The 49206-nt window shown below is 63.6% G+C and carries 37 protein-coding genes, 4 tRNA genes and 1 riboswitch (1 of these 42 running past the window's edge); of the genes, 30 read left to right on the plus strand and 11 right to left on the minus strand.

The features are described 5' to 3' along the window. Both ARTSIC4J27_RS08600 and pepN read right to left on the minus strand, forming a co-directional pair. Positions 1–238, minus strand: partial view of an OsmC family protein gene (locus ARTSIC4J27_RS08600; RefSeq protein ID WP_050054788.1) — the 5' portion only. It extends 236 nt beyond the left edge of the window; 238 of the gene's 474 nt are visible here — the first part of the coding sequence; the start codon lies at positions 236–238; the stop codon falls past the left edge of the window. Then, entirely contained in the window at positions 235–2820 is a 2586-nt protein-coding gene (pepN, locus tag ARTSIC4J27_RS08605; RefSeq protein ID WP_167344665.1) for an aminopeptidase N, read from the minus strand. The genes ARTSIC4J27_RS08600 and pepN overlap by 4 nt, the downstream gene beginning before the upstream one ends. Positions 2821–2981: 161 nt before the next feature. On the opposite strand from pepN, the gene ARTSIC4J27_RS08610 reads away from it, so the two are divergent. The 3 genes from ARTSIC4J27_RS08610 to ARTSIC4J27_RS08620 all read left to right on the plus strand — a co-directional run bounded on the left by ARTSIC4J27_RS08610 (position 2982) and on the right by ARTSIC4J27_RS08620 (position 5545). Continuing rightward, entirely contained in the window at positions 2982–3995 is a 1014-nt protein-coding gene (locus ARTSIC4J27_RS08610) for a hypothetical protein (protein WP_050054790.1), read from the plus strand. A 78-nt stretch (positions 3996–4073) separates the two neighbouring features. Beyond that, a complete protein-coding gene (locus ARTSIC4J27_RS08615; RefSeq protein ID WP_050054791.1) occupies positions 4074–4568 on the plus strand; it encodes a ribose-5-phosphate isomerase in 495 nt (164 codons plus the stop codon). Further along, positions 4568–5545, plus strand: a complete 978-nt coding sequence (locus ARTSIC4J27_RS08620) for an Fpg/Nei family DNA glycosylase (protein WP_050054792.1) — start codon at positions 4568–4570, stop codon at positions 5543–5545. Before ARTSIC4J27_RS08615 ends, ARTSIC4J27_RS08620 begins: the two co-directional genes overlap by 1 nt. 143 nt (positions 5546–5688) lie before the next feature. Here the strand turns inward: ARTSIC4J27_RS08620 and ARTSIC4J27_RS08625 are convergent. Further along, a tRNA-Gly gene (locus ARTSIC4J27_RS08625) sits at positions 5689–5762 on the minus strand. A 156-nt stretch (positions 5763–5918) separates the two neighbouring features. Between ARTSIC4J27_RS08625 and ARTSIC4J27_RS08630 the strand changes: the two genes are divergently transcribed. The 6 genes from ARTSIC4J27_RS08630 to ARTSIC4J27_RS08655 all read left to right on the plus strand — a co-directional run bounded on the left by ARTSIC4J27_RS08630 (position 5919) and on the right by ARTSIC4J27_RS08655 (position 11173). Further along, a tRNA-Pro gene (locus ARTSIC4J27_RS08630) sits at positions 5919–5993 on the plus strand. A gap of 81 nt (positions 5994–6074) precedes the next feature. Further along, the gene (gene tig / locus ARTSIC4J27_RS08635) at positions 6075–7457 is read left to right on the plus strand and encodes a trigger factor (RefSeq protein WP_050054793.1); all 1383 of its coding nucleotides are present in this window, start codon (positions 6075–6077) and stop codon (positions 7455–7457) included. A gap of 247 nt (positions 7458–7704) precedes the next feature. After that, positions 7705–8334 (plus strand): ATP-dependent Clp protease proteolytic subunit, encoded by a 630-nt coding sequence (locus ARTSIC4J27_RS08640; RefSeq protein ID WP_050054828.1) that lies wholly within the window; start codon positions 7705–7707, stop codon positions 8332–8334. A gap of 36 nt (positions 8335–8370) precedes the next feature. Then, the gene (locus ARTSIC4J27_RS08645; protein WP_013601337.1) at positions 8371–9030 is read left to right on the plus strand and encodes an ATP-dependent Clp protease proteolytic subunit; all 660 of its coding nucleotides are present in this window, start codon (positions 8371–8373) and stop codon (positions 9028–9030) included. 175 nt (positions 9031–9205) lie between these two features. Beyond that, positions 9206–10486, plus strand: coding sequence for an ATP-dependent Clp protease ATP-binding subunit ClpX (gene clpX / locus ARTSIC4J27_RS08650; protein ID WP_050054794.1), 1281 nt, complete (start codon positions 9206–9208; stop codon positions 10484–10486). A 72-nt stretch (positions 10487–10558) separates the two neighbouring features. Then, a complete protein-coding gene (locus ARTSIC4J27_RS08655; protein ID WP_050054795.1) occupies positions 10559–11173 on the plus strand; it encodes a mycothiol-dependent nitroreductase Rv2466c family protein in 615 nt (204 codons plus the stop codon). Between the two features lie 361 nt (positions 11174–11534). Here ARTSIC4J27_RS08655 and valS read toward each other — a convergent pair whose 3' ends face one another. Beyond that, a complete protein-coding gene (gene valS, locus ARTSIC4J27_RS08660) occupies positions 11535–14156 on the minus strand; it encodes a valine--tRNA ligase (protein WP_050054796.1) in 2622 nt (873 codons plus the stop codon). Between the two features lie 118 nt (positions 14157–14274). Here valS and ARTSIC4J27_RS08665 point away from each other — a divergent pair, with 118 nt between their 5' ends. After that, positions 14275–15033 (plus strand): SDR family oxidoreductase, encoded by a 759-nt coding sequence (locus ARTSIC4J27_RS08665; protein ID WP_050054797.1) that lies wholly within the window; start codon positions 14275–14277, stop codon positions 15031–15033. Between the two features lie 21 nt (positions 15034–15054). Here the strand turns inward: ARTSIC4J27_RS08665 and ARTSIC4J27_RS08670 are convergent, their stop codons facing one another. Then, complete coding sequence (locus tag ARTSIC4J27_RS08670) at positions 15055–16122, minus strand: endonuclease/exonuclease/phosphatase family protein (protein WP_050054798.1); 1068 nt, start codon at positions 16120–16122, stop codon at positions 15055–15057. Positions 16123–16447: 325 nt separating this feature from the next. On the opposite strand from ARTSIC4J27_RS08670, the gene ileS reads away from it, so the two are divergent. The 4 genes from ileS to ndk are packed head-to-tail and all read left to right on the plus strand — an operon-like array spanning position 16448 to position 22076. Then, on the plus strand, positions 16448–19771 hold the full coding sequence (gene ileS / locus ARTSIC4J27_RS08675) for an isoleucine--tRNA ligase (protein WP_050054799.1): 3324 nt from the start codon (positions 16448–16450) through the stop codon (positions 19769–19771). A gap of 3 nt (positions 19772–19774) precedes the next feature. Further along, positions 19775–21130: a bifunctional folylpolyglutamate synthase/dihydrofolate synthase gene (locus tag ARTSIC4J27_RS08680; RefSeq protein WP_050054800.1), complete on the plus strand. Its 1356-nt coding sequence runs from the start codon at positions 19775–19777 to the stop codon at positions 21128–21130. Positions 21131–21133: 3 nt separating this feature from the next. Further along, complete coding sequence (locus ARTSIC4J27_RS08685) at positions 21134–21601, plus strand: DUF4233 domain-containing protein (RefSeq protein ID WP_050054801.1); 468 nt, start codon at positions 21134–21136, stop codon at positions 21599–21601. A 55-nt stretch (positions 21602–21656) separates the two neighbouring features. After that, positions 21657–22076: a nucleoside-diphosphate kinase gene (gene ndk / locus ARTSIC4J27_RS08690; protein WP_050054802.1), complete on the plus strand. Its 420-nt coding sequence runs from the start codon at positions 21657–21659 to the stop codon at positions 22074–22076. Between the two features lie 80 nt (positions 22077–22156). On the opposite strand, the gene ARTSIC4J27_RS08695 is transcribed toward ndk, so the two are convergent. After that, on the minus strand, positions 22157–22840 hold the full coding sequence (locus ARTSIC4J27_RS08695) for a vitamin K epoxide reductase family protein (RefSeq protein WP_050054803.1): 684 nt from the start codon (positions 22838–22840) through the stop codon (positions 22157–22159). Between the two features lie 452 nt (positions 22841–23292). Here ARTSIC4J27_RS08695 and ARTSIC4J27_RS08700 point away from each other — a divergent pair, with 452 nt between their 5' ends. From ARTSIC4J27_RS08700 to ARTSIC4J27_RS08755, 12 genes are all read left to right on the plus strand, one after another. Next, positions 23293–26709, plus strand: a complete 3417-nt coding sequence (locus ARTSIC4J27_RS08700) for an Rne/Rng family ribonuclease (protein ID WP_050054804.1) — start codon at positions 23293–23295, stop codon at positions 26707–26709. 174 nt (positions 26710–26883) lie between these two features. Further along, a riboswitch (TPP riboswitch) is annotated at positions 26884–26981 on the plus strand. 8 nt (positions 26982–26989) lie between these two features. Beyond that, positions 26990–28522, plus strand: a complete 1533-nt coding sequence (locus tag ARTSIC4J27_RS08705; RefSeq protein ID WP_050054805.1) for a bifunctional hydroxymethylpyrimidine kinase/phosphomethylpyrimidine kinase — start codon at positions 26990–26992, stop codon at positions 28520–28522. Positions 28523–28785: 263 nt separating this feature from the next. Further along, on the plus strand, positions 28786–29094 hold the full coding sequence (rplU, locus tag ARTSIC4J27_RS08710) for a 50S ribosomal protein L21 (protein WP_050054806.1): 309 nt from the start codon (positions 28786–28788) through the stop codon (positions 29092–29094). A 60-nt stretch (positions 29095–29154) separates the two neighbouring features. Then, on the plus strand, positions 29155–29418 hold the full coding sequence (gene rpmA, locus ARTSIC4J27_RS08715; RefSeq protein WP_009372867.1) for a 50S ribosomal protein L27: 264 nt from the start codon (positions 29155–29157) through the stop codon (positions 29416–29418). Positions 29419–29534: 116 nt separating this feature from the next. Next, entirely contained in the window at positions 29535–31124 is a 1590-nt protein-coding gene (gene obgE, locus ARTSIC4J27_RS08720) for a GTPase ObgE (RefSeq protein WP_050054807.1), read from the plus strand. Beyond that, the gene (proB, locus tag ARTSIC4J27_RS08725; protein ID WP_050054808.1) at positions 31114–32265 is read left to right on the plus strand and encodes a glutamate 5-kinase; all 1152 of its coding nucleotides are present in this window, start codon (positions 31114–31116) and stop codon (positions 32263–32265) included. Before obgE ends, proB begins: the two co-directional genes overlap by 11 nt. A gap of 26 nt (positions 32266–32291) precedes the next feature. Further along, a complete protein-coding gene (locus tag ARTSIC4J27_RS08730; protein ID WP_050054809.1) occupies positions 32292–33674 on the plus strand; it encodes a glutamate-5-semialdehyde dehydrogenase in 1383 nt (460 codons plus the stop codon). A gap of 78 nt (positions 33675–33752) precedes the next feature. Next, the gene (locus tag ARTSIC4J27_RS08735; protein WP_050054810.1) at positions 33753–33986 is read left to right on the plus strand and encodes a hypothetical protein; all 234 of its coding nucleotides are present in this window, start codon (positions 33753–33755) and stop codon (positions 33984–33986) included. Between the two features lie 55 nt (positions 33987–34041). After that, positions 34042–34653, plus strand: coding sequence for a nicotinate-nucleotide adenylyltransferase (nadD, locus tag ARTSIC4J27_RS08740; RefSeq protein WP_050054811.1), 612 nt, complete (start codon positions 34042–34044; stop codon positions 34651–34653). Between the two features lie 7 nt (positions 34654–34660). Then, on the plus strand, positions 34661–36145 hold the full coding sequence (locus ARTSIC4J27_RS08745; RefSeq protein WP_050054812.1) for a hypothetical protein: 1485 nt from the start codon (positions 34661–34663) through the stop codon (positions 36143–36145). Positions 36146–36192: 47 nt separating this feature from the next. Then, positions 36193–36594 (plus strand): ribosome silencing factor, encoded by a 402-nt coding sequence (gene rsfS / locus ARTSIC4J27_RS08750; RefSeq protein ID WP_050054813.1) that lies wholly within the window; start codon positions 36193–36195, stop codon positions 36592–36594. Positions 36595–36710: 116 nt separating this feature from the next. Further along, positions 36711–36786 (plus strand) — tRNA-Ala (locus ARTSIC4J27_RS08755). 152 nt (positions 36787–36938) lie between these two features. Here the strand turns inward: ARTSIC4J27_RS08755 and ARTSIC4J27_RS08760 are convergent. Continuing rightward, positions 36939–38366: an ATP-binding protein gene (locus ARTSIC4J27_RS08760; RefSeq protein WP_152683816.1), complete on the minus strand. Its 1428-nt coding sequence runs from the start codon at positions 38364–38366 to the stop codon at positions 36939–36941. A gap of 111 nt (positions 38367–38477) precedes the next feature. Beyond that, the gene (locus ARTSIC4J27_RS08765) at positions 38478–39176 is read right to left on the minus strand and encodes a hypothetical protein (RefSeq protein ID WP_050054815.1); all 699 of its coding nucleotides are present in this window, start codon (positions 39174–39176) and stop codon (positions 38478–38480) included. A gap of 124 nt (positions 39177–39300) precedes the next feature. Here ARTSIC4J27_RS08765 and ARTSIC4J27_RS08770 point away from each other — a divergent pair, with 124 nt between their 5' ends. The 3 genes from ARTSIC4J27_RS08770 to ARTSIC4J27_RS08780 all read left to right on the plus strand — a co-directional run bounded on the left by ARTSIC4J27_RS08770 (position 39301) and on the right by ARTSIC4J27_RS08780 (position 44915). Beyond that, the gene (locus ARTSIC4J27_RS08770) at positions 39301–40584 is read left to right on the plus strand and encodes a hypothetical protein (protein ID WP_050054816.1); all 1284 of its coding nucleotides are present in this window, start codon (positions 39301–39303) and stop codon (positions 40582–40584) included. A gap of 240 nt (positions 40585–40824) precedes the next feature. Continuing rightward, entirely contained in the window at positions 40825–41844 is a 1020-nt protein-coding gene (locus ARTSIC4J27_RS08775) for a hypothetical protein (protein WP_152683817.1), read from the plus strand. A 524-nt stretch (positions 41845–42368) separates the two neighbouring features. Further along, complete coding sequence (locus ARTSIC4J27_RS08780; RefSeq protein WP_050054818.1) at positions 42369–44915, plus strand: AAA family ATPase; 2547 nt, start codon at positions 42369–42371, stop codon at positions 44913–44915. 322 nt (positions 44916–45237) lie between these two features. Here the strand turns inward: ARTSIC4J27_RS08780 and ARTSIC4J27_RS23475 are convergent, their stop codons facing one another. The 3 genes from ARTSIC4J27_RS23475 to ARTSIC4J27_RS22465 are packed head-to-tail and all read right to left on the minus strand — an operon-like array spanning position 45238 to position 48797. Next, on the minus strand, positions 45238–47406 hold the full coding sequence (locus ARTSIC4J27_RS23475) for a family 16 glycosylhydrolase (RefSeq protein ID WP_083435380.1): 2169 nt from the start codon (positions 47404–47406) through the stop codon (positions 45238–45240). A 36-nt stretch (positions 47407–47442) separates the two neighbouring features. After that, the gene (locus tag ARTSIC4J27_RS08790) at positions 47443–48285 is read right to left on the minus strand and encodes a glycosyltransferase family 32 protein (RefSeq protein WP_050054820.1); all 843 of its coding nucleotides are present in this window, start codon (positions 48283–48285) and stop codon (positions 47443–47445) included. Between the two features lie 32 nt (positions 48286–48317). Then, the gene (locus ARTSIC4J27_RS22465; RefSeq protein ID WP_152683818.1) at positions 48318–48797 is read right to left on the minus strand and encodes a helix-turn-helix domain-containing protein; all 480 of its coding nucleotides are present in this window, start codon (positions 48795–48797) and stop codon (positions 48318–48320) included. 255 nt (positions 48798–49052) lie between these two features. Between ARTSIC4J27_RS22465 and ARTSIC4J27_RS08795 the strand changes: the two genes are divergently transcribed. Next, positions 49053–49125, plus strand: a tRNA-Ala gene (locus ARTSIC4J27_RS08795). Positions 49126–49206 lie beyond the last annotated feature (81 nt).

The raw sequence follows: 49206 nt of genomic DNA on the forward strand, positions 1-49206 counted from the left end.
CGGCCTGGTGCAGGTAGGAGAGCATGTGGCACTGGGCCAGGGCGGCCAGGAGCAGCTGTTCAGGGTTGTAGCGCTCGCGGTCCCCGTGGAAGGTGGGATCAGCCGAACCCTTGATGACCGGCAGGCCGGGGATGAGCACGTCGTGGTCGCGGGAGTAGCCGCGGTAGGACGACGTGCCCTCGCCCAGATTGCCGGTCCACTGGACCGTCAGGGCGTAGCGGTGCTCACTGAGGCTCATGCCGCAGGAACTGCTTCGCCGGGAAGGACATCAGCCGCACGGGCGCGCAGGGCCCGCGCAACGCCGTCGCGGTTTTCCAGCATGAGCCGCCGCAGTGCGGCGCTTTCGGGCGGAAGCGATGCCAGGAAGCCGTCCGTCCGGTCCACGATGGACTGGGTGGTCAACAGGGAGGGGTAGAGCCCGACGACGATCTGCTGGGCAAGTGCGTGCGTGCGGGTCTCCATGATCCCCGGCACCGCCTGGAAATACTTCTCGGCGTACGGTTCCAGCAGTGACCGGTCCAGGACCCGCATGAACCCGGTGACCGCCGAGCCCTGCAGGGCGTTGGACAGCTCGCCCTTCACCACAATCGATTCCCAGGCAGCAGCCTTGGCCTCCGGCGTGGGGATGGCGGCCTTCGCCTGGGCCGCAGCATTCTGCCCGCTCGAGGTGTTGTCCCGTGCCAGCTCGGCGTCGATGCCGTCCTGGCCCAGCCGGCCGCCGGCCACGAGTGATGTGACGAGCTCCCACCGCAGGTCCTGGTCAACAGCAAGTCCGTCCAGGACAAACGAGCCGTCGAGGAGGCCCGCAACCTGGTCCAGCTGGGTACCGCTGGAGGCCAGCAGCGCAAAGGATTTCACGAACTGCAGCTGGGCGTCCGAGCCGCCCGGCACCTCGGCGGCCAGTTCCCACAACTTGTCCGCGGCAGCCACTGTGGTGGCCTGCCGGTGCTCCTCGGCCACATAGAAATTCAGCGTGGTGGCGAGCTGGCGCAGTTGGACCAGGATCACCGAGGAATCCGACTCGGCAGCCACGTTGGCAAGGATCAGCTCCACGTACCGCCGGGCCGGGGTCTCGCCGTCGCGGGCGGCGTCCCACGCGGAGTTCCACACGAGGGTGCGCGGCAGGCTGTGGCTGAAGTCCTTCAGGTGCGCGGTGGCGGTGGCCAGCGACTTTTCATCCAGCCGCACTTTGGCGTAGGCGAGGTCGTCATCATTGACGAGGATGAGGTCCGGCTGGGCCAGGCCAGCCAGCGCGGGCACTTCGGTTCGTTCGCCGTCGACATCCAGCTCCTCGCGGTGCACCCGCTCCAGCTTGCCGCCAGTGAGGTTATAGAACCCCACGGCCAGCCGGTGCGGACGGATGGTGGGCCACTCGTCAACCGCGGACTGCACAATGGCGAAGGACGTGAGCCTGCCGTCGCCGTCCACCTCCAGCTCGGGTTTGAGCGTGTTGACGCCGGCTGTCTCAAGCCATTGCCGTCCCCACACATCGAGGTCGCGGCCGCTGGCCTTCTCCAGCTCCACCAGGAGGTCGCTCAGTTCGGTGTTCTGCCAGGAGTGCTTGGCAAAGTACTCCCGCACGCCAGCCATAAACTGCTCCGGTCCCACCCATGCCACCAGCTGGCGGAGCACGGAAGCGCCCTTCGCGTACGTGATGCCGTCGAAGTTAACCTCGACGTCCTGGAGATCGTTGATCTCGGCGAAGATCGGATGTGTGGTGGGCAGCTGGTCCTGGCGGTAGGCCCACGACTTTTCGACGGAGGCGAAGGTGGTCCAGGCGCTGGTGAACGAGGTGGCCTCGACGGCTGCAAGGTGGGACATGTACTCGGCGAAGGACTCGTTGAGCCACAGGTCGTTCCACCAACGCATGGTCACGAGGTCGCCGAACCACATGTGCGCGAGCTCGTGCAGCACGGTGATGGCGCGGCGCTCGACCTGCGCGCCGGTGACCTTGCTGCGGAAAACGTAGCCTTCGAGGATGGTGACCGCGCCGGCGTTTTCCATCGCGCCGGCATTGAACTCGGGAACGAACAGCTGGTCGTACTTCTCGAAAGGGTACGGGCAGCCGAACTGCGCTTCGAAGAATTCGAAGCCCTGCCGGGTCAGCTCGAAAATGTTCTCCGCGTCCAGGTACTGCATCAGCGATTTCCGCGCAAAAACCCCCAGCGGGATCACCCGCCCGTCGGAGCTGGTGACCTCGCTGCGCACCGACTGGTACGGGCCTGCGATCAGGGCCGTGACGTAGGAGGACAACCGCGGGGTGGGAGAAAACGACCAGACGGACCGGGCACCGCCGTCCTCCCCGGGTATGGTCTCCACCGGTGTGGGGGTGGGGGAGTTGGAGATGACGTCCCAGTGCGCAGGGGCCGTCACGGTGAAGGCGAAGGTGGCCTTCAGGTCCGGCTGCTCGAACACGGCAAACATCCGCCGCGAATCGGGAACTTCGAACTGCGTGTACAGGTAGACCTCGTTGTCCACCGGGTCCACAAAGCGGTGCAGGCCCTCGCCGGTGTTCATGTACGGAACATCGGCAACCACCGTGAGTTCGTTGTGCTCCGCCAGCTCCGGCAGCTGGATCCGCACGCCGTCGGAGACAGTGGCGGGGTCAAGGCTGCGGCCGTTGAGCGTGACGCTGTGGACGGACGCGGTGACCGCGTCAATGAAGGTGGAGGACCCGGACCTGGCATTGAACTTCACCGTGGTGGTGCTGCCGAAGACCTTCCCGCCCCGGGTCAGGTCCAGGCTGACATCGTAGGACTCGACGGTGATCAGTTCGGCACGCCCGCTGGCTTCAGCGCGCGTCAGGTTCAAACCAGGCAAAATGGGGCCTTTCGTAAGATTGGCGAATGTCCTGCTGGCGGTGCCCAGCGGGACATTCGTTCATTCTTGCATTCCTCCCGCGGCTACGAGTAGCGCGACCCACAGTGGGTACTTCAGGGAAGTGGGAAGCCAGCGGCGGGCGTCGGGAGTAGCGTTAAATCATGGGCAAGTTCATGGAGTCGGTGGACACCAGGGCCCTGCGTTTCGTCGCGGGGTTCCCGGTGATGGTTGCGGTCGCCTTTGTGGTGACCGCCTTCCTGATCCGGCCGGACCTTCCTGAGCCGCTTGCCATCCGGTGGACGGCCGACGGCGGCGCCTCCTTCGCGCCCTTCGCCGCTTACGTTACGGGCGGGGCGCTGATGATCGTGGCTGCGGGGTGGCTGGTGCTGTCCCAGGCCCTTCCGGTCAGGCGGCCGGTGATGATGCGCCGGATCATGATGGGGGCCGGACTGTTTTTGACGCTCTTTGTCACCAGTGCCCTCGCCGCAGGGCTGATCGGCCAGGCCGGACTGGCGGACGCCCGGGAATCCAGGGTGGACATGACCGTGCTGGCACTGGGCAGCGGGGCCGCCGTGTCGCTGGGCGTGACCATCGCCATGGTCTACAAAGCGGACCAGCAATGGTCGCCCGATGACGACCGGGCCCTGCAGCTGGCCGTTGCCAGGGACCTGGATCCGGACCTGTCGCGGGACAGCATCCGGCTCTGGGTCCATGCCCGCAGCTCAGTCTTTGTGATGATCGGCATCGCTTCGCTGTTTCCTGCCGCGCTGATCGCCATTGCCGTGCCCTGGCTTGGAGCCCTGCTTGTTGTCCTGGCAGTTATTGGAGCAGCCTTCCTGTTTGCCCGCATCAAAGCGGACCGGGGCGGCCTCCGGGTGCTGCTGGCCGGCGTGGTGCCCGTGATGGACGTGCCCGCCGGGGCGATTTCCGCAGCCAGTGCGGCAGACATCCGCGCTGCCGACTTTGGCGGGTGGGGCTACCGGCACCACAGCGGAACCGCGGCCATGCTCGTCAGCAGCGGCCCCGCCGTCGTCGTCAAAAAAACCGACGGGCAGCGGCTCGCGGTCAGCGGCGGGAGCCAGGACTCGGCTGCACGGCTGGCCGAGGTCCTGACCAGGGTCGCGGCGAGGGCGCGGGGCGGCGGAGAAGCCGCGGCAGGCCGGCCTGAGTCCTAGTATCCTTGTCCGTGTTGTCCTGACCCCGGCCTGCACCGTCCGTGCCGGCCGCCAGCGCCCACCGAACGGATTCTGCTCGTGACTTCTTCCCCTCCCTTCCCGCGGGTCCACATCGCCACCGACCATGCAGGCATGGAACTCAGCGCCCACCTCGTCACCCACCTGGCTGCCAAGGGGTACGAGGTGGTGGACCACGGTCCCAAGGTCTACGACGCCCAGGATGACTACCCGTCGTTCTGCATCAACGCCGCGCTGGCCGTGGTCGCGGACCAGCAGGCCGGCATCCACGCCCTGGGCATAGTGCTGGGCGGGTCCGGCAACGGTGAACAGATTGCCGCCAACAAAGTGAAGGGTGTGCGCGCTGCCCTGGCCTGGAACCACTCGACCGCCACCCTGGCCCGCGAGCACAATGACGCCAACGTTGTGGCCGTGGGCGGCCGGCAGCACACCGTGGAGGAAGCGACGGAGCTGATCGAGGCATTCCTGGCCGAGCCCTTCAGCAACGATGAGCGGCACGTGCGCCGCATCGGCAAGATCGCCGCCTACGAAACAACCGGTGAGGTCATCGAGTAGTGCCGGAAGGCCACACACTCCGGCGCCTGGCGCGGCAGTTCTCGGACGTCTTCGGCGGCCAGCGGCTGGCAGTCTCCAGTCCGCAGGGCCGGTTCACCGGGGGAGCAGCGCTCCTGGACGGGCATGTCCTTGTTGCCGCGGATTCCCACGGGAAGCACCTGTTCCTGCACTTTGACCACTCCTTGGTGCTGCACGTCCACCTGGGCCTCTACGGAGCATGGAGCTTCGGCGGGGACAGTACCTTTGCCGGGTCATCCAGCATCGGAGCGCCGCGCCGGGTGGGGGAGCAGGAGAGCTTCGACGACGGCGACGCCGGCCGACCCTATGCGGGTCCCCCTGAGCCCGTGGGAGCAGTGCGCGTCCGGCTGGTGGGCACCAACGGCTGGGCCGACCTGCGCGGGGCCACCACCTGCGAAACCATCACCGCCGCCGAGGCAGAAGCCGTGCTCCGCCGCCTGGGCCCGGACCCGCTGCGGAACCGGCGGGGAGACGCAGGCCGGTTTACGGCCAACCTGCAAAGCCGCACAACACCGCTGGCCGCACTGCTGATGGACCAGAAAGTCATTGCCGGCGTGGGAAATGTGTACCGCGCCGAAGTCCTGTTCCGGCGGCGGCTGGACCCCTGGCTGCCGGGCACCGACGTTCCGGACACCGAAGCACGCAAGCTGTGGCGCGACGTCGTCTCCGTAATGAACGACGGCGTGGCGGACGGCCGGATCATCACCACTACGCCGCGGTACTGGGCGGGCAATGGAACAGGTGCCAACGGGAAAGCCGCCGCGCGCACTCCGGTGGCGAAGCCGGCTGCGGCAAGTTCCGCCGTCGTCAGGACCGAGACGTATCCGGCCCGCGAGGACGCCCATTTCGTCTACAAACGGCACGGGCTGCCCTGCCGTGTCTGCCGGACCACGGTACTGATGGCAGAACTGGTGGGCCGCAAGCTCTACTGGTGCCCATACTGCCAGCAGTCGGCCTAGGCGCGGCGACTCCGGTCCCAGGGGAACCCCGGAACGCCCCATCACGGCTCACGCCGTTCGGCGCATCGCTCCCTGAAGCAGGAGGTGGTGGCGCGTGCTGTGGATTAACGCGAAAGGCCCCTCCGGAGAGGGGCCTTTCGTCCTGGAGGGGACGACGGGAATCGAACCCGCGTAATCAGTTTGGAAGACTGAGGCTTTACCATTAAGCTACGTCCCCGAAGGAAGATCCATCTGTAAGCCTACTACTGCGGGCATTCACTGATGGGAACTTCGGGCTGGCTGTTCAAGCCGGATATAACTAAACCTAATCCATGGGCTACGTGTCAAATGTGCAAAGAAGGCGCGTATCACCGTAGACTTGCCTGTGCACTTACGGGGTGTAGCTCAGCTTGGCTAGAGCGCCTGCTTTGGGAGCAGGAAGTCGCAGGTTCAAATCCTGTCACCCCGACTCTGCGGCCCGGACCTCTCGGCCTGGACAAAACATTGCGTTTGCAGAAACCCATCCCACAATCCCAGGAGTACTTAGACCGTGAAGAGCGCTGTCGAGAACCTCACCCCCACGCGGGTCAAGCTCAATGTTGAGGTCCCCTTTGAGGAATTGAAGCCCAGCATCGACTCGGCCTACAAGACCGTTGCTTCGCAGATCCAGGTCCCTGGCTTCCGTAAGGGCAAGGTCCCCGCAAAGCTCATCGACCAGCGCGTCGGCCGCGGCTACGTCCTGGAGACGGCCATCAACGAAGGCCTCAACGGCTGGTACCAGGCTGCCGTTCAGGAATCCGGCATCCGCCCCCTGAGCCGTCCCGAGGTGGAGATCACCGAGGTTCCGGACCCCTCCGCCACTGACGGCGGCCTGAAGTTCGCCGCAGAGGTTGACGTCCGCCCCGAGATCGAACTCCCGGACTACGCCGGCATCCAGGTCGAGGTTGCTGCAGCCCAGTCCTCGGACGAGGACGTGGACAAGGCCCTGGACGAACTGCGCGGCCGCTTCGGCACGCTGAAGCCCGTTGACCGCCCCGCTGCTGATGGTGACTTCCTCACCATTGACATCACCGCCAGCATCGACGGCGAAGAGGTTGACTCCGCTGCCGGCCTGTCCTACCAGGTTGGTGCCGGCACCATGCTCGAAGGCCTCGACGAAGCCGTCACCGGCCTGAGCGCCGACGAAGACGCCATCTTCAACACCACCCTGGTGGGCGGCGACCACGCCGGTGAAGCAGCCCAGGTCAAGGTGGTTGTGAAGGCCGTCAAGGAGCGCGAACTCCCCGAGGCGGACGACGACTTCGCCCAGCTCGCTTCCGAATTCGACACCCTGGCCGAGCTCCGCGAGGACCTCGCCAAGCAGGCCGCCGATTCCAAGGTTGTTGAGCAGGGCGTCGAGGCCCGCGACAAGGTCCTGGACAAGCTCGTTGAGCTGGTGGAGGTTCCGGTTCCGGACTCCGTCGTCGAAGAGCAGCTCGAAGCCCACTTCAAGGAGGGCAACGGCCACGGTGAAGGCGAGCACGACACCGAGGAGCACCGTGAAGAGGTCCGCGCCAACACGGCCCGCGCCTTCCAGAACGAAATCATCCTCGACGCCATCGCTGAGAAGGAAGAAGTCAACGTCAGCCAGAACGAGCTGATCGACTACATCGTCAGCACGGCCAGCCAGTACGGCATGGACCCCAACCAGTTCGCCCAGATCATCGATCAGAGCGGCCAGGTCCCCATGATGGTCTCCGAGGTACGCCGCCGCAAGGCCCTGGCTGTGGTCCTGGGCCAGGCCACGGTGACCGACACTGAAGGCAACACCGTTGACCTCAGCGACTTCGTCCGCCCCGGCGGCGAAGAGGAAGCTCCCGCCGCAGAGGCAGAGGAAGCTGTGACTGAAGCACCCGAAGCTGCCGAGGAAGACAAGGCAGAGGCCAAGGCCTAGCCCATGCTGTAAGGCAGACCAGACGGCCCCCGGATCCCAGGATCCGGGGGCCGTTTGCTTTGCGCCGGCATTGCCCGCCGGCATCTCCCTCCGGGGGCCTGCCGATCGTGCGCCGTCAGCGAACAGCCCACGGCGCGCGAACAAATCGTCGGTGAAACCGGTTAGTGTCCAAGTAGAGATTTTCAGTGATGTCACCGTCACCAGTGAGAGGTAAGTACATATGTCACAGCACGCAGAGGCCCCCCGGATGGCGACTGTCGATCCTGCAGCCCAGGACAACTACATTTACAACCGCCTCCTCAAGGAGCGGATCATCTGGCTGGGCTCAGAGGTGCGTGACGAGAACGCCAACGCCATCTGCTCGCAGCTGTTGCTCCTGTCCGCCGAGAACCCGGAAAAGGACATCTACCTTTACATCAACTCTCCGGGCGGGTCAGTCACCGCAGGCATGGCCATCTACGACACCATGCAGTTCATCCCGAACGACGTCGTCACCGTCGCCACCGGCCTCGCCGCCTCGATGGGGCAGTTCCTGCTCTCCTCGGGCACCAAGGGCAAGCGCTACGCCACCCCCAACGCACGCGTCCTGATGCACCAGCCCTCCGGCGGCATCGGCGGCACCGCCTCGGACATCAAGATCCAGGCGGAGCTCATCCTGCACATGAAGAAGGTTATGGCGGAGCTGACGGCCGAACAGACCGGCCAGACCGTGGACACCATCCTCAAGGACAACGACCGTGACAAGTGGTTCACGGCCACCGAAGCCCTTGAGTACGGCTTCTTCGACAAGATCGCCGCCCACGCCGGCTCGGTTGCCGGCGGCGGCGGAACCTCGAACAGCAACGGCGCCACGGGCGAGACCCCCTCCGCGAACTAGACCGGCACAAGAACACTCAGATCAGGAGCAATAAAAATGAACTACAACTTCGGGTGGTCCGCCGGTAATCTTCCGTCCAGCCGCTACGTCCTGCCCCAGTTCGAGGAGCGCACGCCCTACGGCTTCAAGCGCCAGGACCCGTACACCAAGCTCTTCGAGGACCGCATCATCTTCCTTGGTGTCCAGGTGGACGACGCCTCCGCTGACGACATCATGGCGCAGCTGCTGGTGCTGGAATCGACGGACCCGGACCGCGACATCACCCTGTACATCAACTCACCGGGCGGTTCGTTCACTGCCATGACGGCGATCTACGACACCATGCAGTACATCCGCCCGGAGATCCAGACGGTCTGCCTCGGCCAGGCGGCCAGTGCCGCGGCTGTCCTGCTGGCTGCCGGTACGCCCGGCAAACGCCTGGCGCTGCCGAACGCACGTGTCCTGATCCATCAGCCGGCGCTCTCCGGCGGCCAGGGCGGCCAGGCCTCCGACCTGGAGATACAGGCCGCCGAGGTCATGCGCATGCGGTCCTGGCTTGAGGACACCCTGGCGCACCACTCGGGACGGACGTCCGAGCAGGTCAATAACGACATCGAGCGCGACAAGATCCTGACCGCGGAAGAAGCCCAGGTGTACGGCCTGATCGACCAGGTCCTGGATTCCCGCAAGATCAAACCGCAGGCAATTACCAGGTAGCGGTAAAGTAAAGCGCCGGTGGTGCCAATCATTTGGCTCCACCGGCCTTTTCCTTCCACCCTCGGAAGCGAATGTGACCTAGAGTGGATGTTGTCACAACCGGCCCACGCAGGCTGGTGAAGATTCCAGCAACGGTGCAAGGCTGCCTGGCAGCAAGATACTAAGGGGTTCACATATGGCTCGGATTGGCGAGAGCACGGATCTGCTGAAGTGCTCTTTCTGCGGAAAGAGCCAGAAGCAGGTGCGCAAGCTCATTGCCGGGCCCGGTGTCTACATCTGTGATGAGTGCATTGAGCTTTGCAACGAAATCATCGAAGAGGAACTTGCCGAAGTCGCCGATCTGGGCAGCTTCGAACTGCCCAAGCCGCGGGAGATCTTCGACTTCCTGCAGGAATACGTCATCGGCCAGGAGCCAGCCAAGCGCTCCCTCGCCGTGGCCGTCTACAACCATTACAAGCGGATCCAGGCAGGCCACGCACCCAAGTCCGGAAGCCTCGCCGAGGGCGGCCACCATGACGACGTCGAAATCGCCAAATCCAACATCCTCCTCATCGGTCCCACCGGCTGCGGAAAGACCTACCTGGCCCAGACGCTGGCCCGCCGCCTGAACGTTCCCTTCGCCGTGGCCGACGCAACTGCCCTGACCGAGGCCGGCTACGTGGGCGAGGATGTGGAGAACATCCTGCTCAAGCTCATCCAGGCCGCGGACTACGACGTCAAGAAGGCCGAACAGGGCATTATCTACATCGACGAGATCGACAAGATTTCCCGCAAGAGCGAAAACCCGTCCATCACCCGCGACGTCTCGGGCGAGGGCGTCCAGCAGGCGCTCCTGAAAATCCTGGAAGGCACTGTTGCCTCCGTCCCGCCGCAGGGCGGCCGGAAGCACCCGCACCAGGAATTCATCCAGATCGACACCACCAACGTCCTGTTCATCGTGGCAGGCGCCTTCGCCGGCCTCGAGGAGATCATCGGTTCCAGGTCCGGCCGGAAGGGGATCGGCTTCGGCGCACCCCTCAATGAAGCCAGCAAAAAAATTGATTCCTACGGCGAAGTGATGCCGGAGGACCTGCTGAAGTTCGGGCTCATCCCGGAATTCATCGGCCGGCTCCCCGTGATCACCACCGTGTCCAACCTGGACCGGGACGCCTTGATCCAGATCCTCTCCACACCCAAGAACGCCCTGGTGAAGCAGTACCAGAAGATGTTCCAGATCGACGGCGTGGAACTGGTCTTTGACGACACCGCCCTCGACGCCATTGCGGAGCAGGCGCTGGAGCGCGGCACCGGTGCCCGGGGCCTGCGGGCCATCATGGAGGAGGTCCTTCTCCCGGTGATGTTCGATCTCCCCAGCCGCGAGGACGTGGCCAGCGTGGTGATCACCGAGGACGTGGTCCTCCGCGGCGCGGAGCCCACCGTGATCCCGCACGTCACCAAGCGGCGCAAGTCTGCCTGAAAACCTTCCGCAACACACCGTCAGATGCGGCTGCCCTCTGCGCAGCCGCCTGCACCTGAAGGAGCAACCCCTATGACTGACACTGCACGGAACAAGGCCGATTTCTGGTTTGACCCGCTGTGCCCGTACGCCTGGATCACCTCGCGCTGGATTGGTGAAGTGGAGGACGTCCGCGACATCGAAACGGTGTGGCACGTGATGAGCCTTGCCGTCCTCAACGAGGGCCGCGACCTGGAGCCCGCCTACCGCGAGTCCATGGACAACGCCTGGGGCATGGTCCGCGTTATCATCGCGGCACAGCAGGAACACGGCCAGGAAACGGTGAAGGCCCTTTGTGACGCCATGGGCACCTTGATCCACGAGCGCGGCGAGAAGGACCGGGCCCTGGTCATCACCAAGGCCCTTGCCGAGTGCGGCCTCCCCGCCTCGCTGGCTGAAGCGGCCGCCACCGACGCCTTCGACGAAAAGTTGCGTGCCAGCCACGAGGAAGGCATCTCGCTGGTAGGCCAGGATGTTGGAACACCCGTGGTGGCCTTTAATGGAACCGCCTTCTTCGGCCCCGTCCTCACGCGGATCCCTCGCGGGGAAGAGGCAGGCAAGCTGTGGGACGCCACCACCGCCCTGGCGTCCTACCCGCACTTCTTCGAGTTGAAGCGCAGCCGCACTGAGCGCCCTGAGTTCAGCTGAACCAGATCCTGCCAACCGTCCGGCGGGAAGGCCGAAGAGCCCTGGTAGAACTACTCGCTTGTAGTTCTACCGGGGCTCTTGCGCATCCGGACGCGCAGGACAATGATGGTTCTTACCCCCTTCGAAAGAAGAGGGACGCAGGAACCGAAGATTCAGTGATATGTATTTGACGCAGCCATCGGCAAAGCCGGATACAAGCTACCAGTGACGAGGTAGGAAGACCTGAAATTTCCTAGGATCTTGCCAGACCATCAAAGACGTCACCGGATGGCCGAAAAGTCGAAGCCCCACCAACGGCAAAACGCTGATGGGGCTTCCCCTTTGCCCTGAAACAGGCTGCCCTGAAACAGGGCGCTGCCGGTCAGGCCTGTGCGGGCTCTTCGGTGGCGGCCAGCGCCACGTCGCTGACGGTCAGTTCGCCGTCTCCCACCACGAGCGTGATCTCGCGGGCGTTCGACGCCGCCTTCAGGTCCGCAAGGCCTGCCTTCAGCTGCGTGGTCAGGGCCTCCGACGCCGTAATGGTGGCGGACAGGACCTCCGTGCGCTGCTTGACCTTGGCCTCGGACTTGGCCTTGCGGACGCCGCTGAGGGCAACACCCACGGTGGCCAGCATGGTGGTGTCGCCGCCGGGTACGTCCAGCGGGGCGGGCCACTGGGCGCGGTGGACCGAACCGTTCCGCCACCAGCCCCAGACCTCTTCGGTGGCGAAGGGCAGGAACGGCGCGAACAGCCGCAGCAGGGTGTCCAGGCTGGTGGCCAGTGCTGCGAGGACGGAAGCCTGTTCGGCTTCGCCGGCGGCGCCGTAGGCCCGGTCCTTGATGAGTTCCACGTAGTCGTCGGTGAACTGCCAGAAGAAGCTTTCGGTGATCTGCAGTGCCCGGGCGTAGTCGTAGTTCTCGAACGCCTTGGTGGACTGCGCCACAACCTCGGCGAGCTGGGCGAGGACTGCGCGGTCCAGGGGGTTGGACAGCACCGAGAGGTCACCGGACAGCACCGAAGCCTCGGTGGCGCCGAGGTTCAGCACGAACTTCGAGGCGTTCAGCAGCTTGATGGCCAGGCGGCGGCCGATCTTCATCTGCGCGATCTCGTAGGCGGTGTCCGCCCCGAGCTTCGCCGAGGCGGCCCAGTAGCGGACAGCATCGGAGCCGAATTCCTCCAGCACGTCGGTGGGCACCACCACGTTGCCCTTGGACTTGGACATCTTCTTGCGGTCCGGGTCCAGGATCCAGCCGGAGATGGCGGCGTGCTTCCACGGCGCGCTGTTCTCCAGGGCATCGGCACGGACCACCGAGGAGAAGAGCCAGGTCCGGATGATGTCGTGGCCCTGCGGGCGGACATCGAACGGGAACACCTTGGCGAAGAGTTCTTCGTCGCGCTTCCAGCCGCCCACGATGTTCGGCGTCAGTGAGGACGTGGCCCAGGTGTCCAGGATGTCGGCGTCGCCGGTGAATCCGTTCGGAACATCGCGCTGCGCCTCGTCGAAGCCCGGAGCGGCATCTGCCGCCGGGTCAACGGGGAGCTGCTCGTTGGAGGGCACGATGGGGGAGTCGTAGTCCGGGTTGCCGTCGGCGTCCAGCGGGTACCAGACCGGGATGGGCACGCCGAAGAAGCGCTGGCGCGATACGAGCCAGTCACCGTTCAGGCCGGAGATCCAGTTCTCGTAGCGTGAGCGCATAAAGGCGGGGTGGAAGTCGATCTCCTGGCCGCGTGCGATGAGCCGCTCGCGCCGGTCCTCGTCCCGGCCGCCGTTGCGGATGTACCACTGGCGGGACGTGACAACCTCGAGGGGCTTGTCGCCCTTTTCGTAGAAGTTCACGGGGTGCATGATCTTCTTCGGCTCGCCGTCCAGCAGGTCCGCGGCGGTGAGGAGCTTCACCACCTCCTCCTTGGCGCTGAAGACGGTCTTGCCCGCAATGGCAGCGAAGGCTTCACGGCCGATGTCCGTGGTGATCCACTCGGGCGCCTCGCTGACGATCCTGCCGTCCCGGCCCACGATGGCGCGCGTGGGCAGCTGCAGTTCGCGCCACCAGGTGACGTCCGTCAGGTCGCCGAAGGTACACACCATGGCAATGCCGGAGCCCTTGTCCGCCTTGGCGAGAGGGTGGGCCTTAACTTCAACCTCGACGCCGAAGACGGGGGACGTGACCTTCTTGCCGAACAGCGGCTGGTACCGTTCGTCGTCGGGATTCGCCACCAGGGCGGCGCAGGCCGCCAGCAGTTCGGGACGCGTGGTCTCGATGTAGATCCGCTCGCCGTCCTCGGTGAAGAACGGGTAGCGGTAGTAGGCGCCGGGCACCTCACGGTCCTCGAGCTCGGCCTGCGCCACCGCGGTGCGGAACGTAACATCCCACAGGGTGGGCGCCTCGGCCATGTAGGCGTCGCCGGCGGCCAGATTGGCAAGGAACGCGCGCTGCGATACCGCCCTGGAGTTGTCGTCGATGGTGCGGTACGTCAGTTCCCAGTCCACGGACAGGCCAAGCGTCTGGAAGAGGTTTTCGAAGACCTTCTCGTCCTCGACGGCCAGCTCTTCGCACAGTTCGATGAAGTTCCGGCGGGAGACCACATCGAAATCCCGCTGGTTCTTGGCAGGCTGTGCCGGGGGACGGTAGTCCGGGTTGTACGGGATGGCGGGGTCGCAGCGCACACCGTAGTAGTTCTGCACCCGGCGCTCGGTGGGCAGGCCGTTGTCGTCCCAGCCCATCGGGTAGAAGACGTTTTTGCCGATCATGCGCTGGTAGCGGGCCAGCACGTCGGTCTGCGTGTAGGAGAACATGTGTCCCACGTGCAGCGATCCGGAGGCGGTGGGCGGGGGAGTGTCGATCGAGTAGACCTGCTCCCGGGTGGTGTCCGGGTTGAACTTGTAGGTCCCCTCGGCAAGCCAGCGCTGCGTCAAGGCAGCTTCGAGGCCTTCGAGGGCCGGCTTGTCCGGAACGTTGATGGGGGCGGTGTTGGGCGTGTCTGTACCCTGTTTGTCTTCAGCCATCTGCCAATTGTTTCATGGCCGCGCGTGTCCCCCTGCCCGGCAGCAGGCTGGAAGCGCCCGTTTCATCCGGGGAAACACGCCGGGGTGGTGTCCGGGCAGGGAAGGTTAGTGTGGTGCCATGACTTCGGACTTCCAGAAAAAAGCAGCTTTGGTGACCGGTGCGAGCAGCGGAATCGGCGAGGCGACCGTCCGCGCCCTGGCGGGGGAAGGCTGGACAGTTTTTGCTGTGGCCCGCCGCGCGGAGCGGCTGGCCGCGCTGGAAGCCGAGACCGGCGCCGTCGGAATTCCTGCCGATGTTTCCGCGGACGACGACGTGTCCCGGCTCCTTGCCCGGGTTACCGAAGGGGGCGGCATCGACACGCTGATCAACATCGCCGGCGGCGCCCGGGGCGCCGATACGGTGGGCGGGGCCAGCACCGAGGACTGGGAATGGATGTACCGGGTCAACGTACTGGGCACCATGAAGCTCATCCGGGCGTTCCTGCCCATGCTCCGTGCCCACGGCGAGGGGACCGTGCTGAACCTGACCTCCACCGCGGGCCTGGCAGCCTATGAAGGCGGGGGCGGCTACAACGCTGCCAAGTTCGCCCAGCACGCCATGACCGGGGCGTTGCGGCTGGAGGAAGCCGAAAATAACGTCCGTGTCATCGAGGTGGCGCCCGGGCTGGTCTTTACGGAGGAATTCGCGCTGAACCGGCTTGGTGACCGGCAGGCCGCCCAGAAGGTGTACCAGGGAGTGGACAAGCCGCTTACCGCCGATGACGTGGCGGACGTGGTCCGGTACGCGGTCAGTGCCCCGCACCACGTGAACCTGGACCAGATAGTGATCCGCCCGGTGGCGCAGGCCGCCAATCACAAGCTGATCCGCAAGGGCTGACCTTCACGGCAGAGCCTGATTTCAGGGCACTGCCAGGCGGGCCACTACCGCAGCGTGGTCGGTTCCCGGCAGGGTCACGACGTCGAAGTCCATCACCTCTATTCCCGGACTGACCAACACATGGTCCAGGGCTGCGAAGGCGGGCACCGGCGAATTCGCCGGCCACGTGGGGACCAGGCCCTTGCCGGCGGTCTGTGCCGCATCGGTCAGTCCCCGGGCCAGCAGGTCCCGGAATTCGCGGTGGTCCCCGCTCGCGTTGAAGTCCCCGAGCAGGATGGCGGGTTCACCTTCCGGCACGGCCTGCCATAATTCCCCCAACTGCCCCAGTTCCGCCCGCCACATGGGGGTATGGCCCGGCCGCGGGGAGTCGATATGGACGGCGGTCAGGTGGACCCGTGCGGAGGACCCCGGGATCACGCCTACGGCCCGGCTTTGGTAAAACACCGAACCGGGCACCCGTTCAACCTGCTCCAGCGGCAACCGCGCGAAGAGTGCGCTTCCGGTGCCGGCCCAGTCCACGTCCAGGGCCCGGCCGGGCAGCAGGGAGGCCAGGCCGGCGTTGTCCAGCTCTTCCAGTCCCTGCGGGGCGAGCTCGGGCAGGGCCAGTATGTCGATGTCCCGGCTTTTCACCTCCGCCAGCAAAGCCGCTGCGTCGATCCCTGTGGAACCGACATTCACCGCCATCACCGTGAGCGTCCGTTTTCCGGGCAGTGCGTTTTCGGCCGCCTGGCCGGCCGGGAGGGCTGCGGACTGCACGTTGTCCGCCCCCGCAGCCGGCACGATCCGGTCCAGCACCAGGCCGAACTGGACTGCGAGAACCGCCGCCGCCAGCGCGGCCACCAGTAACCGTGGGGCGCCGGGACGGAGACAGGCCGCCACAACGGCAGCAGCCAGCGCGGCCGTCGTGGTCATCAGCGCCGCAGGAAAGAAGGACAAAAGCTGGATCCACGGGGTCCCGATGTCCCAGGGAACCAGGCGAAGCGCCACCAGGACCGCACCCGGCACGGCCAGCACGGCAGCCATCACCAGCCACCAGGAACCGCGGCGGGAATGCCCTCCGCCACGCTGTCCTGCCCGGTTCTTCCGCATACGCTCCATTATTGGTGGCCGGGCCGTGGAAATAGTAGACTCGGGTACGGCTATGACCCGGCTATCACCGGCGAGCTTCCGGAAGAACACGCCAACCGCCGCACCTGCGGACGGCGCCAGTAGAACCGGACGGGTAAGCCCGTCACAGCAGTCAATGAGCGGCCGGAGCAGGACGGTTCCCCAGGGAGCCGGCAGCGCCGGTAAGTGAGGTGGTACCGCGGTGGGCGTGGAGTCCGGGAGGACAACACGGCAGCCGTCCTTGCATCCTGAACGGAACGAAAGGCGCAAGCCGGCAGTTCGCCAAGCTCAACCCAGGATGTCGAGAATGACGTATTACCCCAAGGCCTCAGCCTCCGCCAATGGCACCTCTTCCAGCCGCAACGCCGGCGTGTCCGCTTCCGTGAAGTTCCCGGAAATCGAAGAGCGCATCCTCAAGTACTGGGACCAGGACGGCACCTTCCAGGCCAGCATCGACCAGCGCAGCGCCGACGCCCCCGGCGGGGAACCCGGCAGCAACGAGTTCGTGTTCTACGACGGCCCGCCGTTCGCCAACGGCCTGCCGCACTACGGCCACCTGCTGACGGGGTATGCCAAGGACCTCGTGGGCCGCTACCAGACCCAGCGCGGCAAGCGCGTGGAGCGCCGCTTCGGCTGGGACACCCATGGCCTGCCCGCGGAGCTGGAAGCCATGAAGCAGCTCGGCATGACGGACAAGACCCAGATCGAAGCCATGGGCATCGACAGATTCAACGACGCCTGCCGCGCCTCGGTCATGAAGTACGCCGACGAATGGCGCAACTATGTCACCCGCCAGGCACGCTGGGTGGACTTCGACAACGACTACAAGACCCTCAACGTCGAGTACATGGAGTCCGTCCTTTGGGCGTTCAAGCAGCTGCACGAAAAGGGACTGACCTACAACGGCTACCGCGTGCTGCCCTACTGCTGGAAGGACGAGACGCCGCTGTCCAACCATGAGCTGCGCATGGATGACGACGTCTACAAGAACCGCCAGGACCAGACCGTCACGGTGACCTTCCCCCTGCTTGCCGGGGAGTCCGAACTGTCCCGGCAGCTGGCCGGCGTGCAGGCCCTCGCCTGGACCACCACGCCCTGGACCCTGCCCACCAACGCAGCGCTCGCCGTCGGGCCTGCCATCACTTACGCGGTGCTGCCGGCAGGACCCAACGGCATCAAGGCTGCCTCCCCGGACGCCCCGGTCCGCGGCAGCTTCCTGCTGGCCGCCGACCTGCTGGCCAGCTACGCCAAGGACCTCGGGTACGACGACTTCCAGGCCGCGCAGGCCGCCGTCGTTTCCACGCACACCGGCGCCGAGCTGGAAGGCCTGGCATACCAGCCGCTGTGGCAGGACTTCAGCGACAACGAAAAATACGGCATGGAGAACGCCTGGCGGATCCTCGTGGCCGACTACGTCACCACCACCGACGGCACCGGCATCGTCCACCAGGCTCCCGCCTACGGTGAGGACGACCAGAAGGTCTGCGAGGAAGCCGGCATCCCGGTGATCCTGTCCGTGGATGAGGGCGCCAGGTTCCTGCCGCTGTTCAAGCACGGCGACCTGCACGACATCGTGGGCCTGCAGGTCTTCGAGGCCAACAAGCCCATCACCCAGGTCCTTCGCGCCCAGGGCCGCCTGGTCCGCCAGGCCAGCTACGAGCACAGCTACCCGCACTGCTGGCGCTGCCGCAACCCGCTGATCTACCGCGCCGTGTCCTCCTGGTACGTGGAGGTCACCAAGTTCAAGGACCGGATGTCCGAACTGAACCAGGAGATCAACTGGATCCCGGGCAACGTCAAGGACGGCCAGTTCGGCAAGTGGCTGGAAAACGCCCGTGACTGGTCCATCAGCCGCAACCGCTACTGGGGCAGCCCCATCCCCGTCTGGCAGTCCACCGACCCCGAATACCCCCGCACCGATGTGTACGGCTCGCTCGCGGAGATCGAGGCGGACTTCGGCCGGCTGCCGCTGAACAACGACGGCCAGGTGGACCTGCACCGCCCGTTCATCGATGAACTCACCAGGCCCAACCCGGACGATCCCCGCACCCCGGAAGAGGGCCAGTCGGTGATGCGCCGTGTGGAGGACGTACTGGATGTCTGGTTCGACTCCGGCTCCATGCCCTACGGCCAGGTGCACTACCCGTTCCAGAACGAGGCCTGGTTCGATACCCACAACCCCGCCGACTTCATCGTGGAGTACATCGGCCAGACCCGCGGCTGGTTCTACATGCTGCACATCCTCTCCACCGCCCTGTTTGACCGGCCCGCCTTCCGCAACGTCATCAGCCACGGCATCGTGCTCGGCTCGGACGGGCAGAAGATGTCCAAGAGCCTGCGCAACTACCCGGACGTTTCCGAGGTGCTGGACCGCGACGGCTCGGACGCCATGCGTTGGTTCCTGATGTCCAGCCCCATCCTGCGCGGCGGCAACCTGGTGGTCACCGAGCAGGGCATCCGCGACGGCGTCCGCCAGGTCATCCTGCCCCTGTGGAACGTGTACAGCTTCTTCACGCTCTACACCAACGCAGCCAACGGCGGCGCCGGCTACGACGCCAAGCTGCGCTATGACGGTTACGCCGACACGCTGGACCAGTACCTGCTGGCCAACACCGGCGAACTGGTCCGGAACATGACGGCGCAGCTGGACACCTACGACATCTCCGGCGCCTGTGACGAACTGCGCAGCTACCTGGACATGCTCACCAACTGGTACGTCCGCCGGAGCCGGCAGCGGTTCTTTGACGAGGACCAGGACGCCTTCGACGCCCTGTTCACCGCGCTGGAGACGGTCACCCGGGTGGCGGCGTCCCTCCTGCCGCTGGTGTCCGAGGAGATCTGGCGCGGCCTCACCGGCGGCCGCTCCGTGCACCTGGCCGACTGGCCCGAAGCGGAGCTGTTCCCCGCGAACCCGGACCTGGTGCAGGCCATGGACAGGGTCCAGCAGATCTGCTCCACCGGCTCCTCGCTCCGGAAGGCAGCAAACCTGCGCGTGCGCCTGCCGCTGCAGGAACTGACCGTGGTGGCACCCGGTGCCGATGCGCTGGGTGGCTTCGCCGCCGTCGTCGCGGACGAACTCAACCTCCGCTCTGTCCGCCTGCTGGACGCCGCCACGGCGTCCCCCGAAGAATTTGGGATCCAGCAGAAGCTCGTGGTCAACGCGCGCGCCGCCGGTCCGCGCCTGGGCAAAAACGTCCAGGCCGCCATCAAGGGCTCCAAGTCCGGCGACTGGTCAGTCTCCGACGCCGGTATAGTCACCGCGGGCGGGCTCCAGCTGGAACCGCAGGAATACACGCTGGAAACAGTGGTGGCAGAGAACGACGGCGGGTCCGCCTCCGTGGCGGTCCTCCCCGGCGGCGGCTTCGTGGTCCTCAACACCGAGGTCACCCCCGAACTGGAGGCCGAAGGCCTGGCCCGGGACATGGTCAGGTCCATCCAGCAGGCACGCAAGGACGCCGGACTGAATGTCAGCGACCGGATCCGGACCTCCGTGAGCGCCCGTCAGAACGTCGTCGACGCCCTGCTGGCCAATGCGGACCTGGTAAAAGGTGAGACCCTCACCGTGGACCTCACGGCAGAACCAACGGACGCCGCCGAACCGGTAGTCGCCGTCGAAAAAGTAGAGGCCTGATCCATGACTGACGAATTTTCCGTAGAGAGCGTCTACGCAGAACTGCTGGGCCGGGCGCCGGAAAACAAGATGGAGCCGCGGCTTGCCCCGCTGTTCCGGGCGATGGATGTGCTGGGGGAGCCCAACAAGGCGTACCCGATCATCCACGTCACCGGGACCAACGGCAAGACCTCCACGGCCCGCATGATCGAATCGGTGTTGCGGGCCCACGGCCTGAGCACCGGCCGGTACACCAGCCCGCACCTGTCCAAGGTCACCGAACGGATCAGCATCGACGGCCACCCTGTTTCGGATGAGACCTTCGTGCGGATCTGGGACGAGATCCGGCCCTACCTGCAGATCGTGGACTCGGAACTGGAAGCTGAGGGGCAGCCCCGGCTGACGTACTTCGAATGCCTCACCATCCTGGGCTTCGCCATCTTCGCCGACCAGCCCGTCAACGTGGCGGTCATCGAAGTGGGACTCGGCGGCATCACGGACGCCACCAACGTGGGGGACGGGCAGGTTTCGGTGGTCACGCCTATCTCCCTGGACCACACGGACCTGCTGGGTGACACCACCGGAGACATCGCCCACGAAAAGGCCGGGATCATCAAGCCTGGCGGCTACCTCGTCAGCGCCGCCCAGCCCCTTGACGCGGCGCAGGTCCTGCTCGAGAAGGCCAAAGACGTGGGCGTTCCTTTCAAGTTCGAAGGGGTGGAGTTCGGCGTCGAGTCCCGGACCGTGGCCGTGGGCGGTCAGATGGTCACCATCCAGGGCATCGCGGGCCGTTACCCGGACCTGCTGGTGCCGCTGCACGGAGCCCACCAGGCACAGAACGCCGCCGTTGCAGTGGCAGCCCTGGAGGCCTTCTTCGGCGGGAAGGAACTCGGCTTCGACGTGCTGCAGGAAGGGTTCGCCGCAGCCACCTCACCCGGCCGGCTCGAAGTGGTCCGCACGGCACCCACCATCGTGGTGGACGCCGCCCACAACCCGGACGGCATCAAAGCGTCGGCGGCAGCACTGCAGGAGGCTTTCACGTTCACCCGCCTGGTTCCGGTGGTGGGCGTGCTGAAGGAAAAGGACGCCGAGGAAGTCCTCCGCCAACTCAAGGAATCCCTCGGCGGCCTGGCGGAGGAATACTGCTTCACCCAGTCGAATTCCCCGCGGGCCGTACCGGCGGCCGAACTGGCCGAACTGGCCATCGACCTTGGCTTCGGCGAGGACAACGTGCACATCGCCGAGAAGCTCGACGACGCCCTGGAATGGGCCGTGGAACGCGCCGAAGCCAACGACGACCTGTCCGGCGCCGTGCTGGTGACCGGTTCCATCACGCTGGTGGCCGAAGCCCGGATCCTGCTTGGAAAGACGGAGGCGTAGGCCGTGGCCAGACTGACCAAAGCCCAGCGCGAGTGGCGCCCGGGCATGCCCAAAAAGCGCCGCTCCACGAAGGTTATGTTCGCCTCCACCGTGCTGCTGCTGGAAGCATTCGTGATGTTCTTCGCCACCCTGGCGGTGTTTGGACTGCGCCGCGGGGAATTTCCGCCGGCCCTGATCCTGGGCGTGGGCATCGGCCTGAGCGTGGTGATGATCGTGGCTTGTGCCTTCCTCAGCAAGCCCTGGGGCGTCGGCCTGGGCTGGATCCTGCAGCTCGTCCTGATCCTTACCGGCATCTTCGAGCCGGCCATGTTCCTGGTGGGAGCACTGTTCGCCATTGCCTGGTGGTACGGAATCCGCACGGGCATCCGGCTGGACCGGGAAGCCGGCCAGCGGGCCCGCGAACAGGCCGAATGGGAAGCAGCCCATCCGGACCAGGCCGCCGGGCCGGACCAGCAGGCCCAGGCCACCTGACGCCGGTCCCCGTAGACTTGTCCCCGAAACCCCTTACCAACGCATTGGAGCAGTTGTGACTATTGAGCGCACCCTCGTCCTGATCAAGCCCGACGGCGTCGCCCGCAACCTGACCGGCGCCATCCTGGCCCGGATCGAAGCCAAGGGCTACACCCTGGCTGAGCTGAAGAAGGTGGACGCCACCCGCGAACTGCTCGAACAGCACTACGAGGAGCACGCGGGCAAGCCCTTCTACGAGCCCCTGGTGGAATTTATGCTCAGCGGCCCGGTAGTGGCAGCCATCTTTGAGGGCCACCGCGTCATTGAAGGTTTCCGTTCCCTCGCCGGCACCACCGACCCCACCACTGCCGCCCCCGGCACCATCCGCGGCGACTTCGGCCGCGACTGGGGCCTGAAGGTCCAGCAGAACCTGGTGCACGGCTCCGATTCCACCGACTCCGCCGAGCGTGAAATCAAGATCTGGTTCCAGGGCTGATCCCGCCGAGATGACAGATAAGGCCGATGTTCGTGAAGAACATCGGCCTTATCTGTCATCCCGCGCACTCCGCGGCAGGCTTAGAACCCGGAGGTTCCCGTGAAGACCTGGATAAAGGCGAAGAAGATGGTGGCGATGACGGCCACGTAGAGCAGCGCGGTGATGATCCAGCCGGAGTCGCCCAGGACCCGGGCTGCGTTGGCCGGCACCGGGATCACCCCGGCGGTGATGTTCCGGATGGTCACCCAGACGAAGAGCGGAATCATGGCGGCCCACACGATCATGCAGAACGGGCACAGGACGCGGATGTCATAGAGGGCCTGGGACCACAGCCACACCACGAAAGCGAAGCCAAGGGTGACACCTGCCTGGAGCCCCAGCCAGTACCAGCGGGCGAACGTGGCACCGGCGAGCAGGGCCATGCCTACCGTGATGATGATGGCGAAAGCGACGATGCCGATGAACATGTTGGGGAAGCCGAACAGGGAACTCTGCCATGTCTGCATCACCTGGCCGCAGGAGATCCAGGGGTTTACGTCGCACACGGTGACGTGGTTCGGGTCCTTCAGGACCTCGAGCTTTTCCAGGACCAGGGTTCCGGAGGCGAGCCAGCCGATCACCCCCGTGATCACCAGCAGCCAGCCGAAAGGCCGGTTCCGGGTCATGGGCGGAACGGCTCCCGCTGCCCGGGCAGCGGGACCGCTGTCCTGGGCCAGGCTCCGTTCCGGCGCCGGGGTACCGCTGAGGGGGGAGATGCTGGGCATGGGTGTGGCGTCCTTTTCATCCGGTGCTCCTTGCCCTGATTGTAACGCCGGAGGCTGGAAGGGCCGTCCAGGTGCCGGACCCGGGCCGACGGCGCACGCTGGCTTCCGCGGCGATTTACTCCGGGTATGAGAGAATGAACGTGGCTGGAAGCCGAACCACATTCGGACTCCGGTCCGGTGGCTTGTTCCCAAGACCGCCAATGATGAGCAGGGCAGGCATCGGTTCCACCGAGGCGGTCTCCCGCGACTCCATTGGACGGCACCTGGTTGTGGCATGTAGAACAACGGGTTTTTAGAACATCCCGCCGGCCCCCATGGGCTGCCGCACCCCACTGCCGGTGCGAACCTGGGGGTATCCACTTGACTTCTGTCAACGCCTGCGGGTTTTGACAATATGTGCCCCAATGGGTGCCGGATGTGGCGGTACGTCAGGGGCAGGAGTGTTGCCACATATGGATAATGAACAAGTTTCAGCCGTTAACAAGGACGCACCGGCCACGGAGGCCGCAGAGGCCGGGGCCGCGCCCAAGAAAGCCACCAGGACCCGGCGCAAAGCGGCACCTAAAGCCGATGACGCCCTGATCCCGGCCCCCGATGCCGGAGAAGCAGACGCTGCCGGGGCCAAGGCGCCTGTCCGGCGGTCGCGTTCCCGCAAGAAGGCGGACGTCGCTGAGCCGCTTCCGGCCTTTGCCGGGGAAGCAACTCCTGACGCCGCGGAACTCCCGGCCGAGGCCCCTGCGCTGGCGGCATCAGCAGGCGAAGCCGCCGTGGAGGCTGAGCCCAAAGCGAAGCCGGTCCGCCGCCGCCGCGTGGCCACCCGCAAGACCTCCGCGCCTGCTGCTGCCGAAGCCGTGCCCGCAACGGCAGCCGAATCCGCAGTTGAGGAACCGGTAACTGGAGGACCCTCCGCGGAAACCGCGCCTGCCGCCTCCCCGGCCGCGGAACCGGTGGCCGCCGCGTCCGTGCCGTCCGCCGTCGAGGCCGGCGCGGCCACGGCAGACGAGGCTCCAGTAGAACCCGCAGTAGAAGAAGCCGCAGCCGCAGAAGCGCCCGCACAACAGGCTCCTCCCGCGCAGGAGCCCGTACAGGCTTCCGCAGAAGCAGCATCAAAGGAGCAGGCACCCGCAGCGCCGGCCAGCCCCTTTGGCTCCCTGTTCCTGGAGCCGACTTCCCCCACCTCCGTGCTCTTCCAGGCTCCGGACCTGAGCACCGTAGTGCGCCCGGTACCTGCCGCCGCCGAGGAACCGGGGGAGGACGAAGTCGAAGACGCTGACACCGATGACGCCAACAGCCGCCGCAGGCGCCGTGGCCGCGGCCGCCGTAACCGCGGCCGTCCGGGCGAGGGTGAAGACGCTGAGCTTGAAGGCAGTGAAGGGGCCGACGCCGATGCCTCCGACGAGGCCGACGAGGAGACTGCAGGGCAGGCGGAGGAAGGTGTCACCTCCCGCCGTCGCCGCCGCCGCCGCCGCGGTGACCAGGACCTCGAGCTGACGGGCGGCGGGGAAGACGATCCGCCCAACACCGTCACCCGTGTCCGTGCGCCGCGCGCCGTCACCGAAGCGCCGGTCAGCAACCGGGTCACCAGTGTCAAGGGTTCCACCCGCCTGGAAGCGAAGAAGCAGCGCCGGCGCGAGTCCCGCGATACCGGCCGCCGCCGCACCGTTATCACCGAAGCCGAGTTCCTGGCCCGCCGCGAATCCGTGGACCGGCAAATGATTGTCCGCCAGCGCGATGACAGAATCCAGATCGCCGTCCTCGAAGACGGCGTCCTGGCCGAGCACTTTGTGTCCAAGACGCAGCAGGACTCCCTGATCGGCAACGTCTACCTGGGCAAGGTCCAGAACGTACTGCCGTCCATGGAAGCTGCTTTCGTGGACATCGGACGCGGCCGCAACGCCGTCCTGTACGCAGGCGAGGTCAACTGGGAAGCCGTTAACCTCGAGGGCAAGCAGCGCCGGATCGAAAACGCGCTGAAGTCCGGCGATACAGTCCTGGTCCAAGTGACCAAGGACCCCGTAGGCCACAAGGGCGCCCGCCTGACCAGCCAGATCTCGCTGCCCGGCCGCTACCTCGTGTACGTGCCCGGCGGGTCCATGACCGGCATCTCCCGCAAGCTGCCCGACGTCGAACGCAACCGCCTCAAGCGCATCCTGAAGGACCGCCTCCCCGAGCAGGCCGGCGTTATTGTCCGCACCGCTGCCGAAGGCGCTTCCGAGGAAGAGCTGACGCACGACATCAACCGGCTGCGCGCCCAGTGGGAGGGCATCGAGAGCCAGTCGAAGTCCACCAAGATCCTTGCCCCGGAGCTGCTCTACGGCGAACCGGACCTCACCATCAAGGTGGTCCGCGACGTCTTCAATGAGGACTTCTCCAAGCTCATCGTCTCCGGCGAGGAAGCCTGGGACACCATCGAGGCCTACGTCACCTACGTGGCTCCGGACCTGGTGGGCCGGCTCGAGAAGTGGACCAAGGACCAGGACATCTTCGCGGCCTGGCGCATCGACGAGCAGATCCACAAAGCGCTGGAGCGGAAGGTCTTCCTCCCCTCGGGCGGTTCGCTCGTGATAGACCGCACCGAAGCCATGACCGTGGTGGACGTCAACACCGGCAAGTTCACCGGCAGCGGCGGCAACCTCGAAGAGACGGTGACCAAAAACAACCTCGAGGCAGCCGAGGAAGTGGTCCGCCAGCTCCGGCTGCGCGATATCGGCGGCATCATCGTCATCGACTTCATTGACATGGTCCTGGAATCCAACCGCGACCTGGTGCTGCGCCGGCTCGTGGAATGCCTGGGACGCGACCGCACCAAGCACCAGGTGGCCGAGGTCACCTCGCTTGGACTGGTCCAGATGACCCGCAAGCGGATGGGCACCGGCCTGCTCGAAGTGTTCGGCGAGCAGTGTGAAGCGTGCGCAGGCCGCGGCGTGGTCACCCACGACGACCCCGTGGAGCACCGGCGCGCCAACATCGTGGCCGCCGAGCACCACGTCCAGCGTGCGGACAGCCGGCCGGAAGCGCGCAATGAAGGCCACCGCCCTGACAGCCTCCGCCCGGACAACAACCAGCCCGGTGCCCGCCCGGACCGCAAGCGGCGCCGGGGCCGCGGGGGCCAGCAGCCCGAAGCGGCGCCGGCTGCTGCCGTGCAGATCCACACCGTGCACCCGGACCCCTCGGATGCGGAACGTCACGCCAAGGCTGAAGCCACCAGGCTGGCCTTGGCCAACATCGCCGCTGCTGCGCACGCGGCGCACCTGCATGACGACGAGGTGGCCGCAGCCAGGCAGGCGGCCGGAGAGCAGCCTGCCGCTCCTGCAGCTGAAAAGCGCGACGCCGATGCCCGGCCGGCTGCCGTGCTGACCTTCGGCGGCGAGAAGGTTGTGCTGCCGTTTGTGGAGCACGCGGAGGAGCAGCAGCCGCGGCCGGCACTGACCCTGGACCGGCTCGCGGAGGCGTTCGCCCATCTCGGCCAGCCCGCCACGGAACCCGAAGCGGAGCCGGACACGGAAGGACAGCAGGCGCCGGCGGAACCTGAGCAGGAGCCCCAGGCCGAGCCTGCGGCGCCGGTGCAGCAGTCTCGGGTCCCGCAGCGCGCTGCGGCACCCGAGAAGGATTACAGCGACCACACACTGGAGCAGACGCGGCAGCGGCGGCCCCGGCGCCACCGCAGCGCCAGCCGTGCGCAGGGCGCTGCCAACGAAACCGCCGTGCAGCAGCACGAGGACGTTGCGCCAGCCGGCGCGGGCCACTCCCATGAGGCCAAAGCTCCCGAGCAGGCAGGCACCGGCAGCACGGGTGGCGAAAAGCCGGCAGCCAAGGCAGCCGAGGCGCCCATCATCCTCGGCGTAGGGGTTCCGGCCTCGGAGCTCTGAGAGGTCAAGGAACGCTGACGATCAGCAGGAATGCCCGGCCGGCCACCAACAGTGGCCGGCCGGGCATTCCCGTACCTGCTCCCGAACCGTATCTAGGGGCGAGGGCATGGCTGGCCGCGGGGCCGGTCGCAAAGTGTCACCTTCTGCCTGCGGCCGCCAAAAAAGCTAGGCTGGGGAACCGACACGGGGTGCCGCGCAGAGAGCCGGCTGAGATCCACACCCGTTGAACCTGTCCGGCTAGCACCGGCGAAGGGATGTCCTCTTGTCTGCGACTCTTGCAATGCCCACTGCCACCCCGGCAACCGCGCCCGCAACGTTCCCTGCATCCACCCAGCCAGACCGTCCCGTACCCCGGGTGTTATCCATTGCGGGCTCCGATCCATCCGGCGGCGCCGGAATCCAGGCCGACCTCAAAAGCATTGCTGCACTCGGCGGCTACGGGATGGCCGCCATCACGGCCCTCACCGCCCAGAACACCCAGGGCGTGCGGTCCGTCCACGTGCCGCCGGCCAATTTCCTGGCCGCGCAGCTGGACGCCCTCAGTGATGACATCGCCATCGATGCCGTCAAGATAGGAATGCTCGGCAGTGCCGAGGTGATCGAGGTGGTAGGGGAGTGGCTCCGCAAGGTTCGTCCCGCCGTCGTGGTCTTGGACCCGGTGATGGTTGCCACCAGCGGGGACCGGCTGCTGCAGGAGTCCGCCGAAGCCGCGCTGCACGCGCTCCTGCCGCTGGCCCACCTCATCACCCCCAACCTCGTTGAGCTCGCCATGCTGGTGGGCGGCGACGTCCAGGAGGACTGGGCAGGGGCGCTGGAGCAGGGACGCGCACTGTCTACGGCTACCGGGGCCACCGTGCTGGTTAAGGGCGGGCACCTGGACAGCGAAGAGTGCCCGGATGCCCTGGTGAACACCGCAGGCCTCCTGTCCGGGGAAGTGGTGGTGTTGCCGGGGGAGCGCGTGGCTACCCGGAACAGCCACGGCACCGGCTGTTCGCTGTCCTCCGCGATGGCCACTGCCCAGGCGCGGCTGGGGGACTGGGAAGCGTCGCTGCGCGAAGTCAAGCCCTGGCTGGCAGGCGCCCTGGAAGCCTCCGGAACGCTGGAGGTGGGAACCGGCAACGGCCCCGTGCACCACTTCCACCACCTCCAGCCGCTCCTGCCCGAAGGCAGCTTCGCCGCCCAACTCTGGAGTGAGGCCCAGCCGGACCTGAAGGACATCTATGCCCTGGACTTCATCCACGGCCTGGCTTCGGGCAGCCTGCAGGAGAAAGAGTTCGCGTACTACCTTGCGCAGGACGCGATCTACCTCAACGGCTATTCGCGCGTGCTCGCCAGGGCGAGTGCCTTGGCGCCGACCGAGGCCGAACAGCTCTTCTGGGCCGGATCTGCGAGCCAATGCCTGGAGGTCGAGTCGGAACTGCACCGCTCCTGGCTGAGCACCCGCACCGTCCAGCCCCAACTCGGCCCGGTTACAAAGTCCTACGTCGACCACCTGACGGCAGCATCGGCGTCGGGCAGCTATGCCGTCCTGGCGGCCGCCGTCCTGCCCTGCTTCTGGCTCTACGCGGAGGTGGGCGCCACACTGCACGCCCGGTTCCTCGCCGCCGGCGAACCCGCCGGGCACCCGTACGCGGCCTGGCTGCGGACCTACGCCGATGAAGACTTCGCCGCCGCCACGCGCCGGGCCATTGCCATCGTGGATGAGGCCGGGCGCAAAGCCTCGGCCGCGGACAGGGAGGCCATGATTACCGCGTTCAAGCAGTCCTGCCGGCTGGAAGTGGACTTCTTCGACGCGCCGCGCCTGCACTCCTGAACGGGGGCCGGCGGGCGGACCGGTACTATGGTGGGGCAGGGTGCGGACGCCGGACCTGGACTGTGGTACCTATCACAGCAACCCGCCGGGGACCAGCCTCATTTGCGGCCGAAGACAAAATTAGCGTATTCTGGATCTTCGGTGCTTACGCCAACACTTGGGTTATGACCCCACGGCGTTGAGGCACAGCGAGAAACCAGGCTTTTGATAGTCGGTTCCGCACGCAAATTTAGTTATAAACGTCGAGAGAAGTGAGTTCCCAAGTGGTGTACGCGATTGTCCGCGCAGGCGGCCGCCAAGAGAAGGTTTCCGTTGGAGACTTCGTTACCCTGAACCGCGTCGCCGGTGGGGCTGGCAGCACCATTCAGCTGCCCGCGCTGCTCCTGGTTGATGGTGACAAGATCACCACTGCCGCTGCTGACCTGGCCAAGGTAACTGTTACAGCTGAGATCCTGAACGACCTCCGTGGTCCGAAGATTGTGATCCAGAAGTTCAAGAACAAGACCGGTTACAAGAAGCGCCAGGGTCACCGCCAGGAACTGACCAAGGTCAAGATCACTGGCATCAAGTAACCACCGGTTACTGTTCAGGTTTTTCAGCAGATTCTCCAGAATTAAAGGCAGGCATTTCAGATGGCACATAAAAAGGGCGCGAGCTCCACTCGCAACGGTCGTGATTCCAACGCTCAGTACCTCGGCGTCAAGCGCTTCGGCGGCCAGGTTGTTTCGGCTGGCGAGATCATCGTCCGCCAGCGCGGCACCCACTTCCACCCGGGCGCCGGCGTTGGCCGTGGCGGCGACGACACCCTGTTCGCACTGACCCCGGGAGCCGTTGAATTCGGCACCCGCCGCGGTCGTCGCGTCGTCAACATCGTTGCTGCTGCAGCTGCAGAGTAACAAACAGTTCTGAAGCGGTGGAGCGGGCCTGAGGGTCCGCTCCACTGTTCTTTTAACCGCATTACAATCTTCTTGGCGCCCCGCGGCGTCCAGGAAACAGCACTGAGGAGATCCACGTGGCCAGCTTTGTAGACCGGGTAGTACTGCACGTATCCGGCGGTAACGGCGGCAACGGATGCGTCTCCGTCCACCGGGAGAAGTTCAAGCCGCTGGGCGGTCCCGACGGCGGCGACGGCGGCAACGGCGGCGACGTCATCCTCCGCGTGGACCACCAGACCACCACCCTCCTCGACTACCACCACGCACCGCACCGGCACGCCAGCAACGGCGGCCCGGGCATGGGCGACTGGCGCGGCGGAAAGAACGGCGAGACCCTCATCCTCCCCGTCCCGGACGGCACCGTGGTCAAATCCAAGGACGGCACCGTGCTGGCGGACCTCGTGGGCGAAGGTGCCGAGTTCGTGGCGGCAGCAGGCGGCATCGGCGGCCTGGGCAATGCTGCTCTCTCCTCGCAGAAACGCCGGGCGCCCGGATTCGCGCTGCTTGGTATCGAAGGTGAGTCCCGGGACGTCATCCTCGAGCTGAAGTCCATCGCCGACATCGCCCTGGTGGGCTTCCCGTCCGCCGGCAAGTCGAGCCTGATCGCTGCCATGTCCGCCGCCCGCCCCAAGATCGCCGATTACCCCTTCACCACGCTGGTCCCCAACCTCGGTGTTGTACAGGCCGGTGAAGTCCGTTTCACCATTGCCGACGTTCCCGGCCTCATCGAAGGCGCCAGCGAGGGCAGGGGACTGGGCCACCACTTCCTGCGCCACGTCGAGCGCTGCGCAGCGCTGGTCCACGTCCTGGACTGCGGCACCCTTGAATCGGACCGCGACCCCCTGTCCGACCTGGCCATCATCGAGGCCGAACTGGAAAAGTACGCCGTGGACATGAGCTACGCCGGGCAGGACGGTGAGGTTGTTCCGCTCAACCACCGTCCGCGCCTGGTCGCGCTGAACAAGGTGGACCTGCCGGACGGCAAGGACATGGCCGACTTTGTGCGTCCCGAACTTGAATCCCGCGGCTACCAGGTGTTTGAGGTATCGGCCACCAGCCACGAGGGCCTCCGCCAGCTCGGCTTCGCCATGGCCGGAATCGTCAAGGCCGCACGTGATGCCGTGGCTGCTGCTCCGCCCAAGGTCCAGCCGGCCGTGCTCCGGCCGCGCGCTGTCAACGAGTCCGGGTTCAAGATCCGCCGCGAGGAAAAGAACCTTGAGCCGCTGTTCCGCGTCCTGGGCGAGAAGCCCGTGCGGTGGGTCAAGCAGACGGACTTCACCAACGAGGAAGCCATTGGCTACCTCGCCGACCGCCTGGCCAAGCTCGGTGTGGAGGCCGAACTGTTCAAGCAGGGTGCCAAGCCCGGCGACACCGTGGTGATCGGCGAAGACGACGGCGTTGTCTTCGACTGGGAGCCCACCATGATGGCGGGCGCAGAGCTCCTCGCATCCCCGCGCGGCACCGACATCCGGTTTGCGGACATCGGCGACCGGCCCACCCGCAGCCAGAAGCGCGACGAGCAGCAGGAGCGGAAGGACGCCAAGGCGGCCGCCCGCGCCGAACTGGAAGCGGAGCGCAAGGCAGGCATCTGGACCGAGTCAGTCAGCAGCCGCCGGGTGGCCAAGCCCCTCAAGGAGAGTGGACTGGACACAGACGATGAGTTCTAGGGCTGCAGCCGCGGTACCGCTCACCCGTTCCGTGGACAGGAGCGTGCTCGCGAACGCGGGCAGGATCGTGGTCAAGGTGGGTTCATCCTCCCTGACCAGCATCAAGGGCGGCATCTCCGAGGAATCACTGACGGCCCTCGCTGATGCGTTGGCCGCCAAGCGCAACACCGGCACGGAGATCATCCTCGTCTCCTCCGGCGCCATCGCCGCCGGCCTGGCCCCGTTGGGCCTGGCCAAGCGCCCGCGCGACCTCGCCACCCAGCAGGCTGCGGCCAGTGTGGGCCAGGGCCTGCTGATGGCCCGCTATACCCAGGCCTTCGGCGCACACGGCGTGACCGTCAGCCAGGTGCTGCTTACGGCGGAGGACCTGATGCGCCGCAGCCAGCACACCAATGCTTTCCGTGCCCTGGACCGGCTGCTGAACCTCGGCGTGGTTCCGGTGGTCAACGAAAACGACACCGTGGCCACCCATGAAATCCGTTTCGGCGACAACGACCGCCTGGCCGCCCTGGTGGCCCACTTGGTGCGGGCCGATGCGCTGGTGCTGCTGTCCGACGTTGACTCCCTGTACGACGGCCCGCCGTCGCTCGGTGCGAAAAGAATCCCGCTCGTTGAAGGCCCGCAGGACCTCGAAGGGGTGTCCATCGGCAAGACCGGCAAAGCCGGCGTGGGCACCGGCGGCATGCAGACCAAAGTCGAGGCAGCCACCATGGCGGCCGGCTCCGGGATCCACGCCCTGGTCACCTCAACGCCCAACGCAGCCGCCGCGCTGAATGGCGAGGACGTTGGCACCTGGTTCACGGTCAACGGGGCCCGCAAGCCCGTCCGCCTGCTCTGGCTCGCCCACGTGGCATCCGTTCAGGGCCGCCTTGTCCTGGACGACGGCGCCGTGAAAGCCGTGCGGCATCACCGCACCTCACTGCTGCCGGCAGGCATCTCCGCTGTGCATGGCGACTTTGAAGCGGGCGACGCCGTCGAGATCGCCAGTGCCGACGGCACCGTGGTGGCGCGGGGGCTCGTCAACTACTCGTCGGCTGAGTTGCCGCAGATGCTTGGCCGTTCCACCCGGGACCTTGGCGAGGCCCTCGGCACGGGTTACGACCGTGAAGTTGTTCACGTAGATGACCTGGTGCTGGTTTGAGCCCCGGGCTCGCCTAAACTTGGATCATGACTGAGGCCCTGATACACACCACTGCTGAAAATTCCGGAGACACCGCTGCCGCTTCCGCCGCGCAGCCGGCCGATTCATCTGCAGTAAAGGTCCCGGCCGAGGCTCCGGTTTCCGCCAGCGGCGATGTCGAAGCAGCAGTCCACGCCATCGCAGACCGTTCCCGTCTTGCCGCCCGGCGCCTGGCCATGGCCAACCGCGCCTGGAAGGACCGCGCGCTTCGTGCCGTGGGGGCTGCACTGCAGGAAAACAGCGCCGCCATTCTTGCAGCCAACAGCAAGGATGTCGCGGCAGGCAAGGCCAACGGCACCTCCGCGGCCATGCTGGACCGGCTCACGCTGACCGACGCCCGGATCGCCGGATTGGTCGCTGCCCTGGAGAACCTGGCAAACCTTCCCGATCCCGTCGGCAACGTGGTCCGCGGGCAGACCCTTCCCAACGGGCTGCGCCTGCGGCAGGTCAACGTCCCCATGGGCGTGGTGGCCGCCATCTACGAGGCACGGCCCAACGTCACAGTGGACATTGCAGGACTCGCCCTCAAGAGCGGCAACGCAGTGATCCTGCGCGGCGGCAGCGCTGCCGAGGCAACCAACGAAGTCCTGGTCCGTGTCCTGCGTGAGGCCCTGGAGTCCGTGGGCCTGCCTGCTGACGCCGTGCAGACCGTTGACCAGTACGGGCGCGCCGGTGCCAACGTCCTCATGCGCGCACGCGGCAGGGTGGACGTGCTGATTCCCCGCGGCGGCCGTGACCTCATCCAGACTGTGGTCACCAATTCCGCTGTCCCGGTCATCGAGACGGGGGAGGGGAACGTGCACATCTTCATTGACGAGTCCGCAAGCGAAGACATGGCAGTGGAGATCCTCCTGAACGCCAAGACCCAGCGTCCCAGCGTGTGCAACACGGTGGAGACCCTCCTGGTCCACTCCGGTTCCACCGTGCTGCCAGCCGTTGCCACGGCCCTGAGCAAGGCAGGCGTCCGGCTTCACGCCGACGAACGCATCCGTGCTGCCCTTCCGTCGTCAATCGAGTCGGAGCCGGCCACCGACGAGGACTGGGGCACCGAATACATGGACCTCGATCTTGCCGTCGCCATGGTGGACAGCCTCGATGAGGCCGTGCAGCACATCCGCACCTGGACCACGGGCCACACCGAGGCGATCCTCACCAACAACCTCTCCAACGCCGAGCGTTTCATCGCCGAGGTGGACTCCGCTGCGGTAATCGTCAACGCCTCCACCCGCTTCACCGATGGCGGGGAGCTCGGCCTGGGTGCCGAGGTGGGCATCTCCACGCAGAAGCTGCACGCCCGCGGTCCCATGGGCCTGACCGAGCTCACCACCACCAAGTGGATCGTGCAGGGCGAGGGCCAGGTCCGCGGGTAGCAACGCGGTAACATAGACCAGAAGTCAGAATCGGCGGAGCTTTCCGCTGCCACAATCCTTTGAGCATTAGGGGAGAACATGCTGTTCCAGCAGATTGCCACGACCATCGCCGAGGGCGGAGAACACGAAGAGCTCGCGCCGTTGTGGGCTGAGCCGTGGGTCTTCGGCGTCGTCATTTTCGCCATCCTCCTGGTCATGATGTTCATCACCCTCTCCTACACCAACCTGGGCAACCGCCACGCCGCAACTGAGGAGCACGCGGATCCGCACCGCCAGCACCCGAACAAGCACGACCACGGGCAGGGCCACTAACATTTCCCGCGCTCTGCACCGTAACGGTGCCAACGGCAGGCTGCGGCTGGGCGTGATGGGCGGGACGTTTGATCCCATCCATCACGGCCACCTTGTGGCTGCCAGTGAAGTTGCTGCCGAGTTCGACCTCGACGAGGTGGTCTTTGTCCCCACCGGGCAGCCGTGGCAGAAGTCCCACAAGCAGGTCAGTGAACCGGAACACCGTTACCTCATGACTGTGATCGCCACTGCGTCCAACCCGCGGTTTACCGTCAGCAGGGTGGACGTTGACCGGCCCGGCCCCACCTACACCATCGATACCCTGCGCGACCTCCGCGCCCAGCGTCCCGAGGCTGATCTGTTCTTTATCACTGGAGCGGACGCCCTCGCGCAGATCCTGTCCTGGAAGGACATCGACGAACTGTGGTCACTGGCGCACTTCGTCGGCGTCACCCGGCCTGGACACGTGCTGGACGGAATGGGACGCAAGGACGTCAGCCTGCTCGAGGTGCCGGCCATGGCCATCTCCTCCACGGACTGCCGTTCCCGCGTGGCCGCGAATAATCCCGTCTGGTACCTCGTTCCTGACGGGGTGGTCCAGTACATCGCCAAGTACGGCCTGTACCTGGAAGCGCCGGCAGGCGGGCATGCCACTTCCGAAGCAAGCGAACCAGCCAGCACTGAATGAGTCCTCAATGAGTCAGGAACAGCCCCCCATCCGCAGCCGCCGGGAACTCCGGAAGGCCAGGGATGCACAACAGGCATCCGTGTCCACAGGCACGGATCAGGTTACCCCTGCCGCGAAACAGCCTCCGGGAAGCCGGCCTGCCCCCGGCCCTTCCGGCGCCAATATTCCTGGTGCCAATGTCCCTGGTGCTCGCACTCCGGGTGCGGGTGCGCCAAGTGCCCCTTCACCGGGTGCACCTGCCCAGAGCGCACCTGCCCAGAACGCACCTGCCCGCGCAGCCGAACAGACGCACACCCAGCGTTCCTCCCAGATCCGTGCCCGGGACCGCGCGGCGCTGCGGACTATCAAGGAACTGGAAGAAAAAGAGGGCCAGCTGGCCGGCGGCGGCCCGCCCACGCGGCGCCAGCTCCGCCTTCAGCAGCTCAAGGAGCAGGCACTCACCGCTGCCACCCCTATCGTGGTCCCCGCCGGTCCGGCTGCTCCGGGCACCAACGGGCCCGAAAACTGTCCTGCCCCGGAGAATCCCGCCGAGGCCCGGGACTCCAAAGCTGCCACCACGCCGGCCGCGTCTTCGCGCACTGCCACGGCTCCTGCGGGGATGACGGTTGAACAGGCGCTGGCGGCGCGGGCGCTGCTCGCCGAGCAGGCCAAGAACCAGATCGCCAAGATGGAGCACATTGCTTCCCTGGATCCGGAGGCAGTGGATCCGGAGATCCTGGCGGAGCAGATTGCGCTGGCAGAACGTGCCGCCGTGATCAACCGCCGGGCCATGGCCAGGCAGAAGCTTGCTGAACAAGCCGGCGTCCCAATCGGGCAAGAGCCTTTACCGGGCCAGGAGCCGGCTCCCGCTCCGGAATCCGAAGCGGGAAGAAAACCCGTCCCGGGCCAGAAACCCGTCCCGGGCCGGAAACCCGCGCCCGGCCAGAAACCCGCGCCGGGCCAGCAGAAGTCCGGGCAACAGGGACCGAAGACGCAGCCTGCTGCAGATCAGCGTCCAGCCCCCTCGACGGCCAGCAACCTGGCCATGGTCACGCCGCTGGAATTCGTCCAGGTGCCAGGGGTGGACCGGCCGGTGATGAAGCCGCCGGCAACGTCCCACGTTCCGGTCACCACCCGCCCCGGCAGCAAGGTTCCTCCTGCGGCCGGCACTAAGAAGCGGCGCCCTGCAAACGGCGCGAGGCCAGCCCCGTCCGACGGCGGAACCGGCCGGTCCCAGGTCATCGCCCGGGCAGAAGCTGCGGCCAGGGCGGCAACCCGCCCAAGGCCGGCTGTGCAGCCACCGGCGGCGGCCCACACCGACACCGAGGACGCCTTCGAGGACCTGCCGCGTATCCCGGCGCGGTCTGCCCATGGACTAGATCCCCTCGACGCCGCCACGGCCGGCCTCGCCCGCGCCAACCGCAATCGGATGCTCCAGTTCTGCGTCCTGGCTTTCGGGATCCTGGCCCTCATCTCGGGCATCCTGCTGATCATCAGCGGCATGTCCAACTGACCGGCCACCGCCGGCACCCACGCTTTCTAAATTCAACAAGGAGTCCCGTGACTGCATCAGAATCATCCATCATCACAGCCCGCGCCGCCGCCAAAGCGGCCGCGGACAAGATTGCCCAGGACATCGTGGCCCTGGACGTGAGCGAACGCCTTGCCCTGGCCGACGTGTTCCTCATTGCTTCAGCCCCCAGCGAGCGGCAGGTCAACGCCATCGTTGACGGCATCGAAGAAGAGCTTGCCAAGCAGGATCTGCGGCCGGTGCGCCGGGAAGGCCGTTCGGGTGGCCGCTGGGTCCTGCTCGACTACTCGGACATTGTCATCCATGTCCAGCACGAGGAAGACCGCGTTTTCTACGCGCTCGAGCGTCTCTGGAAAGACTGCCCGGTAGTGGACCTGCAGCTGGGCGACGACACCTCGGCGAAGGCTGCCGCTGCCTCCGACGCGGAGTAACAACAGGGGAACCAGCCGGAATATGCCCGATTTGGAATTTTCGGAATTGCTGTTCTAAGATATTTGAGTTGCTCCGGGGAAACCCGGGAGAAAGGCTCGCAGAGCAGCAATAATTCGGGGCTGTGGCGCAGCTGGTAGCGCACCTGCATGGCATGCAGGGGGTCAGGGGTTCGAGTCCCCTCAGCTCCACCATATTGACCTTATTCGAACCATCGACAGAGTCGATGCCATTCAGTAAGTCCTCAACAGATACGAAAAGGGAACCACCAGATCTGGTGGTTCCCTTTTCTGTGTCGCTGTGGGCCGCCTGGTTGGCTTGTGCGCGACCGAGGGCGTCCCCGCGGCTACCGCCAGCAAGGAGTACTTGGTGGCCTGCGTGAGCGGCAGCCAGCGTCGCAACCGGTTCGGCCCTTGCTTTGTGTGCTTTCCAGAGGGCCCGAGGCCAAGCCTTCGAGCTCCGGAGTAGATGGCTGAAGTGGCGAATGATTCTCGTCCTGGCCCAGTCGGTTGTATGCGTCTTCAACGGGGAAGGTCGATTCCAGAAGTGAAAGCACCACTGACATCTGCGTGACATCATCGGGACTCATCTGATCGGCCAACATCTCCAAAGCTGGGTGCTGCCGATTGATCTCATATCTGAAAGTGCCGCGGTCATCGACCACGTTCCACATGGGACTCGTTCGGGACTGTTCTTGGACGATGCGGCCACGATAGAGATGAACACGCTTGCTCGGCTCTACGATGCGCCCTGCAATTCGTCGAAGATTGTCTCGAATCTGCGGGGGTGGGGCTGCTGAAGCCTTCTTAATGTCCAAAGACCACAGGTGATCCAACGTGTTCGGGATATCGACCTTGACTCTGGCGAGCTTCCCCAAGTCGTCCTTGGGTGCTATGCGGAACCACGTACCCCAAATGACCAAACGCTTTCCGCGATAAATATAGAAGCCTTGGCTGTCACGGACTCGACCAGCAATTTGAGCCCGCTTCTTTTCTGCCGTCGTCATCCGATTTAGATGCGGCAGCGTGTACGGCTGGACCTCAATTCGTTCCCCTCCGACGGAGAAGGACTCGGATGGCCCGAGTTGGGTCGACTTGTTGGACTCTAGGAAAGGATCGGAGCCTTGCACAGGGGCGCGGTTTAGGGAGATGCCGAAGCGTTGGCCGTGTTCGCCGGCAAGAAATCTGTAGAATACAAGGGCTAAGTGGCTTTTGACATCCACCATGGCGGCGTCGAACGACGAGCTGAGATCTCCAACGGTCGCTTCAAGCCTGTCGAGATTCCGCCAAATGACGAGCGTGCCAGAGGTGAGCTCAGCTAGTTCGTTGAACCGGGGGAGCTCCCGCAACTCTTCCTCAGCAAGGACCAGGAGGCTCCAAGTTTGCTGTTCGATCATATGATCGATGTTCCATTCGAAGCCGCACAAGACGCCGTCACGCTTGGAAACGACGACCAAGTCTCGGCACTGCGACAACGACGCCGTTTTCAGTCCGAGACCAAAGCGCCCCAGGTCCTTCGGATTCCTCGACTTCATCGGGCTGGCGCCTGCCAAACGCATTGCTTTGATGGCGTCCTCGGCCGTCATTCCTTCGCCATCGTCGACCAGAGCGACGTATGGCTCAGGCTGATCGCCAAAGAATATGTCGACGTTGGTGGCCCCTGCGGATATCGAGTTATCTATGAGGTCGGCAACGGCTGTCTGAAGTGTGTAGCCGACGGCGCGCATGGACTCCATGAGATGCGGATCCGGCGGAAGGATTTGCTCGGTTGTCACTGACCCCCCCCAGTTGTAGTTCGTGCCGTCAACGTTGCCCAGCACTTTGGATACTAACGGGCAGCAACGACAAAGTATGTTTCATCACTCGCTTCTGGACCGCGATGGTCATCAGTCGTCGAGCAGCGAAGGCTGAACATAGGGTGTTACTGGGCTTCGAGTACCGTTGGTCCGGGTGGTGAGCAATCGAAATTTAGCCACGTTGTCGACTACTGATTGGGCCAGATCGAGTATGTCGACCAATGATGGGGCTGCGACCACAAGTAGCTCGGGTCGGTCCGGGTCGACGTCGAATCCGCATCCGGATCCGTTTTCGGGGATCAGGTCTCGCAGAAGTTCGGCGCGGGGCCGGATGGACGCGAAATAGACGACCGGATACGGCGCCCAACTCCGAGCGACGTGGCTGCGACAGCTAGCTGCTGGGAACATCTTTCCGGCAGAAAGGGCGTACGCCAGAGCCCCCACGCCAAGCTCCAGACCTCCAAGGTCGCAGTCCTGGGACTCGATAAGGCCATAGATTTGGTCGGCGGCGGCTCCCGACAGGCCCGCGTCCTCAGCATTGCTGTTTTCGAAGGCCTGCGCATATTCTTCAAAGTCGTCCGGGTTGGTGGCCAGTGCATCCAGGAATTCCAGCACGCGCCGGTGTGCGGCCAAATAGGTTCGAGCTTCCTTGACCGTCGTGCCGCGAAGATCAACGACGTCCCGAAAGTTGCCGAATCCTTCCTCGTCGATCTCCGAGGGCTTCGGGGGCTTGAAAGTCGCTCCGGCCGGAAAATCGGACGACAACTCTGTGCGGAAAACGGGATGCATGGACTATCTTTACCATGTGCCCGGAGCTGGCATCGGACGAAGCTCCCAAAGGCGGCGCAGCCTGAGCTGAGGACAATAGCCCATGGTTTCGTCGTTAGCCACGCAGGCTGTGGCACCATGAAGCATGCCTGCCGAATTGTCCGAGCCCCAGAAGTTGCTCCTCGGCTTCATCACTGACGCCTACCTGACTTCCAACGATTTCAACGGTGTCCACTGCGGCTCCCTTCCGCCCGAACTTACAACTGAACTTCGGCCGTTGCTGGAAGAAGGCCTCATCTACGCGAATTTCGGTCAGCGTATGGTCAACCCCCACATTCTCGGTCTACCTCCTGAAGCTCCCGGCGTTCATCTCCAAGTCATCGATACTATTGGCCGCCCTCTCACTGATGCCGTGCTCTTCCCCACCCCAGGGCATCTGCAGACAGTGGTTCCTTCGGCCCTTTACGCCGATGCGCCGTTCAGTCGAGAACTGGCCTTGGGGGCCGGCCAGTTGGAGCACCGTTTCTTCGAGACGGCCGTCCTGGCTCGGTACCGGGACGATCCTCGATACAACTACATTTTCGACATTGACGGTCAGATTTCCCGGGATGACTTCCCGGATGGCATGTTCCTCAACACGATGAGCGTCGGTCATCGTGTTACTGACGGCCTTGTCGTTGTCGGGGTCTTCTTGAAGTACGTCGATGACCTCGCGCCTACCGAGCAGCAGTACTGGAAGTTGCATGAGGTTTCCGACCGCGAGAACTTCCGGCTGCATCCAGACTTCATACGTACGCACCTTCGCGCCGAGTTCCCACAAAAGCTAAGCCCCTTCGTTGCCATGCTTGAGGAGATGGCGCTCATCAACAAGATGTGCGACGCCATCGGCTATCCTCAGCTCTTTCGGAAGATCTATGAGAGTGGCGCCAAGGCTAAGGAACCGGACTCGCGTGAGCCGCGACCCCGCGACTTCGGGCATCTGGTTCGCCCGACTATGAAGGAACTTCGTGACTTCACCGCCATGCTGGACAAGATGCTGTCCGACAACATGACGGACGAGTTCTTCGCGGCGGAGATACCCGAGATGTTCCATGATGTTCCCGGGCACGGTGGTGCGATGGTGCGGCAGCAGAAACGGTCGCTCACGCTTCTCAAGGAATGGCTGACGCTCTTCGTCAAAGAGGATCCGCAGGGCTTGGTAGATTTCACATGCAAGACGATGAGGGACATTCGTAATGCAAGAAATCCTGATGCACACACCATTCGGGACAATGACTATGACGAAACGATCTACGCCAAGCAGCGAAAGCTGATCATGGATGCATACGTCGCGGTCAGAACGATTCGCCAGAGTCTTCAGGGGCATCACCTCGCGAACGCCGTGCACGTGCCGTCCAAGCTAGAAAACATGGACGTTTGGAACATATAGCTAGAGAATCCGTCGCAATCAGGCTGTGTCTTTGGGTCTTGATGGCGAGGCTGCTCCGCTGAGTCTGCCGACCTGATCATCCATGGTATGGACGCGCACACCTCGGATGCCAAGAGCATAAACGGTGCAACCCCCTTGCTGGTCGAGCGCAAGCGCGGGCGGGCCGCCGGTCGCGACAGCAGACGACTGACCCGGGCTGCTGGTAGAGAATGTCGGAGGCACTCGGCAGAATAATTCGTTATGACACCGACAACAAAGACTGGGTATCCGGCGGGCACCTTCGAACACGAGGGTCGGCTTTGGAAGCCGATGCCAGGCGCGGCAACAACAGCCGCGGAATTCTTGACTGCGCGGCGACTTTTTCTCGAACTTCACCACGAGTCGACGTGGAACCCGTGGGTTCTCGAGGACCGCGCCGAGGAGATCGAGCGAGCAATGGAGGTCATGGGCCACTGGACAAGGGCTGAACCTGACCATCGCATACTTACGGACAAGCAGGTCCAGGCTATGTTCAAGCTTCGGGATCACGAGATCGAGGAGCGTTGCGCGGCCGAGCAGGAGGGATTCGAGAAGAACCGCGAACGCTACGACACCGAGACGGAGAGCGCTCGCCTGGCCTTGCTGGAGCAACAGTCGCGACTCGACTATGAGGTTGACGAGGTTAAGGCTCTTCGATCCGGCGAACGGTTCCCGGCAATGGACTCCAGAAAGCGCGCAGGACAGGTCGCCGAACTTGATGCCTCGATCACTCGGCGTCAGGCAGAGGTTAACCGTCTCAGTAGTCTCGTCGGTGACCCAGAACAGGTCGTCGACATGCACGGCAGGCTGCCCCGCGACCTCCGCGGCATGATGCTGGCCGCGTTCACTGCACATCGTTCGGTCAGCGTGGGGGCACTGCGCGAGAAGGTCCAGGAGTTCACCACAGCCGTGAAGGGCGCGACGGACAAGAGCACCCGAGCCAAGGCGCGTCTTGAGCTGGAACAAGCAACAAGCAGTCTGGACAAGCTGCTCGCGATACCGCAGCTCATCGCCGATGACATGTGTTCGGAGTGCTCGACACCAATTGCGCAACACGGTTGGTGTACACGGCCAACCGAAGGACCGTGTCCTGCTTGGCCTGGCTGGGCCGCCCGGCTCCGGGAAGTGCAGCAGATGTTTGAGATATTCGCACGAAACCAAGGCGTGAAAGAGCCGGCGCCGCTCAAGCCCTTGGCGGTAGTGCCCTCAGGGCTGTCTATCGCAGAAGTGATCAACAGCTGACGGAACTTCAAGCTAGGTACCCAGGTAGTGAAGTCCGACGCGGCAGAGCGAACCGCTGGGAACTATGGCCTAGCCAGCCAACCGAGGACTGAGATCGCTTGGTGTTTCCAAGCGTACGCAATGATGCGCAATATGGAGACGGGCGTTCCTGCGACTCAACCGATCCAGCCATGAGTAGCTGGCCGCAAGCAGAAGGTACTGACTATTAGCAGCTTGGTCAAGCCACACGTCGATGTCGATGCTTACGTCGCTACGGTCATGCAGATTGTTGATCGCTTGGCGGAAGAGAATCCGGAGCAACTTCGCAAGATGACACGGCATTAGACGCTTGACCGCCTGGAATTCGGTGTCACAATAATAGCTGAAGAATACTGCATTCAGCTAAAGGCTTTCCGACCAATGGCCCGCCCTCGGAGATTCGGTTCTTTTCTATATTAGTAGTGTTGCCGTATGAGGGGATTAAAGTGCCGGATTTGCTAACTGATCAAAACGAATTAGTTTTAGAGAATGAAGACAGTATCGTAATGACTAAAAGCGCCAGTCAGCTTTTGGTTGATTGGGCCAACGGACAGGACGGCTGGGTCCGCAAGATTGTAGCCCTCGTCTTGGCTACACGATCTCCTGTTGCCGGTGAGTCTTTCGAGGACTTGTTTGCTCACTACCTGGCCGAGAAAAGACTATCGGGAACTGAGCCCGCCGTTGTTCCGGCCATCCAGCTCTTGGACGCCGCTTCAGAAGACGGTTCGGTGCTCAAGCTTCTTAGCCTCGAGAATGTCCAGGGGGTCAACGCTCTGGCTTCGAACCAATGCATAGCCTTCAACGAAGGCATCACTGTTATCTTCGGAGAAAATGGCGCTGGTAAGACTGGCTACACGAGGATTCTCAAGCGAATCGCTAAAGCTCGCTCGGCTGAAACTATCATCCGCAATGTACATAATGGCTCCACATCCGATTCACCGTCTGCGGAGCTTGCCTGGTCCCTGGATGGGGTGGCTGGATCTTCTGCGTGGTCGAATGAGGAGGGCTTTTCGCCGCTCGATCGCATGGATGTTTTTGACTCTCCATCTGTACTCATGCATCTTGATAGTGACCTCAGTTACGCATATACGCCTGCGGACCTTGCGCTCTTCAAGTATGTGAGCGACGCCATTGGTCGAGTTTCCGAACTGGCGGCAGCCGGTGTCGAAGCAAAAAAGCCTAAGAAGAACACGTTCCTTCCACTTTTTGGACGAGGCAGTAGCGTCTATGCTCTCGTTGAGACGCTGGGTCCTGCAACTGACCTGCCGGGCCTGAGAACTCTCGCTAACCTGTCAGATCAGGAATCTGCCGATCTGACAACTTTGCCAGATGTTGTCGAAGCTCTTAAAGGCGACAGTGTTCGAGCCCAGCTGACCGTCGCTAACAATCGCCAATCCGCCAATACACAAATCCTGGCGCTTGCAACGGCCTTGGCTAAATTTGATCGAGAAAAATACAACCAAGCAGTTGCTGACCTGAAAGCCGCGGAAGATGGGCAGCGGAAGCTCAAGGCAACTATTTCCGAACACCACGAAATACCTGCCGCCGACAGTGATGAATGGCATGAGTTGATCACTGCGGGCGACAACTACCGCAAGCACCTTCATCTGGATGCCTATCCGTCCGAGGCAGACAGTTGCCTGTATTGCCGGCAAGCTCTGTCTTCGGATGCAGTTACACTCCTCCAGACGTACAAAGACTTGGCCAATAACGCTGGTCAACTGATGATCAGCCAATCTAATCGGCTCCTCGAAGAACTTTCGCGGGACATTCTGGCGTGCGATCTTGAGCGCTTAGAGCGCGACATTGAAACACTTGGCCAGATCCCGGACGATGACGAACACATGAAGGCTGCGACTGCGCTGGTGTCCGCGGCCAAGGATCTTTCGATCGAGCTGGTTGCGAAGCGCTCACTTGGTTCAGATCCTGTCGCGTTGCTCCTGGCGCCGGTAAGTAAGGAGTCTCAGGCGAGGATAGACGCAAGTCAGAAGTTGATTGTTGAACTCAATCAACGGTCTGCCGACCGGACTGCGAAGCTCGCTGAGTCTCAAGCCAAACTGCTCAACCTGAAAGCTAGATCACTACTGAACGACCACTTCTCGGACATCGAGGCCTATGTTGAGGATGCAAAGTGGGCTGAGTCTCTGCGGATCGCCACAGGTCGAATCCCTTCTACGCAAGCTGGCCTGACGGGGATTGCGAAGCAGGCAAGTACGTTGTTACTTAACAACAACTTCGATACCAGGTTTCAGGAAGAATGTCGCAAGCTTCGCGCGCCGGAAGTACAGCTTGACTTCCCGGGTCGCAAAGGCGCTAGCCGACGCGTGAAGACAGTGACCAGTCACAAGCCGTCTGCCATCCTTTCGGAAGGTGAGCAGAAGGTCATCGCCATGGCCGACTTCCTCGCGGAGTCCTCGCTTCGCTTTGCATCTTCACCGGTGATATTTGACGATCCAGTGAACAGCCTTGATTATCGCCGTATCGGTGAAGTGTCTTCCAGGATCGCTCGTTTGGCAGAGGAACGACAAGTCATCGTCTTCACGCACAACATCTGGTTCGCCACCGAACTGTTGTCGCGATTCGACAAGAACACGGCCCTTTGTAGCTACTTCTCCATTCAAGACGACGGTCCGCTTAAGGGAATTGTCAGCTCGGGAACACACCCGCGATGGGACACCGTCAAGAAGATGACGGGCAAAGTGAATGCGATACTACAGTCGGCCAAAGCAGCAGAAGGCGAAGCGCGGGAAGCGCTCGTCGAGAAGGGCTACAGTCTTGTTCGATCGTGGTGTGAGGTCGTCGTTGAACAAGAGCTTCTGCAACAAGTGGTCCAGCGGTACCAGCCAAACGTCATGTTGACCAAGCTTGACTCGATCAATGGTAAAAAACTGGATGAAGCTAAGAAAGTGATTGTCCCGATTTACGAGAAGGCCTGTCGGATTATGGATGGTCACTCTCAGCCACTGGAAACGCTGTCCGTGAGACCGAAGCTCGAGGAGTTGGAAGCTGAGTGGAAGCAACTTCAGGAAATTCGTCCCAAGGCTTCGAAATGAGCAGGTGCTCACACGGACTCCGCATCGCAACCCCCAGCTGAACTAAGGCTCGTCGAACTGTGGTGGGTGAGACGTCGCCGTACTTCTTTCCCAGCACAGCCAGAGATGTGCCCGCCTGATAGCACTCGGCGGCATCCAAAACCTGAGTTTCATCCAGCCCACGCACGCGCTTCGCGAAACCATGAATGGCAAGGTGATCCGCGACGGTTACGCGGTGGATGCTGTACTTTTTGGCCAGTTTCCCAACCTTCATGCCATGCAGGTTGGCGACAGGTTGAAAGCGAAGATATCCATAGCGCACGATGATAAGTGAAAGCGCAGGCTAAGAATGAAGGATTGCTTCCGCTTCAATTGCGTACGAGCCTGAAAAATCAGGGGCGTAGGTACGGACCTCAAGTGACTTAAGTTCGGTCGTTGTCGGAATATCTCTCTCTTCTAGGCGACCGGCGAACTCCACTGAGCGTGAATGCCACAGGTTTATATTGAATTCGAGTGGCTGATCTGGAATAGGTGTGGGGTTCCAGAGCGTGCGTTCATGGACGACCAGGCCGTCGACTTTCCAGCGAATGACGTTGGGTTGCCAATCGATCTCGTAGGTATGGAAGTCTGCTGCCGCGTCAAAACCGAGGTCGATTTGAGTTGGAGTGCCACGGTAGCCATACTCTAGTTTCGTCCCCTCAGGTCCAGGGTTGTAGTAGACATTGACGAGCATCTTCGTCGTGTCTTTGCCTAGGAACTCGATATCGATCTCTTGGCGTGGGCCATTGCGATGAAGGAAGATACCGGTGATGAGCCCCGGCACGCTCGATGGACGGAGCTTCGCGGAGAATCTGCCGTACAGGTAGGAGTCGCCGCTTGCAATCGCCGCCGATGTAAACTCCCGTACCGATGTCCTCTCTTCCTGGAATGTAAGGAGGGCGCTGCCACTGTTTGTTTCGTTGAAGTTATCTGGGCTGAACAAGGACAGGTTGCTGGGAAAGGTGTCGTCTCTTAATTTCCAGTTCGGAGACGTGAGGATCTCACCCTCCGTCCAGTCGACGCCGGTGATAACAGCAGGATGGGTTGAAAGACTCTCGAGAGAAAACCCGTTCCAATCTTCGCGCGCTGGGGAGAGTGTCCAGGGGGACTTGTCGAACTTGTGATTCGTAGATGCACGAGAATCGGCAAGCGGTGTCCGATCTACCACTGGGCGTTGACCGAGGTCTGCGTCGTTGGGGTACGGAAATGACGGGTAGTCGATTCCTAGGAAGTCACACAGCACAGCCCATTTGTCTCGGGTAGCATCATCGAAAGATAGGACCCGGTCGGGGTGGATGAGCGGCAATTCCACACCAGGTGACGTGAGGATGAATAGGGCGTCGGGGTTAGATTTGGCGATGACCGTGGCGACTGTGCTGTCGAGGGTGCCGATGTTGACGTAGGCATTGAAGAGTCTATTGCGACGCCCAGTGAGTAGCCTTTTCTGTTCTAAGGCGGGCAGCGTGCCAAGATCGCTGCAGCAGGTGTAGCCGCTCATGGAGAGTGCTTTTGCCAGAGCTGTCAGGCCTGAGCCGGGATCGCCGAGCGCAATGACTGGGCCACGTAGCTTCTTTGCTGTCGTCACGAGGGGTTTTTCGCGTGTGATCACGCCGACCTGTGAAAGTACCGGAAGTACTGAATATGAATTCGTTGATGGTTCGTCGAGGCGCTGCTCGACGATAGGTCGGGCGGCTGTGAACACCTTCAGGTCATGGAACTGTAAGTTAAGCCACAGATCGACCGGGCCGTACATAGGAAGTCTGTCGAGTAGCTTCCGGGCACCTTCACGCGTTACGACGTACCCCGACGCCTCCCAGAGGCCGGGGTCTTTTCGCCGCATAAGGGCCTGATCTTGTGGCGAGACAGACGCACCAACATCTCTGAACGCGAGATACAGCAGATCGAAATTTGCGACACCCTCTGCGTTAAACTCGACCGCAGACCACGTCTCTTCGAGATTGCGGACGAAACCATATGGCATGACGATGTCGTCTTCAAGCACTAGCGCACTAGGGACCTCTCCCTCGGCGATCAGCTTCCATACTTCGATATGCGATAGCGCGACAGCAATCTCTTGCCTGGTCATCGTGATCTTGCGTGCGCGCGTATCGTCGTCAACGAGAAGGAGTGGGTTCGGGTCGATGGTCAATTGATCGGCAAGTGTGAACGTAGGAATCAGCGTTGAGTGGTCAGGCTCCGATTTCAAGTATCTGGCGTCTATGGCCGAAAATCTCCTGACGACCGTTGATAGCTGTTCACCATGACGGTCTTGAAATCGGTTGAGTTCGCGCCGGAGGCGGCTCCAGCGGTCGGGCTTACGATCTAGATTGATGACGTAGATGCGCTGTATCGCGTCAGATTCATCGCCGCTAGAAAAGACCTTGGCGCGTCGGCGAAGATCCAGGACACGTGTGCGGAGTCGCAATCTATGTGCGAATCGCTCCTTGAAGTCAGCGAAGGTCAACATATTCATCGGACGAGTCCCCCGTTAATTCGATTTGGATACTTACTACCCATCGCTACTCACCCATCGTCGCCAGTTACGGTCATCGGAGCGATATGAGAGTGGCCACGTACTAACCGCCACAGAATCCCAGTCTGTGAGCAGCTCGAAGTCCCAGCCTTTCCCGGCTTGAGTTAACTCGACGGCGTGAGCAACGAGAGACGATGTGAGATTGCCGGGACCGGTCAACGACTGGATGTCCCGACTGTCCTCGTCTGCAGAGAGTAGTGAATTAGTTGCCTGTTCCAGAGCCATGGCAATGATCGGATGGTTCGCAGGTGCGAGGAGCGGATTGTTGTTGACATAGAAGATGCGTCCGCCTGCTACAGAAATCCCGGCTGAACCCACCGGATCAACCATTGAATCTGAAGCAATGTCATAGCAAAGCGGCTGGAGTTTGAGCCGTCCGTCGACCATCAGCTTGTCAATGTCATACCCCTGGTAGGTGTCATCTGCATCGACATAGAGCCCACCGTTCTTCAAGACAAAGCACAGGCGGAAAAAGTCGGCACGCATCGCTGGGTGACGACATCGATTGAATGCACGAGCATGTCGCGGGCTGAAGTTCTCCAGAATGAACTGTTCGGCGGTCGCGTCGTCGAACAGCAAGCGCTCGAATCCGATCTCCTCCAGAGGAGCCCAGCTGTCTAGGCAGCCCTGGACATCTGCAGGGATACAAGCTGCATCATCCCAGAACTGGATAAGTATGCGTGGCGGCTTGACGAGATTGATGACGCCAATGTTGTCCGGAGTTTCCTGGATCATCCATTCCATGAAGGCGGATCTCAGGTCGTGTACTTCCGCGACTTCTATCGGGCTGAGGTTCAGTTGTTGTGGGATGGGGTTCATATTTATGCATGAGTATGGAAGGTTTCGCATTTTCAGTCAATGCTAGCGATTATGAGACTTGTTGTAGCTGATCGACACAGCTCGACCGGCGGCGTCCGAACCACGGCTGGTGGTTCGAGCTCTCCTCCTAGAGATTCCTTTGACAGCAGATATCCATATGAACGTCGCATCACGACGCCCCGCTTAACTAAATTCTTCCGAACCGTTGTAGGTGAGACGCCATATTTCTTTCCCAGCACAGCCAGGGATGAGCCGGCGTGGTAGCGAGTGGCTGCGTCCAAAACCTGAGCTTCATCCAACCCACGTAGGCGCTTCTCGATGCCGTGCACGGCGAGGTGATCAGCGACGGTCACGCGGTGGATGCCGTACTTCTCAGCCAGTTCGCCAACCGTCATGCCCTGGCGGTACTCGGCTGCCAGCTGGGCTGACTGCTCGTCGCTAATCTGCTTGGCACGCCGGGGGATAGGCGGTGCAACACGCGTTACCTCTGGCCGGGCGTAGATTTTGCGCATCAGGGAACGAAGTTTGACGGACCCGCTACTTTGTTTCGAATAGGCATGTGGACCCCCACCGACAATCCGCCGGAATCATCTGATTCCGGCGGATTTTTTGGTTTCCGCCTCCCGGCTTTTTGGTCCCTCCGACAGGCCGACGGCAAAGAACGGCAGCGGTTGAAGACACGCCCAGAGGCGCCAATTGGCGCAGCGGACGAAAGTGCATTAAGCTGATCAGGTTGCTTCGGCGGGACACCGCAACGGAGCAAGTCCGGGGCTGTGGCGCAGCTGGTAGCGCACCTGCATGGCATGCAGGGGGTCAGGGGTTCGAGTCCCCTCAGCTCCACCGGTAAAGAGGAACCATCCTGACGGATGGTTCCTCTTTTTATGTCCCGGGCTTGTTCGCACATCCGTGCCTTGAAGGTTC

The sequence above is a fragment of the Pseudarthrobacter siccitolerans genome, assembly GCF_001046895.1.
Classification (GTDB): domain Bacteria; phylum Actinomycetota; class Actinomycetes; order Actinomycetales; family Micrococcaceae; genus Arthrobacter; species Arthrobacter siccitolerans.

What these genes read in the sequence shown, in the direction of transcription:
- clpX (WP_050054794.1), top strand. Translation starts at nt 9,206, where the DNA reads ATGGCTCGGATTGGCGAGAGCACGGATCTGCTGAAGTGCTCTTTCTGC.
- ARTSIC4J27_RS08695 (WP_050054803.1), bottom strand. Translation starts at nt 22,840, where the DNA reads ATGCCCAGCATCTCCCCCCTCAGCGGTACCCCGGCGCCGGAACGGAGC.
- ARTSIC4J27_RS08780 (WP_050054818.1), top strand. Translation starts at nt 42,369, where the DNA reads ATGACTAAAAGCGCCAGTCAGCTTTTGGTTGATTGGGCCAACGGACAG.
- ARTSIC4J27_RS08790 (WP_050054820.1), bottom strand. Translation starts at nt 48,285, where the DNA reads ATGAACCCCATCCCACAACAACTGAACCTCAGCCCGATAGAAGTCGCG.
- ileS (WP_050054799.1), top strand. Translation starts at nt 16,448, where the DNA reads ATGACGTATTACCCCAAGGCCTCAGCCTCCGCCAATGGCACCTCTTCC.
- ARTSIC4J27_RS08730 (WP_050054809.1), top strand. Translation starts at nt 32,292, where the DNA reads ATGACTGAGGCCCTGATACACACCACTGCTGAAAATTCCGGAGACACC.
- valS (WP_050054796.1), bottom strand. Translation starts at nt 14,156, where the DNA reads ATGGCTGAAGACAAACAGGGTACAGACACGCCCAACACCGCCCCCATC.
- ARTSIC4J27_RS23475 (WP_083435380.1), bottom strand. Translation starts at nt 47,406, where the DNA reads ATGAATATGTTGACCTTCGCTGACTTCAAGGAGCGATTCGCACATAGA.
- ARTSIC4J27_RS08765 (WP_050054815.1), bottom strand. Translation starts at nt 39,176, where the DNA reads ATGCATCCCGTTTTCCGCACAGAGTTGTCGTCCGATTTTCCGGCCGGA.
- ARTSIC4J27_RS08775 (WP_152683817.1), top strand. Translation starts at nt 40,825, where the DNA reads ATGACACCGACAACAAAGACTGGGTATCCGGCGGGCACCTTCGAACAC.
- ARTSIC4J27_RS08670 (WP_050054798.1), bottom strand. Translation starts at nt 16,122, where the DNA reads ATGCGGAAGAACCGGGCAGGACAGCGTGGCGGAGGGCATTCCCGCCGC.
- rpmA (WP_009372867.1), top strand. Translation starts at nt 29,155, where the DNA reads ATGGCACATAAAAAGGGCGCGAGCTCCACTCGCAACGGTCGTGATTCC.
- ARTSIC4J27_RS08680 (WP_050054800.1), top strand. Translation starts at nt 19,775, where the DNA reads ATGACTGACGAATTTTCCGTAGAGAGCGTCTACGCAGAACTGCTGGGC.
- ARTSIC4J27_RS08610 (WP_050054790.1), top strand. Translation starts at nt 2,982, where the DNA reads ATGGGCAAGTTCATGGAGTCGGTGGACACCAGGGCCCTGCGTTTCGTC.
- ARTSIC4J27_RS22465 (WP_152683818.1), bottom strand. Translation starts at nt 48,797, where the DNA reads ATGCGCAAAATCTACGCCCGGCCAGAGGTAACGCGTGTTGCACCGCCT.
- ARTSIC4J27_RS08705 (WP_050054805.1), top strand. Translation starts at nt 26,990, where the DNA reads ATGCCCACTGCCACCCCGGCAACCGCGCCCGCAACGTTCCCTGCATCC.
- proB (WP_050054808.1), top strand. Translation starts at nt 31,114, where the DNA reads ATGAGTTCTAGGGCTGCAGCCGCGGTACCGCTCACCCGTTCCGTGGAC.
- ARTSIC4J27_RS08700 (WP_050054804.1), top strand. Translation starts at nt 23,293, where the DNA reads ATGGATAATGAACAAGTTTCAGCCGTTAACAAGGACGCACCGGCCACG.
- ARTSIC4J27_RS08770 (WP_050054816.1), top strand. Translation starts at nt 39,301, where the DNA reads ATGCCTGCCGAATTGTCCGAGCCCCAGAAGTTGCTCCTCGGCTTCATC.
- ARTSIC4J27_RS08745 (WP_050054812.1), top strand. Translation starts at nt 34,661, where the DNA reads ATGAGTCAGGAACAGCCCCCCATCCGCAGCCGCCGGGAACTCCGGAAG.
- ARTSIC4J27_RS08655 (WP_050054795.1), top strand. Translation starts at nt 10,559, where the DNA reads ATGACTGACACTGCACGGAACAAGGCCGATTTCTGGTTTGACCCGCTG.
- ARTSIC4J27_RS08640 (WP_050054828.1), top strand. Translation starts at nt 7,705, where the DNA reads ATGGCGACTGTCGATCCTGCAGCCCAGGACAACTACATTTACAACCGC.
- ARTSIC4J27_RS08645 (WP_013601337.1), top strand. Translation starts at nt 8,371, where the DNA reads ATGAACTACAACTTCGGGTGGTCCGCCGGTAATCTTCCGTCCAGCCGC.
- ARTSIC4J27_RS08735 (WP_050054810.1), top strand. Translation starts at nt 33,753, where the DNA reads ATGCTGTTCCAGCAGATTGCCACGACCATCGCCGAGGGCGGAGAACAC.
- ARTSIC4J27_RS08665 (WP_050054797.1), top strand. Translation starts at nt 14,275, where the DNA reads ATGACTTCGGACTTCCAGAAAAAAGCAGCTTTGGTGACCGGTGCGAGC.
- nadD (WP_050054811.1), top strand. Translation starts at nt 34,042, where the DNA reads ATGGGCGGGACGTTTGATCCCATCCATCACGGCCACCTTGTGGCTGCC.